General features: G+C 67.4%; 46 protein-coding genes, 1 tRNA gene and 1 pseudogene (2 of these 48 cut by a window edge). 24 read left to right on the top strand and 24 right to left on the bottom strand.

Features of this window, described 5'->3' with window-relative positions; translation table 11 throughout:
* From ACFQXB_RS12675 to ACFQXB_RS12705, 7 genes are all read left to right on the top strand, one after another.
* A protein-coding gene (locus ACFQXB_RS12675; protein ID WP_377404594.1) for an efflux RND transporter periplasmic adaptor subunit crosses the window boundary here: on the top strand, nt 1–67 show its end. 1,070 nt of this gene lie to the left of the window's left edge; 67 of the gene's 1,137 nt are visible here — the last part of the coding sequence; the start codon falls outside the window, past its left edge; it ends in the stop codon at nt 65–67.
* A complete protein-coding gene (locus ACFQXB_RS12680) occupies nt 64–3,594 on the top strand; it encodes an efflux RND transporter permease subunit (protein ID WP_377404256.1) in 3,531 nt (1,176 codons plus the stop codon). The genes ACFQXB_RS12675 and ACFQXB_RS12680 overlap by 4 nt, the downstream gene beginning before the upstream one ends.
* 134 nt (nt 3,595–3,728) lie before the next feature.
* On the top strand, nt 3,729–5,312 hold the full coding sequence (locus ACFQXB_RS12685) for an ABC transporter substrate-binding protein (RefSeq protein WP_377404258.1): 1,584 nt from the start codon (nt 3,729–3,731) through the stop codon (nt 5,310–5,312).
* Between the two features lie 76 nt (nt 5,313–5,388).
* Nucleotides 5,389–6,372 (top strand): ABC transporter permease, encoded by a 984-nt coding sequence (locus ACFQXB_RS12690; RefSeq protein WP_377404261.1) that lies wholly within the window; start codon nt 5,389–5,391, stop codon nt 6,370–6,372.
* Nucleotides 6,373–6,374: 2 nt separating this feature from the next.
* Nucleotides 6,375–7,340 carry an ABC transporter permease gene (locus ACFQXB_RS12695; RefSeq protein WP_377404264.1) on the top strand — a complete coding sequence of 322 codons (966 nt, stop codon included), beginning with the start codon at nt 6,375–6,377 and terminating at the stop codon, nt 7,338–7,340.
* A 10-nt stretch (nt 7,341–7,350) separates the two neighbouring features.
* On the top strand, nt 7,351–8,331 hold the full coding sequence (locus ACFQXB_RS12700; protein ID WP_377404267.1) for an ABC transporter ATP-binding protein: 981 nt from the start codon (nt 7,351–7,353) through the stop codon (nt 8,329–8,331).
* Complete coding sequence (locus tag ACFQXB_RS12705) at nt 8,328–9,323, top strand: ABC transporter ATP-binding protein (protein ID WP_377404270.1); 996 nt, start codon at nt 8,328–8,330, stop codon at nt 9,321–9,323. Before ACFQXB_RS12700 ends, ACFQXB_RS12705 begins: the two co-directional genes overlap by 4 nt.
* 168 nt (nt 9,324–9,491) lie before the next feature.
* On the opposite strand, the gene ACFQXB_RS12710 is transcribed toward ACFQXB_RS12705, so the two are convergent.
* Nucleotides 9,492–10,409 (bottom strand): hypothetical protein, encoded by a 918-nt coding sequence (locus tag ACFQXB_RS12710; RefSeq protein ID WP_377404273.1) that lies wholly within the window; start codon nt 10,407–10,409, stop codon nt 9,492–9,494.
* 247 nt (nt 10,410–10,656) lie between these two features.
* Between ACFQXB_RS12710 and ACFQXB_RS12715 the strand changes: the two genes are divergently transcribed.
* A complete protein-coding gene (locus ACFQXB_RS12715; RefSeq protein WP_377404276.1) occupies nt 10,657–10,956 on the top strand; it encodes a hypothetical protein in 300 nt (99 codons plus the stop codon).
* An 8-nt stretch (nt 10,957–10,964) separates the two neighbouring features.
* Here ACFQXB_RS12715 and phnE (ACFQXB_RS12720) read toward each other — a convergent pair whose 3' ends face one another.
* The 4 genes and pseudogenes from phnE (ACFQXB_RS12720) to phnC form a co-directional block, all read right to left on the bottom strand.
* Nucleotides 10,965–12,263 carry a phosphonate ABC transporter, permease protein PhnE gene (phnE, locus tag ACFQXB_RS12720; RefSeq protein WP_377404279.1) on the bottom strand — a complete coding sequence of 433 codons (1,299 nt, stop codon included), beginning with the start codon at nt 12,261–12,263 and terminating at the stop codon, nt 10,965–10,967.
* Nucleotide 12,264: 1 nt separating this feature from the next.
* On the bottom strand, nt 12,265–13,113 hold the full coding sequence (gene phnE, locus ACFQXB_RS12725; RefSeq protein WP_377404282.1) for a phosphonate ABC transporter, permease protein PhnE: 849 nt from the start codon (nt 13,111–13,113) through the stop codon (nt 12,265–12,267).
* A gap of 75 nt (nt 13,114–13,188) precedes the next feature.
* Entirely contained in the window at nt 13,189–14,094 is a 906-nt protein-coding gene (phnD, locus tag ACFQXB_RS12730) for a phosphonate ABC transporter substrate-binding protein (protein WP_377404285.1), read from the bottom strand.
* A 37-nt stretch (nt 14,095–14,131) separates the two neighbouring features.
* Nucleotides 14,132–14,942, bottom strand: a pseudogene (phnC, locus tag ACFQXB_RS12735) (phosphonate ABC transporter ATP-binding protein).
* A gap of 695 nt (nt 14,943–15,637) precedes the next feature.
* On the opposite strand from phnC, the gene ACFQXB_RS12740 reads away from it, so the two are divergent.
* The 5 genes from ACFQXB_RS12740 to ACFQXB_RS12760 all read left to right on the top strand — a co-directional run bounded on the left by ACFQXB_RS12740 (nt 15,638) and on the right by ACFQXB_RS12760 (nt 20,799).
* A complete protein-coding gene (locus ACFQXB_RS12740) occupies nt 15,638–16,159 on the top strand; it encodes a flavin reductase family protein (RefSeq protein ID WP_377404288.1) in 522 nt (173 codons plus the stop codon).
* 76 nt (nt 16,160–16,235) lie between these two features.
* Complete coding sequence (locus ACFQXB_RS12745) at nt 16,236–16,814, top strand: TRAP transporter small permease (RefSeq protein WP_377404291.1); 579 nt, start codon at nt 16,236–16,238, stop codon at nt 16,812–16,814.
* Nucleotides 16,814–18,103 carry a TRAP transporter large permease gene (locus ACFQXB_RS12750; RefSeq protein WP_377404597.1) on the top strand — a complete coding sequence of 430 codons (1,290 nt, stop codon included), beginning with the start codon at nt 16,814–16,816 and terminating at the stop codon, nt 18,101–18,103. Before ACFQXB_RS12745 ends, ACFQXB_RS12750 begins: the two co-directional genes overlap by 1 nt.
* A gap of 23 nt (nt 18,104–18,126) precedes the next feature.
* Nucleotides 18,127–19,185 carry a TRAP transporter substrate-binding protein gene (locus tag ACFQXB_RS12755; protein ID WP_377404294.1) on the top strand — a complete coding sequence of 353 codons (1,059 nt, stop codon included), beginning with the start codon at nt 18,127–18,129 and terminating at the stop codon, nt 19,183–19,185.
* A gap of 612 nt (nt 19,186–19,797) precedes the next feature.
* The gene (locus ACFQXB_RS12760) at nt 19,798–20,799 is read left to right on the top strand and encodes a YeiH family protein (RefSeq protein ID WP_377404296.1); all 1,002 of its coding nucleotides are present in this window, start codon (nt 19,798–19,800) and stop codon (nt 20,797–20,799) included.
* Here the strand turns inward: ACFQXB_RS12760 and ACFQXB_RS12765 are convergent.
* The gene (locus tag ACFQXB_RS12765; protein WP_377404299.1) at nt 20,796–22,037 is read right to left on the bottom strand and encodes a glycerate kinase type-2 family protein; all 1,242 of its coding nucleotides are present in this window, start codon (nt 22,035–22,037) and stop codon (nt 20,796–20,798) included. The genes ACFQXB_RS12760 and ACFQXB_RS12765 overlap by 4 nt on opposite strands.
* 235 nt (nt 22,038–22,272) lie before the next feature.
* Here ACFQXB_RS12765 and ACFQXB_RS12770 point away from each other — a divergent pair, with 235 nt between their 5' ends.
* From ACFQXB_RS12770 to ACFQXB_RS12780, 3 genes are all read left to right on the top strand, one after another.
* The gene (locus ACFQXB_RS12770) at nt 22,273–22,629 is read left to right on the top strand and encodes a metalloregulator ArsR/SmtB family transcription factor (protein ID WP_377404301.1); all 357 of its coding nucleotides are present in this window, start codon (nt 22,273–22,275) and stop codon (nt 22,627–22,629) included.
* Between the two features lie 350 nt (nt 22,630–22,979).
* The gene (locus ACFQXB_RS12775; RefSeq protein ID WP_377404304.1) at nt 22,980–24,221 is read left to right on the top strand and encodes an efflux RND transporter periplasmic adaptor subunit; all 1,242 of its coding nucleotides are present in this window, start codon (nt 22,980–22,982) and stop codon (nt 24,219–24,221) included.
* A gap of 4 nt (nt 24,222–24,225) precedes the next feature.
* The gene (locus ACFQXB_RS12780; RefSeq protein WP_377404307.1) at nt 24,226–27,339 is read left to right on the top strand and encodes an efflux RND transporter permease subunit; all 3,114 of its coding nucleotides are present in this window, start codon (nt 24,226–24,228) and stop codon (nt 27,337–27,339) included.
* Nucleotides 27,340–27,810: 471 nt separating this feature from the next.
* Here the strand turns inward: ACFQXB_RS12780 and ACFQXB_RS12785 are convergent, their stop codons facing one another.
* A complete protein-coding gene (locus tag ACFQXB_RS12785; RefSeq protein WP_377404310.1) occupies nt 27,811–28,062 on the bottom strand; it encodes a hypothetical protein in 252 nt (83 codons plus the stop codon).
* 325 nt (nt 28,063–28,387) lie between these two features.
* A complete protein-coding gene (locus ACFQXB_RS12790; protein WP_377404313.1) occupies nt 28,388–32,038 on the bottom strand; it encodes a vitamin B12-dependent ribonucleotide reductase in 3,651 nt (1,216 codons plus the stop codon).
* 489 nt (nt 32,039–32,527) lie between these two features.
* Between ACFQXB_RS12790 and ACFQXB_RS12795 the strand changes: the two genes are divergently transcribed.
* The 3 genes from ACFQXB_RS12795 (at nt 32,528) to ACFQXB_RS12805 (ending at nt 34,759) form a co-directional block, all read left to right on the top strand.
* Nucleotides 32,528–33,694, top strand: coding sequence for a nucleotide sugar dehydrogenase (locus tag ACFQXB_RS12795; protein ID WP_377404316.1), 1,167 nt, complete (start codon nt 32,528–32,530; stop codon nt 33,692–33,694).
* Between the two features lie 73 nt (nt 33,695–33,767).
* A complete protein-coding gene (locus ACFQXB_RS12800; protein ID WP_377404319.1) occupies nt 33,768–34,178 on the top strand; it encodes a universal stress protein in 411 nt (136 codons plus the stop codon).
* Nucleotides 34,179–34,513: 335 nt separating this feature from the next.
* The gene (locus ACFQXB_RS12805; RefSeq protein WP_377404322.1) at nt 34,514–34,759 is read left to right on the top strand and encodes a hypothetical protein; all 246 of its coding nucleotides are present in this window, start codon (nt 34,514–34,516) and stop codon (nt 34,757–34,759) included.
* Nucleotides 34,760–35,201: 442 nt separating this feature from the next.
* Here the strand turns inward: ACFQXB_RS12805 and ACFQXB_RS12810 are convergent, their stop codons facing one another.
* The 5 genes from ACFQXB_RS12810 to ACFQXB_RS12830 form a co-directional block, all read right to left on the bottom strand.
* A complete protein-coding gene (locus ACFQXB_RS12810; protein ID WP_377404325.1) occupies nt 35,202–35,831 on the bottom strand; it encodes an NAD(P)-dependent oxidoreductase in 630 nt (209 codons plus the stop codon).
* A 565-nt stretch (nt 35,832–36,396) separates the two neighbouring features.
* Nucleotides 36,397–37,704: a TrkH family potassium uptake protein gene (locus tag ACFQXB_RS12815; RefSeq protein WP_377404328.1), complete on the bottom strand. Its 1,308-nt coding sequence runs from the start codon at nt 37,702–37,704 to the stop codon at nt 36,397–36,399.
* 50 nt (nt 37,705–37,754) lie between these two features.
* Nucleotides 37,755–38,417 (bottom strand): potassium channel family protein, encoded by a 663-nt coding sequence (locus ACFQXB_RS12820; protein ID WP_377404331.1) that lies wholly within the window; start codon nt 38,415–38,417, stop codon nt 37,755–37,757.
* A 694-nt stretch (nt 38,418–39,111) separates the two neighbouring features.
* Nucleotides 39,112–39,185, bottom strand: a tRNA-Gly gene (locus tag ACFQXB_RS12825).
* A gap of 101 nt (nt 39,186–39,286) precedes the next feature.
* Nucleotides 39,287–39,952: a hypothetical protein gene (locus tag ACFQXB_RS12830; RefSeq protein WP_377404334.1), complete on the bottom strand. Its 666-nt coding sequence runs from the start codon at nt 39,950–39,952 to the stop codon at nt 39,287–39,289.
* A gap of 120 nt (nt 39,953–40,072) precedes the next feature.
* Between ACFQXB_RS12830 and ACFQXB_RS12835 the strand changes: the two genes are divergently transcribed.
* The 3 genes from ACFQXB_RS12835 (at nt 40,073) to ACFQXB_RS12845 (ending at nt 42,275) form a co-directional block, all read left to right on the top strand.
* Nucleotides 40,073–40,927, top strand: a complete 855-nt coding sequence (locus tag ACFQXB_RS12835; protein WP_377404337.1) for a PRC-barrel domain-containing protein — start codon at nt 40,073–40,075, stop codon at nt 40,925–40,927.
* A gap of 238 nt (nt 40,928–41,165) precedes the next feature.
* A complete protein-coding gene (locus ACFQXB_RS12840; protein WP_377404340.1) occupies nt 41,166–41,384 on the top strand; it encodes a hypothetical protein in 219 nt (72 codons plus the stop codon).
* Between the two features lie 540 nt (nt 41,385–41,924).
* A complete protein-coding gene (locus tag ACFQXB_RS12845; RefSeq protein ID WP_377404343.1) occupies nt 41,925–42,275 on the top strand; it encodes a RidA family protein in 351 nt (116 codons plus the stop codon).
* An 867-nt stretch (nt 42,276–43,142) separates the two neighbouring features.
* Here ACFQXB_RS12845 and pgi read toward each other — a convergent pair.
* The 6 genes from pgi to ACFQXB_RS12875 all read right to left on the bottom strand — a co-directional run bounded on the left by pgi (nt 43,143) and on the right by ACFQXB_RS12875 (nt 49,148).
* On the bottom strand, nt 43,143–44,741 hold the full coding sequence (pgi, locus tag ACFQXB_RS12850; protein WP_377404346.1) for a glucose-6-phosphate isomerase: 1,599 nt from the start codon (nt 44,739–44,741) through the stop codon (nt 43,143–43,145).
* A gap of 37 nt (nt 44,742–44,778) precedes the next feature.
* Nucleotides 44,779–45,450, bottom strand: a complete 672-nt coding sequence (gene pgl, locus ACFQXB_RS12855) for a 6-phosphogluconolactonase (RefSeq protein ID WP_377404349.1) — start codon at nt 45,448–45,450, stop codon at nt 44,779–44,781.
* A complete protein-coding gene (gene zwf / locus ACFQXB_RS12860) occupies nt 45,447–46,901 on the bottom strand; it encodes a glucose-6-phosphate dehydrogenase (protein ID WP_377404352.1) in 1,455 nt (484 codons plus the stop codon). The genes pgl and zwf overlap by 4 nt, the downstream gene beginning before the upstream one ends.
* A 143-nt stretch (nt 46,902–47,044) precedes the next feature.
* On the bottom strand, nt 47,045–47,629 hold the full coding sequence (locus ACFQXB_RS12865; RefSeq protein WP_377404355.1) for an HNH endonuclease: 585 nt from the start codon (nt 47,627–47,629) through the stop codon (nt 47,045–47,047).
* Between the two features lie 227 nt (nt 47,630–47,856).
* Complete coding sequence (locus ACFQXB_RS12870; protein WP_377404358.1) at nt 47,857–48,522, bottom strand: alpha/beta hydrolase; 666 nt, start codon at nt 48,520–48,522, stop codon at nt 47,857–47,859.
* The gene (locus ACFQXB_RS12875) at nt 48,519–49,148 is read right to left on the bottom strand and encodes a DNA-3-methyladenine glycosylase family protein (protein ID WP_377404361.1); all 630 of its coding nucleotides are present in this window, start codon (nt 49,146–49,148) and stop codon (nt 48,519–48,521) included. The genes ACFQXB_RS12870 and ACFQXB_RS12875 overlap by 4 nt, the downstream gene beginning before the upstream one ends.
* A 63-nt stretch (nt 49,149–49,211) precedes the next feature.
* Here ACFQXB_RS12875 and ACFQXB_RS12880 point away from each other — a divergent pair, with 63 nt between their 5' ends.
* A complete protein-coding gene (locus ACFQXB_RS12880) occupies nt 49,212–50,432 on the top strand; it encodes an MFS transporter (protein ID WP_377404364.1) in 1,221 nt (406 codons plus the stop codon).
* Nucleotides 50,433–50,475: 43 nt separating this feature from the next.
* Here ACFQXB_RS12880 and ACFQXB_RS12885 read toward each other — a convergent pair whose 3' ends face one another.
* The 4 genes from ACFQXB_RS12885 to cysS all read right to left on the bottom strand — a co-directional run bounded on the left by ACFQXB_RS12885 (nt 50,476) and on the right by cysS (nt 55,043).
* Nucleotides 50,476–51,270, bottom strand: a complete 795-nt coding sequence (locus tag ACFQXB_RS12885) for a squalene/phytoene synthase family protein (RefSeq protein WP_377404367.1) — start codon at nt 51,268–51,270, stop codon at nt 50,476–50,478.
* A gap of 67 nt (nt 51,271–51,337) precedes the next feature.
* Entirely contained in the window at nt 51,338–52,054 is a 717-nt protein-coding gene (locus tag ACFQXB_RS12890) for a class I SAM-dependent methyltransferase (RefSeq protein ID WP_377404370.1), read from the bottom strand.
* Entirely contained in the window at nt 52,051–53,670 is a 1,620-nt protein-coding gene (cimA, locus tag ACFQXB_RS12895; protein WP_377404373.1) for a citramalate synthase, read from the bottom strand. Before cimA ends, ACFQXB_RS12890 begins: the two co-directional genes overlap by 4 nt.
* Nucleotides 53,667–55,043: a cysteine--tRNA ligase gene (gene cysS / locus ACFQXB_RS12900; protein ID WP_377404376.1), complete on the bottom strand. Its 1,377-nt coding sequence runs from the start codon at nt 55,041–55,043 to the stop codon at nt 53,667–53,669. The genes cimA and cysS overlap by 4 nt, the downstream gene beginning before the upstream one ends.
* Before the next feature lie 292 nt (nt 55,044–55,335).
* Here cysS and ACFQXB_RS12905 point away from each other — a divergent pair, with 292 nt between their 5' ends.
* On the top strand, nt 55,336–56,511 hold the full coding sequence (locus ACFQXB_RS12905; RefSeq protein ID WP_377404379.1) for a pyridoxal phosphate-dependent aminotransferase: 1,176 nt from the start codon (nt 55,336–55,338) through the stop codon (nt 56,509–56,511).
* Between the two features lie 437 nt (nt 56,512–56,948).
* Here ACFQXB_RS12905 and ACFQXB_RS12910 read toward each other — a convergent pair whose 3' ends face one another.
* Nucleotides 56,949–57,111, bottom strand: partial view of an outer membrane protein gene (locus ACFQXB_RS12910; protein WP_377404381.1) — the 3' portion only. The gene runs 455 nt beyond the window's last position; 163 of the gene's 618 nt are visible here — the last part of the coding sequence; its start codon lies beyond the right edge, outside the window — the gene reads right to left on this strand; its stop codon occupies nt 56,949–56,951.

Genomic DNA, 57,111 nt, shown 5'->3' on the forward strand with positions numbered 1-57,111 from the left:
GGTGGGGCAGGAATATGTCACCGACGGCACCCGCCTTGCCGTCACCTGGCGCGAGCTGCAGCCATGACCGGCATCGTCGATTGGGCCGCCGGCCGCGCCCGGATGGTGCTGGCCTTCATCGTCCTGTCGCTTGCAGCCGGGGCGATGGCCTATGTCGGCCTGCCCAAGGAGGGCGAGCCGGATATCGAGATCCCGGCGCTGTTCGTCTCGGTCCCCTTCCCCGGGATTTCGGCCGAGGACAGCGAAACGCTGCTGGTGCGGGTGATGGAGACCGAGCTTTCCGATCTTGACGGGCTCAAGACCATGTCGGCCACCGCCTCGGAAGGCTATGCCGGCATCGCGCTGGAGTTCGAGTTCGGCTGGAACAAGTCGGAAACCATCGCCGATGTCCGTGACCGGATGAACCGGGCCGAGGGCCGCTTTCCCGCCGGCTATGACAGCTATTCCATCAATGAAATCAACTTCAGCGAATTTCCGATCATCATCGTCTCGCTGTCGGGGGCACTGCCCGAACGCACGCTGCTGCGCGTCGCCAAGGAGCTTCAGGACCGGATCGAGGCGATCGACGCGGTGCTTGAGGCCAAGCTTGCCGGGCACCGCGATGAAATGCTCGAAGTCATCATCGAGCCGCTGCGGCTGGAAACCTACAACGTCACCGCGCCCGAACTCATCAGCGTCGTCACCAACAACAACCGCCTGATCGCCGCCGGCGAGATCGAAACCGAAACCGGCGCCTTCGCCGTCAAGATCCCTGCCTCGTTCAAGACGCCGCAGGATATCTATGACCTGCCGGTCAAGGTCAGCGGCGACAGCGTGGTGACGCTGGGCGATCTGTCCGAAATCCGCCTGACCTTCGAGGACCGCACCGGCACCGCGCGGTTCAACGGCGAAACCACCGTCGCGCTGCAGGTGGTCAAGCGACGCGGTTTCAACCTGATCGATACCGCCGCCCTGGTGCGCGAAACCGTCGCCGCCGCCGAGGCGGGCTGGCCCCCCGAACTGCGTGACGCGATCAGCGTCGAAACATCGCTGGACCAGTCGACGAACGTGGCAAGCATGGTCGCGCAGCTCGAAGGCTCGGTCATGACGGCGATCGCGCTGGTGATGATCGTGGTGCTTGCGGCCCTGGGCACCCGTTCGGCGCTGCTGGTCGGCTTTGCGATCCCGACCTCGTTCCTGCTGACCTTCGCGCTGTTCGCGGTGATGGAGGTGTCGGTGTCGAACATCGTCATGTTCGGGCTGATCCTGGCCGTGGGCATGCTGGTGGATGGCGCGATCGTGGTGGTGGAATATGCCGACAAGCGCATTTCCGAAGGCGCGGGCCCGATGACCGCCTATACCCAGGCCGCCAAACGCATGTTCTGGCCGATCGTCGCCTCGACCGCGACGACGCTTTGCGCCTTCCTGCCGCTGCTGTTCTGGCCCGGCGTCGCGGGCGAGTTCATGGGCATGCTGCCGGTGACGCTGATCTTCGTGCTCTGCGCCTCACTGATCGTGGCGCTGATCTATCTGCCGGTGATGGGCGGGGTGATGGGCAGGATGTCGCGCGCCTTTGCCCGGGCTTCGGCGCTGCTGCTGCCGCTGCACTGGCCGATCCGCGTCGGGCTGGTGATCCTTGCACTGGGGCTGAGCTTCATCGGCGCCATGCAGGCGCTGAACCCCAGCTACCTGACCGGCGGGGTGCGCGCCTCGGCCGGGCCGATGGCGGCGCTGCCGGGGATCGTGCTGTTCGTGGCGGGGATGGTCCTGTCCTCGATCACGCTTGGGGCGCTGGGCACGTCCCGCGCCCCCCGGCGGCTGCGCGGCGGCTATCGCCGCAGCCCCTTCGGGCATGTCGTGGCCTTTCTCACCACCAATCCCGTGATGCCGGTGGTGTCGATCCTGGGTGTCTGTGCCGTCGTCGTGGCCACTTTCGTCTTGTTCGGCCAGAACAATCGCGGTGTGGAATTCTTCGTGGAAACCGAGCCGGAACAGGCCATTGTCCATGTCCGGGCGCGCGGCAACCTGTCGCTGCCCGAAAAGGATGCGCTGGTGCGGCAGGCCGAGGCGCTGGTGATGGGCACCGAGGGCGTGGCCAGCGTCTTTGCCTTCGCCGGCGACGGCGGGCTGAACCAGAACACCGGCGGCAGCGCCGCCCCCCGCGACACGATCGGCCAGATCCAGATCGAGCTGACCCCCTGGGAGGACCGCGCCCGCCAGCCCGATCTGGATGGCAACGCGATCCTTGACCGCCTGCAGGCACGGCTGGACGCCCTGCCCGGAATCCGCACCGAGATCACCGAAATGACCATGGGCCCCGGCTCGGGCAAGCCGGTCCACCTGCGCCTGAAGGGCGAGAGCTGGGACGCGCTGAACGCGGCAACCGAAACGGTGCTGGCACGATTTGCCGAGACCGAGGGGCTGATCGACATCGATGACACCCGCCCCCTGCCCGGGATCGACTGGCAGATCGACGTGGATGTGCAGCGCGCGGGGCGGTTCGGCGCCGATGTGGCGACCGTTGGCGGGATGATCCAGCTGATCACCCGCGGGCTGCTCCTGGACACGATGCGGGTGGACAGTTCCGACGAGGAGATCGAGATCCGCGTGCGCCTGCCCGAGGACGACCGGCTGCTGTCAACGCTCGACACGCTCAAGCTGCGCACGGCCGAGGGGCTGGTGCCGCTGTCGAACTTCATCACCCGCGCTCCGGTGGCGCAGCTGGGCCGGATCGACCGTGTGGACCAGCAGCGCTACTATGACGTGCGCGCCGATGTGGCGCCGGGCCTGCTGAACGCGGCCGGCCGCCCGATCAATGCGAACGAGCGGATCGACCACCTGACGGAATGGCTGAGCGGCGATGTGCTGCCCCCCGGCGTAAGCTGGGAATGGACCGGCGACCAGCAGGACCAGGAGGAAAGCGGCGCCTTCCTCGTCCAGGCCTTCGCCGGGGCGCTCGGGCTCATGTTCATCATCCTGCTGGCGCAGTTCAACAGCTTCTACAACGCGGTTCTGGTGCTTCTGGCGGTGGTCCTGTCCACCACCGGCGTTCTGATCGGCATGCTGGTGATGGGCCAGACCTTCTCGATCATCATGACCGGCACGGGCATCATGGCGCTGGCCGGCATCGTGGTGAACAACAACATCGTGCTGATCGACACCTACCAGGAATACGCGCGCTACATGCCGCGGCTCGAGGCGATCGTGCGCACCGCCGAAAGCCGGATCCGCCCGGTGATCCTGACCACCGTGACCACGATGGCCGGGCTTGCGCCGATGATGCTGGGCATCAGCCTTGATTTCATCAACGGCGGCTACACGATCGACAGCCCCACCGCGCTCTGGTGGAAGCAGCTTGCGACGGCGGTCGTGTTTGGCCTGGGAATCGCCACGGTGCTGACGCTGATCTTCACGCCGGCACTGCTCGCGCTCAGGGTGTGGCTGTCGATCGGTGCTTACCGCTCGGTTGCGGGGCTGCGGGCGCTGTCGCTTGGGCGGGGCAGCCGCGCGGCCCGCGATCTGGCCTTGCAGCGCGCCGCAGCCCGCAGCAAGGCCCCGGAAATCCTGTGGGAAAGCACCGAACAGCCGCAAATTCCGCTGCGTGCCGCCCAATGACGCGGCGTTTGCCCTCTGCTGCGGCACGACTTGACCGTATGGACAAAATTAGTATTTGAACCGCCCTACGAAAGCGGGTTTGCTGCACCTATGAGTGGCGGACCGCTGCCACCAACCAACAGGGAGACGACCAGATGAACAAGGTGATGATGGGCCTCGGTGCGGCGCTGCTGAGCTCGACCATGATCGTGAGCGCGGCAAGCGCCGAGACGCTGCGCTGGGCGCGCGCCTCGGATGCGCTGACGCTGGATCCGCATTCGCAGAACCAGGGCGTGACGCATAACTTTGCCCACCACATCTACGAAACGCTGGTGGACCGTGACAGCGAAGGCACGCTGCAGCCCCGCCTGGCAACCGAATGGTCGCTCAAGGAAGACGATCCGACGGTCTGGGTCTTCAAGCTGCGCGAAGGCGTGACCTTCCACGACGGCGCCGAGTTCACCGCGGAAGATGTTGTCTTCTCGCTTGACCGCGCCCGTTCGGAAAAATCGAACATGCGCCAGCTGCATGTCGAAGTGGCCGAAGTGCGCGCCGTGGACGACTATACCGTCGAAGTGCAGATGACCGGCCCGGCGCCGCTTTACCCCAACAACCTCACCAACACCTTCATCATGGACAAGGACTGGTCCGAGGCCAACAACGTGGTCGAGGTGCAGGACTATGCCGCGGGCGAAGACAACTATGCCGTCCGCAACACCAACGGCACCGGCCCCTACATCCTGCAATCGCGCGAAGTGGACGTGCGTTCGGTGCTGACGCTGAACGAAAACCACTGGGCCGAGGAAACCCCCCAGGTGACCGAGATCGTCTATCTGCCGATCGCCGACAACGCGACCCGTATCGCCGCGCTGCTGTCGGGCGAGGTTGATCTGGTTCAGGACGTGCCGGTGCAGGACATCGACCGCCTGCAGAACACCGCCGGCATCAAGATCGAGACCGGGCCTGAAAACCGCGTGATCTACTTCGGCTACCGCTTCGGGGACGAGCCGCTGGCCTCGTCGAACATCACCGACCGCAACCCCTTCAACGACCCGCGGGTGCGCGAGGCGATGGAGCTGGCCGTGGACCGGGATGCGATCGCGCAGGTCGTCATGCGCGGCCAGGCCATCCCCACGGGCGTTGCCAACCCGCCCTTCGTCGCCGGCTGGACCGAGGAACTGAACGCCTATCCCGCCGTCGATCTGGACCGCGCGCGCGAACTGATGGCCGAAGCGGGCTATGAGAACGGCTTTACCGTCACGCTCGACACGCCGAACAACCGCTATGTCAACGACGAGGCGATCAGCCAGGCCGTTGTCGGCATGCTGGGCCGGATCGGGATCAACGTGACGCTGGCCTCGCGGCCCGTGGCACAGCACTCGCCGCTGGTCACCAGCAACCAGACCGACTTCTATCTGCTGGGCTGGGGCGTTCCGACCTTCGATTCCGCCTATGTCTTCAACGACCTGGTACACACGAAGGAAGGCAGCTATGGCGCCTATAACGGCGGTCTCTACTCGAACCCGGAACTGGACGAGAAGATCCGGTCGCTGGGCACCGAGACCGACCTCGACGCCCGCGCCGAGACCGTGGCCGAGATCTGGGAAACCGTGAAGGCCGAGCGTGTGCTGCTGCCGATCCACAACCAGGTTCTGGCCTATGCGATGCGCGACAACATCACGCTGCCGGTTCACCCGGAAAACCAGCCGCTGATGATCGACGCCACCTTCTCGAACTGATCCTGACGATCTGACGGCCGCCGCGTCCGGTTCACCCCGGGCGCGGCGGTTCTCCTTTTCAGCAGCGGAGTGTGCCATGCTGGCCTTCATCATCCGACGACTGGCACAATCGGTGCTGGTCATGCTGTTCGTCGCACTTATTGCCTTTGTCGTGTTCCGCTACGTGGGCGATCCGATCGCCAGCATGGTTGGCGTGGAGACACGGCTTGACGAACAGGAAATCATGCGCGAACGGCTGGGCCTGAACGATCCGGTGATCGTGCAGTTCCTGCGGTTCATCGGCAATGCCCTGCGCGGCGAATTCGGCATTTCCTACCGGTTGCAGCAACCCGTGACCGAACTGATCCTGAGCCGCCTTCCCGCAACGCTGGAACTGGCCTTCGCCTCGGCCTCGATCGCGCTGGTCTTCGGGCTGACGCTGGGGGTGTTCACGGCGCTCAAGCCGCGCAGCGTCGCCACCGCCTTCATCATGGCGGTTTCGCTGATCGGCGTGTCGCTGCCCACCTTCCTGATCGGGATCGGGCTGATCTACATCTTCGCGGTCGAACTGGGCTGGTTCCCGTCCTTCGGGCGCGGCGCGGTTGTCGATCTGGGCTGGTGGCGGACCGGGCTTCTGACCGAAAGCGGCCTGCGCTCGCTGGTTCTGCCCGCGATCACGCTGTCGCTGTTTCAGCTCACGCTCATCATGCGGCTGGTCCGGGCCGAGATGCTGGAGGTGCTGCGCACCGAATACATCCGCTTTGCCCGCGCCCGTGGCCTGAGCCAGCGCGCGATCCACTTCGGCCATGCGCTCAAGAACACGCTGGTGCCGGTCATCACCATCACCGGGCTTCAGCTTGGCTCGGTCATCGCCTTCGCCATCGTCACCGAAACCGTGTTCCAGTGGCCGGGGGTCGGCTCGCTCTTCATCGTGTCGGTGCAGGTGGTCGATGTGCCGGTGATGGCGGCCTATCTCATGTTCATCGCGCTGGTCTTCGTGCTGATCAATCTCATCGTCGATATCCTCTACTACGTCGTTGATCCCCGCTTGCGGGTCGATGCCGGCGGCACAGGAAAGTAACCATGACACATCCCACCCAAGCCACGCAGGCGCCGATCGCGCCGCCCAAGCCCAAAGGCAGGCTCAAGGCGGCGCTGGACAGCGACATCTTCTATTCCTGGCGCCGGTCGCCGGTGACCATCCTTGCCACCATCGTTGCGCTGTCGCTGATCCTGATGGCGGTGCTGGCGCCCTGGATCGCCCCCTACAACCCCTTCCACCCGGCCAGCCTGAACCTGATGGACGGCTTCACCCCGCCGATGACCGAAAGCCCCTTTACCGGCAACACCTTCCTGATGGGCGCCGACAACCAGGGCCGCGACGTGCTGTCGACCATCATGTATGGCAGCCGGATCTCGCTGTTCGTGGGGGCGATGGCCACGGCCTTCGCGATCACGCTGGGCGTGTCGCTGGGCCTGGTCGCGGGCTATAACGGCGGCGCGGTCGATGGCGTCATCATGCGGATCGCCGATATCCAGCTCTCGTTTCCCGGCATCCTGATCGCGCTGCTGATCTTCGGCATCGCGCGCGGCGTGATCCCGGCGAACCAGCAGGAAAGCATGGCGATCTGGGTGCTGATCGTGGCCATCGGCCTGTCGAACTGGGCACAGTTCGCCCGGACGGTGCGTGGCGCGACCATGGTGGAACGGCAGAAGGACTATGTGTCGGCCGCCCGCATCATGGGGGTGCATCCGATCCTGATCCTGATCCGCCATGTCCTGCCCAACGTGCTGGGCCCGGTGCTGGTGATCGGAACGATCGGCCTCGCGCTGGCCATCATCGAGGAGGCGACGCTGTCCTTCCTTGGCGTGGGCGTGCCGCCGACTCAGCCGTCGCTGGGCACCTTGATCCGGATCGGGCAGCAGTTCCTGTTCTCGGGCGAATGGTGGATCCTGTTCTTCCCGGCCATCACGCTGATCCTGCTGGCGCTTTCGGTCAACCTTCTGGGTGACTGGCTGCGCGACGCGCTGAACCCGAAGCTGCGCTGAGGGGATCCAGATGACACAGCCCCTTCTTTCCGTCCGTGACCTGACGGTCGAGTTCCCGACCCGTCACGGCATCCTGACCGCCGTGCAGGACATCAGCTTCGACATCATGCCCGGCGAGGTGCTGGGCATGGTGGGCGAATCCGGCGCCGGCAAATCCATGACCGGCGCCGCCATCATCGGCCTGATCGACCCGCCGGGCCGCATTGCCCGCGGCGAGATCTGGCTGGGCGACAAGCGGATCGACAACCTTCCGGCGGACGAGATGCGCAAGATCCGCGGCCGCCGGATCGGCATGATCTTCCAGGATCCGCTGACCTCGCTCAACCCGCTCTACCGTATCTCGGATCAGCTGATCGAAACGATCCGCACCCACCTGCCGCTGTCGGCCGGGGACGCGCGCAAGCGCGCGATCAAGCTTCTGGATGACGTGGGCATCCCCGACGCCAGCCGCCGGATCGACGATTATCCGCACCAGTTTTCGGGCGGGATGCGGCAACGGGTGGTGATCGCACTGGCGCTGTGCGCCGACCCCGAACTGGTGATCGCGGACGAACCGACCACCGCGCTGGATGTTTCGGTTCAGGCACAGATCATCGACGTGATGAAGGAAATCTGCGCCGACCGCGGGGCGGCCATCATGCTGGTCACGCATGACATGGGGGTGATCGCCGAAACCGCGGACCGCGTGGCGGTGATGTATGCCGGGCGCCTGGCCGAGCTTGGCCCGGTCGCCGCCGTCATCAAGGACGCCAAGCATCCCTATTCGCAGGGGCTGATGGGCGCGATCCCGAAGCTGGGGCAGCATCTTGACCGGCTGGTGCATATCCCCGGCTCGATGCCCCGGCTGAACGCGATCCCGAAGGGCTGCGCCTTCAACCCGCGCTGCCCCAAGGTCTTTGACAAATGCCGCAGCCACCGCCCCGCCGCGTCGGAAATCGAACCCGGCCGGCGCGCGGCCTGCTGGCTTTACCCCGGAGTGACCGAAGCATGAGCGACACCCTTCTGGAAGTGCGCCACCTGTCCCGGCGCTTCGACGTTTCTGCCCCCTGGCTGAACCGCAAGATCGAGGGCAAGGACAAGGTCTATGTCAACGCGGTCAAGGACGTGTCCTTCACCGTCAAGCGGGGGGAAACCTTCGCGCTGGTCGGCGAAAGCGGATCGGGCAAATCCACCATCGCGCGGCTGATCGTGGGGCTTCTGAACCCGACCGAGGGCGAGATCGTCTTTGACGGCACCTCGCTTGCGCGCGGGCTGAAGGGGGCCGAGGCGCGGCGCCTGCGCCGGCGGTTCCAGATGATCTTCCAGGATCCGCTGGCAAGCCTCAATCCCCGCTGGCGGGTGACCGACATCATCGCCGAGCCGCTGCGCGTGTTCGAGCGCGGCATGAACGACCGCGCCCGCCGCCTGCGGGTGGGCGAGCTGCTGACGCTTGTGGGTCTGTCGCCCGAGGACGGGGTGAAGTTCCCGCATCAGTTCTCGGGCGGGCAGCGCCAGCGTATCGCCATCGCCCGGGCGCTGGCCGCCAAGCCCGAGTTCATCGTCTGCGACGAACCGACCTCGGCGCTGGATGTGTCGGTGCAGGCGCAGATCCTCAACCTGATGAAGGATCTTCAGGATGAGTTCGGCCTGACCTATGTGTTCATCTCGCACAACCTCCAGGTGGTGCGGCACATGGCCGATGACATCGGCGTGCTTTACCTTGGCCGTCTGGCCGAGGTGGGCGAGGCCGAGGCGCTGTTCCAGCATCCCCAGCATCCCTACACGCGGATGCTGCTGGACGCGGTTCCCGATATCGAGATGACGGGCCGCCGCCGCAAGAAGGTGGAAGGCGAGATCCCCTCGCCCATCGATCCGCCCCCCGGCTGCCCCTTCCACCCGCGCTGCCCCTTCGCCAATGACCGTTGCCGGAGCGAGGTGCCCGGGCTGACCTGGCGCGGCGACCAGGCCGCCGCCTGCCACGCGGTCGAGGAAGGCCGGATCTGACCCGATCCCGGCGCGCCTCCGCCCCGATCTCGGGCGGGGGCGCCCTGTGGCGGCACACGACGGCCGGGATCGCCGGCGCGATCCTGCCGCCTGCCCGCCTCTGCCAGCCCGCAGGGCCTGCCGCAACGATATCCTGATCCCCTGGCGCGCATGTCAGGCGGCGCCGGATCAAGGGCCTTCGTTACGCGCGGCCGATCGGGAGCCCTCTGCGCGCAGCGCCTGCCATTCCCCCCGGCGCGCCAGCATCTGCGCGTGGAAATGACGATAGAGCGCCATGTCGCGCGGGTTTCGCGCCTCGATCCGCGCGCGCAGGGCGGGCGTGAGCTCGACGCGGTTTTCGGGCAGATCCGCCGTGGGCCGCAGATGCGCCCTGGGGAAGCTGTCCCTGCCGTGACAGCGCATGAGAATGTTGAAGGACATGGGATACATCTCGTGAATGCCGACCAGCGCATAGCGGCGCTCGATATGGGCGATCCCCTCGTCCAGCGGCACGTCCCGGCCGACCAGCATCTCATACATCTTGTCGGTTTCATCTTCGCGGTCGAGGTAGTGCTCGATCGTCGGGCAGGCGCGGCGGAAGGCAAGATAGGGCGGATGCTGCGGCGTGCACTGATAACGGAAATCGGAAATCACCCGTGCGACCGGCGCGCGCAGGAACGTGAAGAAGAACGCCTGCGGAAACAGCGCGAACAGCCGATCCATATGCTCGCGGTAGAGATGCCCCGAAAGGCAGCGCACCCTGTCGGGCTGATAGGCGACAAGCGCCCGGTCAAGCACCTGGTGCATCTCGGTCCGCAGCGCGGGAATCAGCGTGGCATAATCGAGTTCCGGGTCGCGGAACCGCTCATAGTCATTGTGCAGCGACATGTAGTTGCCGGGATGGCGCTGAAGCTCGGCCACCATCGATGATCCGGCGGTCTTGTTGATGTGCTGGAACACGGTCAGCCCCCGCGCCTGCCCGGTGGCGATGGCCTCGGCCAGCGGTCCCTGCGCCAGCAGGTTGCGCGGCTGCGGCAAGGTTTCCGCCCCGAAGCGTTCTGCCGGGCCGGCTTCGGCTTGGGGCGCGACCCCGCCATGATCGGACACTGGCCCTTCGGGACCAGCGGTTTCTGAACTGGACTCTCGCATCACGAACTACCTTGTCACACGCCCCCTGTCTGCGCGGAGCAGAGGCCCGCGTCAACCGGCCCGCAAGGCTGATCCTTCTGCCCGCCCGCTGCCCGCACCCTCGGCGCCGAAACACGACTGAACAAGACGTGTTTTTTATCTTGATTAACACGACAAAGCTGCTAGATATTATAGACAGACGCCACCCGGCAGAAGGATCAGGATCATGACCTTGCACGCAGATGTTTCACAGACGCCGCGCCGCCCTCGGGGGCTGATCGCCGTCGCTGGCGCCGGAATGCGCAGGCTGCTGGGCCGGCCCCTTCCGGCCCCCGCCAGCCCCACGCCGCCGGCCTGGCAGCTGGTGACCGATGGTGCCAAACCTGGCGGCTTGAGCGATGATGCCCAGGTTCGGCTGCTGGTGGTCAACGGCAATGACTATGCGGGCCACTATGTCTCGGGCCGCGCGGGCTGCCTTGATTGGACAAGCGCCTATGCCTGGATCCGCGTTCCGGCCCCGCACTAGGGGGCGGTTCAACTGCCCCGGATCAGCCGGCGCCGCAGCCAGCCCGAGACCGCGTCCATCGCCATGACCATCAGCACGATCAGCACGATGTAATAGGCGACCTGTTCCCAGTCCTTCTGGGTATTGATCGCCTGGGTCAGGAAAAGGCCGATGCCCCCGCCCACGATCGCGCCGATGATCGTCGCGCTGCGGGTGTTGGATTCGAAGTAATACAGCACCTGGCTCAGCAGCACCGGCATCACCTGCGGGATCACCCCGAAGCGGTAGCGCAGCGCCGCATTCGCCCCGGTGGACCGGATGCCCTCGACCTGGCGCCTGTCGGTGTTCTCCAGCGCCTCCGAGAACATCTTGCCGAAGGAGCCGCTGTCGGTGATCAGGATCGCCAGCGCCCCGGTCATCGGGCCGGGGCCGAAGGCGCGCGCCAGAACGATGGTCCAGATCAGCGCATCGACCCCGCGCACGAAGTCGAACACCCGCCGCAGGCCGAACCGCACCATCCAGGCGGGCGTGAAGTTCCGCGCCGAAAGGAAGGCCAGCGGCAGCGCGATCATCGCCGCGCCCAGCGTGCCGAAAAACGCCATCAGCACCGTTTCCCCCAGCGCCCAGAACACGTCCCCGTGCCGCCAGACGCGGTTGTTCAGGAAATCGCGCAGCATCGCCGGCGCCTCGCCCGACAGTGCTGCCTGCGCCAGGGCGGCGGCGCCCTGTCCGTGGAACGGGCTGTCGAGACTGAACCAGAACATCTCCCAGCCGAAGAAATACCGGAAAAGCTCGACCTTGGTGCGGGTCACGGTCAGTCGTGCGCCATCCAGCTGCACCACCAGCCGCTGGTCCGAGCGGTTGACCCGCGCCGGGTCAAGCGGCGGCAGTTCGGCCTGAACACCGTCGCGCGTGGGGCGGGCCTCGATCACCGCGCCATCGGCAAGCGTGATCCGCACGCCCCCTTCGGCGATCCGCGCGCTTTGCCCCCGGCCCAGATCGACATCCGCCGTGCCCTCGCCCAACCGGACCCAGTCGGGCGCGGTGCCTGGGGGATAGGCGCCCTTGACCTCGCCCTCGATCGCAACCGAGATCGCGCCGCTGCGCGCATCCATCGTTACATGCGTCTTGTGTGACCAGCTGTCGGCCATGATGATCCGCGCATTGTCCAGACGTGCCCGCTGGGCCAGCCCCGCCACGTCGAAGGCGAAGAACACATAGACCAGATAAACCAGCACCAGGCCAGGAAGGCCAAAGCTGACCAGGCGCTTGCGGGTGAACAGCCGGTCGATATCGGCACGCAGGTCCGGGGTGGCAATGGCGGTCATGTCAATGCTCCACGCTGGCAAGGCGGTTGCGGTAATGGCTGGATATCTGATCGACGATCACGATCGTCACGAACAGCAGCAGGAAGATTGCCGCGGCCTGGTCGAAGCGCCCGGGCCCCCAGGTCATGGCGTTGCGCAGGTCATAGCCGATGCCGCCGGCGCCGACGAAGCCGAGGATTGCCGAGGCGCGGATGTTGATCTCGAACCGCATCAGCGCATAGCTCAGGAAGTTGGGCGCAACCTGTGGCATCACCGCAAACCACATCCGCTGCCCCCAGCCCGCCCCGACCGAGGCCAGCCCCTCGACCGGGCGCAGATCCGCATTCTCGGCCACCTCCGAAAACAGCTTGCCCAGCGCCCCGGCCGTATGCAGCGCGATGGCGATCATGGCCGGCACCGGCCCGCCGCCCAGAATGAAGATCAGCACCAGCGCGATCACGATTTCAGGCACCGCGCGCAGGATGTCCATGATGCGCCGGAACAGCGGGATCGCGCGGGGCCAAAGCGCCAGCCCGCGCGTGGACAGAAGCGCGAACAGCGTCCCCAGCAGCGCCCCGAACAGCGTCGAGGCGGCGGCGATGTTCACGGTTTCAAGCAGCGAGGGAAAGAAGCCGACCAGAAGCCCCGGCAGACGGTCGGCCTTGGCCCAGGCTTCGGCGATCAGCCCGCGCGGAAAATCGCCCAGCTGCCGCAATCCGTTCAGGAAGCCGCCGGCATTGCGGCTTTCCAGGATATCGAAGGCCGCGATCATCATCAGCGCGAAGACCAGCAGCAGCAGCCCGCTGTAAAGCCTGCGCCGCCGCGTCAGCGCCAGATAGTCGCCACGGATATCGTTGGTGAGATCGGCCATGCCCTGCCCTTTCCGCGCTGCCCGGTCGCAGCAAAAGGGCCGCAGGTTTCCCCGCGGCCCGGCACTCGCTACGGGTTACTGCGCTGCGGCCTTGCGCGCCTCGACGATCGAGACATAGGCCTCGTGGGTGATCGGCTGGACGCCCAGCGCCTCGCCGGCAAGCACGCCATAGGCACAATCGGGATCAAGATAGGGCAGCGACGCGGTCAATCCGGTGACCAGCGCCTTGGTATGCGACGGCAGATCCTTGCGCACCACGATCGGGCCTTCCGGGATCGGCTTGGATTTCCAGATCTCGACGATGTCGTTCATGTCGACGATGCCGGCATCCGAGGCCCGGCGCAGCGCACCGGAATTGTAGCCGTCCAGCCAGTCGCCCAGACCATCCGCCCAGGTCACGCCCGCGTCGATATCGCCATTGGCAACCGCCACGATGGTCTGTTCATGCCCGCCGGTAAAGACGATGTCGCGGAAATATTCGCCGGGGGTCATCGAATAGCCCTCGTCCGGGATCTCGACCAGCGGGATCAGATAGCCGGAAGTGGAGTTCGGATCGCCAAAGCCGAAGGTCTTGCCCTCCATGTCGGCAAGGCTCTCGATCCCGCTGTCGGCGCGGGCAAAGCCGATCGAGTGATAGGCGTAGGAGCCATCGAGGTTCACCTTGACCAGCACCGGTTCCACCGCGTCCGGGTTTTCCAGATAGATCGCCGCATAGGCCGAGGCGCCAAGCCAGGCCATGTCAAGCGTGCCGCCCAGCAGGCCCTGGATCACGCCGTTGTAGTCGGCGGCGGTGAACAGCCGGGTCGGAACGCCCAGAAGCTCTTCGGTCTTGGCGCGGAAACACTCGTTCGAGTTCATCCGGTCCTGCGCGTTCTCGCCGCCCAGAAGGCCGATGCGGAACTCGGTAATGGCCTGCTCTTGCGCCTGGGCGGCGCCAGCCAGCGCCACGGTCGTCGCCATAAGGGCAGCGATCTTCTTCATCTGTGGATACTCCGGGGTTAAGAAAACGGGGGTCGGTTCACGCGGGAACCGGGGGACGCCAGGCGGTCTCCAGCGTTTCAAGGCTGGTCGAGGTTGCCGCCTCGCTGAAGCTTTCGTCGGCGCCATAGATGTCGCGGGCCACGCCGGTGGTCAGTTGCGCAGGGGTGCCGTCAAAGACGATCCGGCCTGCCCGCATTCCGATCACCCGGTCGCAATAGCGCCGTGCCGTGTCCAGCGTGTGCAGGTTCGCGATGACCATGCGCCCGTCCTCTTCGTGAATGCGGCGCAACGTATCCATGACGATCTGCGCATTCATCGGGTCAAGGCTGGCGATCGGCTCGTCGGCAAGGATGATCCGGGGGTCCTGCATCAGCGCCCGCGCGATGGCCACGCGCTGCTGCTGGCCGCCCGAAAGCGCCTCGGCCCGTTTCGCGGCCTGTTCGGCGATGCCGAGCCGGTCCAGGATGTCGATGGCCCGGTGGATGTCACTGCGCGGAAAAGAGGTTGAACATCGCGGCCAGCGTCGAGCGGCGGTTCAGCGTCCCGTGCAGCACGTTCGAGACCACATCCATCCGCGGCACGAGGTTGAACTGCTGGAAGATCATCGCGCATTGGCTTTGCCAGGCGCGTTTTTCCGCCCCGCGCAAATCCAGGATGTTGCGCCCGTCAAAGCGGATCTCGCCCGAGGTCGCGTCCGTCAGCCGGTTCATCATGCGCAGCAGTGTGGACTTGCCCGCCCCTGACCGGCCGATGATCCCGATCATCGCCGGCCTTTCGACCACGAATGTCGCGTGATCGACCGCGATGTTCTGACCAAAGATCCTGGTGACGCCTTGAACGCTGAGCATGTGCCCCCCTTCGTGGTTCGGGGGACTCCTATGCCTGCGGGATCACGGCATCGTTACGCTTTGGCGAAGATTTCGTGACAGAAGAACCTGATGATCGGGGCCCGCATCGCGCCCGCACCGCGACCTGGGGCGGCCGGCATATCCGGACATGACCGCCGCAGAAACGCCGTGCCGCGCCAGCGGGGCGGCACAGAGGCCGAAGGGCCGTCGCGACCGGCAGCCCTGGCGGCGGATCGGGCGCGCGGCCGCAGGCGCGGCGATCTGGCGATGCGCGCGTCCGGCGCAGCCCCTGCCCGTGGAAATTCGGCCGGATGACTGGATATCGTCGCAGACGGGCATAGGTTCCAGAAGGCGCAACCGGATCGAACCCAGCCCGTGACCCACGATGCCTACAGAAACGGCGATCTGTCCCTCCTGCGGGAACCGGATGGCGCGCGGGCCTTCCGGCCGCCTGCGGGAGCGGGGCGGCCGCCCTGCGCCCGTCGCGCCGCGCAGCCGCCCCGCAACAGGCGCGATATATCTGACCGCGCCGCTGCACGGGCATGGCGTCTTGCGCAACCGGCGGGTATCAGTGCAGGTCTGGGCGCCGATGGACCCGACTGCATCCGCCGCGCCGGCGTGGTGTCGAAGGTCAGCGTGAGCCATGCGGCCCCGGTCGGATTTTCCGCACCGGGCCGTGAACAGGGGGTGCCGTAATGCCGGACGGAGGGTACGGCGTGAGCGACGAGAGTTTTGTTCCGGGCCCGGCGACCGCGCGCGTCTTTCGGGATGCGCTGGGGCGGTTTGCCACCGGTATCACCGTGGTGACCGCCGGGGGCGATGCGGGACCGGTCGGGCTGACTGCGAACAGCTTTGCCAGCGTGTCGCTTGACCCGGCGCTGGTGCTCTGGTCGCCGGCCAAATCGTCCAGCCGCTTTGAAAGGTTCATGAGCGCGCGCCAGTATGCCATTCATGTGCTGGCAGCGGATCAACATGCGCTCTGCCGGCATTTCGTGCGCCCGGGGGCAAGCTTCGAGCTGCCGGGCATCGCCTTCAGCGATGCCGGAACCCCGCTGCTGGCCGGTTGCCTTGCGCGGTTCGAATGCGAACAGGTGGCTGCCCATGATGCAGGCGATCACGCGATCATCGTGGGCCGGGTGCTGCGGGCAAGCCTCCGCCAGGGCGAGCCGCTGGTGTTTTCCGCCGGCCGCTATGGCAGGTTCCTGCCCGAGGGCTGAGCCCGGACGAACGACCGCGCCGGCCATTGGCCTGCGCACACCGGCTGTCAGGCCGGTCAAGGCGGGAGAGGGCGCCATGGGCGTGTTGCTGCGGCTTCTGACGCCGCTGAGGATCACCAACGACATCCTGCTGGCCGCAGGCCGGGCCCTGGGCATTCTTGCAGTGGCGGCGATGGTCGCGGCAATCCTGCTGCAGGTCTTCTTCCGATATGCGCTGAACAACGCCCTGCCCTGGCCGGACGAGGCGGCGCGGTTCCTGATGCTCTGGATGACCGGGCTGATGGCGCCGACCGCCTTGCGCCGTGGCGGGTTCGTGGCGATCGACATGGGGGTGCGGATGCTGCCGCCCCGCATCGGGGCGCTGCTGTCGCTGGCACTTCTGGGGTTGATGATGGCGGTGCTGGTCGTGGCCTTCCGCATCGGCTGGTCCGAGGTCACCGGCATCGGCGGCCGCTTCACCACGACCTCGCTTTACTATCCCACCGGCGCGGGCTGGGCCAAGGTGCCCCGCGCCTGGATGATGATGTCGCTGCATGTGGGGGTCTGCCTCATGCTTCTGGTCAATGCCGAGCTGATCCTGCGCGGCATCATCGCGCTGGCGGGCGGGGCGGCACGGCTGCCGCCCATTCCCGGTGCCACGGCGGGGGCGGAATGATGCTGGTGCTGTTCCTGCCGCTGTTCCTGCTGTTCCTGATGATCGGCCTGCCGGTGTTCTTCGGCCTCGTCGCGGCGCCGGGGCTCATGCTCTGGCTCAACGGGCAGGAACGCGACATCGCGCTGCTCTACCGCAATGTCTACAACGGCATGGACAGCTTTCCGCTGATGGCGATCCCGTTCTTCATGCTGGCGGGCGAGCTGATGAACCGCGCCGGCATCACCCTGCGGCTGGTCGAGTTTGCGCAGGCGCTGATGGGCCATCTGCGCGGCGGGCTTGCGCATGTGAACATCCTGTCGTCGATGCTGTTCGCAGGGCTTTCCGGCTCGGCGGTGGCGGATACGTCGGCGCTTGGGTCCATGCTGATCCCCGCGATGGAAAAGCAGGGCTATACCCGCCGCTTTGCCGCCGCGATCACTGCCGCAAGTTCGGTGATCGGGCCGATCATCCCGCCCTCGGGCATCATGATCATCTATGCCTATGTGATGGGCGAAAGCGTGGCGGCGCTGTTCATGGCCGGCATCGTGCCAGGCATCCTTGTGGGGCTGGGGCTGATGGTCATGGTCAAGATCATGGCCGAGCGCCACGACTTTCCGGTTGCCACCCGCCGCCACAGCTGGCCCGAACGCGGCCAGGCCAGCCTCAGGGCCTTTTTCCCGCTGATGACGCCGGTCATCATCCTGGGCGGCATTCTGGCCGGCATCTTCACCCCAACCGAGGCCGCTGCGGTCGCGGTGGCCTATGCGCTGCTGATCGGGCTGTTCGTGCTGCGCACGCTGCGGCTGCGCGATCTGCCCGATGTGCTGGGCCGGGCCGGGCTGACCTCGGCGGTGGTGTTGTTGCTGGTGGGCGCGGCGATGGCCTTCAAGACCGTCGTGAGCCTGTCACATGCGCCCGAGATACTGGCCGGCGTCATCCTTGGCCTGTCGGAGAACCCGCTGATTCTGCTGTTCCTCATCAACCTGCTGCTGTTCGTGGTGGGAATGTTTCTGGATGCGGGGCCGGCGATCATCATCCTCGGGCCGATCCTCGGGCCGATCTTCACCGCGATGGGCGTGGACCCGGTGCATTTCGCGATCATCATGAGCGTGAACCTGACCGTGGGCCTTGCCACACCGCCCATGGGGCTGGTGCTGTTCGTCGCCTCAAGCGTATCGGGCGCGCGGGTGGAGCATATCGCCCGCGCGATCCTGCCCTTCCTTGCCGTCGAGATCGCGGTGATCTTCCCCATCACCTATGTCCCCGCGCTTTCGCTGACGATCCCGCGCCTTGCGGGGTTCCTGAACTGACCTGAGACAACAGGGAGAAAGACATGCCCAAGACACGGATCGGATCGCTTCTGCTGGCCGCGGTGATATGCGGCGCGGCGGGCATGGCTGCCGCACAGGACCATACCCTGCGCGCCACCGCCAATTCAAACACCGACGACGAGGATTACGACGGCCTCGTGGTGTTCAAGAAATACGTCGAGAATGCCTCGAACGGCCGGATCGCCGTCGAGATCTTCATGGGCACCCAGCTCTGTGCCACGGGCGAGGAATGCCTGCAGGGCGTGGCCGATGGCTCCATCGACATCTACATGGCGACCTCGGGCGGGGCGGCGGGGCTGTTTCCCTATATCCAGGTGCTGGACCTGCCCTATCTGATGAATGACGACCGTATCGCCGAACATGTGCTGTCGGGCGATTTCGTGCGCTATCTGCGCGACCGCGCGCTGGAGGACAGCGGCGACACGATCCGCCTGATGACGGTCGGCAATACCGGCGGCTGGCGCAGCTATGCCAACACCCGCCACCGGGTGCAGACACCGGCCGATCTGGCCGGGCTCAAGCTGCGCACCGTGCCTGCCGACCTGCCGCAGGTGCTGACCACCGGGCTTGGCGCCGCGCCCACGCCGATTCCCTGGCCCGAGCTGTTCACCTCGTTGCAGACCGGGGTGGTGGAAGGCACCGCGAACGGTATCACCGACATCATGAACATGAAGTTCACCGATGCCGGGCTCAAGTATCTGACGCTCGATCAGCACAGCTACATGGGCGCCTTCTGGTGGATGTCGAACGAACGGTTCCTCTCGCTGCCCGAGGATCTGCGCCAGGTGGTCGTGGACGGGTTTCATGATCTTCAGCAGGCCACCTTCGCCAGCCCCAAGCGCAAGGAGATCGCTGCCTATGAGGCCTTCGTTCAGGCCGGCGGCGACCTTTACGTGCCGACCGCCGAGGAAAAGGAGGCCTTCCGCACCGCCGCCGCCCCCGCCTTCGACTGGTTCACCGCCAACGTTCCCGATGGTGCAGAGGTTCTTTCCCGATTCGAGGCCGCGATTGCCGAGGCAGAAGCCGAGGTGGGCGCCGCACGGGCGGCAGATCTGAACTGAGCCCGCCCGGGAGAGCCACCCGCCGCAGGCCGGACCCGGCATTCCCGATCTGGCCGGCACGGCCCGTCCCTCTTGGCCCCCGGGCCACGGCCGGGCGCGCATCAGGCGGGCCGCCGCCGCGCCCCAGACGCGGCGAGATGCGCTTCCGGGCCGAAGCGGGGCGGCGGCACCCTGCCCTGCCCGGCGGCCGGTTCGCGGGTGCCCGCGCTGCATGACGCCGCGGCGCGAGTGGGGCCTCGGGCGAAACCCGGCGCCTGGGCACCGACCGGAGCGCCCTTCGCGGCCCCGAGCGCCGCGCCGCCCGGACGCGGGCACGGGCCTGCTCGCCGTCAGCTTGCGATGCGCGCGGGCGGCGCAGGGCTGCGGGCCCTCGGGCAGGACGCCGCGGCGCCCTTTCCCGGCCGAGACCTGAAAGCGCCCGGCCGGTCAGCTCGCCCCCCCCGCTCCAGGCCGCCGCCGATGGCCGCCCTGCAAGGCGCGTCATGCCGCCCCGGCGATCGGGGCGAGGATCCGGCACAGCGGCATGCGGGCCTCGACGCCTGCGGCGAATGGGCATAACACTCACCACGTGCGGTTGCACCGCCTGCCCTCAACCTGCTGATCGGATGCCATGTGCCGAGCCTACCCTCGCTGATCCCGCCCCGCTGGCACGCGCTTCTGCCCGGCCTTGCCGTGGCGGGGCTTGTTGCCGCCACCGCGCAGTTCCTCTCCGAGCACTATGGCGCCCCGGCGATGCTGATGGCGATCCTTCTGGGCATCGCGCTGCATTTCCTCTCGGAAGAGGGGCGCACCGTCGAGGGGGTCGATTTTGCGGCCAAAGGCATCTTGCGGCTGGGGGTGGCGCTGCTGGGGCTGCGCATCAGCGCCGAGATGTTCCTGTCGCTGGGTCCGGGGCTTCTGGCGCTGGTGATCGGTGGCGTGGCGCTGACCATCGGCTTCGGCCTGCTGGTCACCCGCGCCTTCGGCCAGGACCGCGCCTTCGGCTTTCTGACCGGCGGGTCGGTGGCGATCTGCGGCGCCTCGGCGGCGCTGGCCATCGCGGCGGTGCTGCCCCGACGCGAAGGGGGCGAGCGGGATCTGGTCTTTGCCGTCGTCGGTGTCACGGTGCTCTCGACCGTCGCGATGATCCTTTACCCGATGCTTGCCGGTGCGCTTGGGCTGGATCACCGCGCGACGGGGGTGTTTCTGGGGGCGACGATCCATGATGTCGCGCAGGTTGTCGGCGCGGGCTTCTCCGTCTCGGAGGAAACCGGCGAAATGGCGACGATGGTCAAGCTGATCCGCGTGACCATGCTGGCCCCGGTGGTGCTGATGGCGGCGCTGGTCCTGCGCGCGCGGGGCGAAGCCAGCGCCAGCCGGCCGCCGCTGGTTCCGGGCTTTGTCATCGCCTTCCTCGTGCTGGCGGCGCTGAATTCGCTGCATCTGGTGCCGCCCTGGGCGCATGAGACCGCGGCCAGCCTGTCACGCTGGGCGCTGCTGACCGCCATCGCCGCCGTGGGCATGAAAACCTCGATTCCGCGCCTGTTGCAGGTGGGCGGGGCGGCGATCTCGCTTCTCGTGGCGGAAACGCTGTTTCTGGCGGCACTGGTTCTGGCCGGGTTGATGCTGCTTTAGCGCAGCATCACCTGCACATCGGCGACATTGGTGCCGGTTTCGCCCGTCAGCAGCAGATCGCCCGCCGCCGCCAGCGCAGGATAGCTGTCGTTTTCGGCCAGCGCCGCCCGCGGATCGATCCCCGCGGCACGGATCCGCGCCAGCGTGCCCCCATCGACCACGGCGCCTGCGGCATCGGTCGGGCCGTCGCGGCCATCGGTGCCCCCGGACAGAAAGACGAAGGGCGCGGTGATGCCGCGCTCCTCGGCCAGAAGCGCGACGCGCAGGGCGAGTTCCTGATTGCGCCCGCCGCGCCCGGTGCCCCGCAGGGTCACGGTCGTTTCCCCGCCAAAGAGCGTCAGGCCCGGCCCGGCGCAGTCCCAGATCCGGGCGGCGGCCTCGGCCACATCGCCGACCAGCGGCTGCACCACCCGGCCGCCGGTGCCCTGCGCCATCGCCGCCACCGACAGCGCATTCGAGCCGATCAGCCGGTTTTCAACCTCCTGCCCCGCGGGCGGCGCGGGGGGCGCGTGCTCCAGATGGCGGCGCACGGCGGGCGGCACCCGGTCCCAAAGCCCGCGCGCCACCAGAACCTTTTGCGCGGCGTCCGGTGGCCCAAGGGGGGCCGCCGTCGGGCCCGAGGCGATCACCCGCAGGTCATCGCCCACCACATCCGACAGGATCAGCGCCCGCAGCCGCGCGCGCGCCGCAAGCCGCGCAAGCCCGCCCCCCTTGAGCCGTGAAAGGGACTGCCGCACCAGATTCATCTCGGCGATATCCGCGCCCGAGGCCAGAAGCAGCCGGCTGACCTCGGCCTTGTCGGCCAGGCTGACGCCCGCAACCGGCGCCACCGCCAGCGCCGAGCCGCCGCCCGAGATCAGCACCAGCGCCACATCGCCACGCCCGAGGCCCTCTGCCGCGGCCGCCAGCGCTTCGCCCGCCACAAGGCTTCGGGCATCGGGAACCGGATGGCCTCCCGCCAGCACCTCGGCCCCCGCAAGCGGCCCTGCCATCGCGGGCGTGGTGATGATCAGAACCCTGTCGGAAGGGCACAGTGCAGCGGCGGCCCCGGCCATGGCCATGGCCGCCTTGCCCAACGCCATGACCACCAGACGCCCGCCCGGCGCCGGCCGGGGCAGCGGTTCCTGTTCCAGGGCGCGGCGCACTGCCGCGGCAGGATCGGCGGCCGCGACCGCCCGGTCATAGAGGGTGCGGACCAGGGCGCGCGGCGGCAGTTCGTTCAGGGGACGGTTCGACATGCACCATCCTAGCGCGGGCGGGTCGGCGCAGGAAAGCCCTTGAACCCTTGCGACGTCAGATTAGATTAGATGAATATGATCGCAGGACCGCGACCCCCGTCGCGCCCCGGTGCGGCCCGTGCACCCCACTGTCGGCTTGCCGCCTGCCGGGGCAACGGCCTAAGAGGAAGGATGGGCCCTCCGGGCGTTCTCAGGGAACGCCGGCGCCGCTGGCCTGCTGGACAAGGACAAGACCATGCCGTTCGACCCCTCGGACACTCGTTCCGACACCCGTGCCGACACTGCGCCCTCGCCTGCCGAGATGATGGCCAATGCCCAGGCGGCCTCGGGGTTTCTCAAGGCGCTGGCGCATGAGGGACGGCTGATGATCCTCTGCCACCTGGCGACGGGCGAGAAATCGGTGACCGAGCTTGAGACGCTGCTGGAAGCCCGGCAGGCCGCGGTCAGCCAGCAGCTTGCCCGGTTGCGGCTGGAAGGCGTTGTCGCGACCCGGCGCGAGGGAAAGACGATCTTCTATTCGATCGCCGATCCGAAGGCCCGGCGCATGGTCGGCCTGCTCTACGACATGTTCTGCGCCGACTCCACATGCTGAGCCGCTGATCCCCCCGAGGAGCGGGCGCCGACCTTCAGGCTGTTTCGCGGGCGCCGCACCGCGTTCCGCCGGCCGCGCACCGCCGGGCCAGCCGGCGGCGGAACCAGGGCGAAGGTTCTGACGCCTGCGGTCGCGGGACTGACTGCCCTGCGCTGCCGGCCCGCCGGACGTGTTCCGCCGGCCGCGGTTGCCGCGTTGCCCCCGCGCCGGCACATATGGGCCTTCTCGCACGAAAGTGATGCATCCCTGCGCCGGAACGGGTGGCATCCTGCGTATCATGCACAGGAACCCGTTGCCTTTCGGGTGTCTTCCTGCATTTTCGAACCAAGCAAGCCGAAGGAGCCCGCCGTATGCCGCTTTGGAAACAAGCGACCCTCGCCCTTTTCCTGACCGCTGCGGCGGTTCTTGGCTGGGCCGCCTTCGTCCCCGGCGCGCAACCGACACTTGAACGGATTGGGCTTCTGGCGCCGTTGCAGCGGATCGGCGTCATCGCCCCGATGGATGCGACGGATGCGCCACGGCCGGGCGGCGGGCCGCCGGGCGCCGGCGCGCGCGTCATCGCCAGCCCGATCGGCACCGGCACGATGAATGACGAGATCACCGCCATCGGCACCGCGCAGGCGATCCGCGCCGTCGTCATCACCCCCGAGGTGGGCGGGCGCATCAGCGAGGTTCTGGTGCGGTCCGGCGACACGGTGAGCGAGGGGCAGGTTCTTGCCCGGATCGACAGCGCGGCCGAGGAAATCGCGCTTGAACGCGCGCGGCTGGTGCTGGCCGATGCCGAGGCCACCGCCGAGCGTCTGGGGCGGCTGCAGGCCTCGGGCGCGGCGACCGAGGTCGCGATCCGCGACGCGGCCCTTGCCGTCGAGACGGCCCGTCTGGGGCTTCGGCAGGCCGAATTCGACCTGTCGCGGCGCATCCTGACCGCGCCCATCGCCGGTGCGGTCGGCATCGTCGCGATCGAGCCGGGCGCCCAGGTCACGCCCCAGACCGAGATCACCCGCATCGACGACCGGTCGCGCCTGCTGATCGAGTTCCGGATCCCGGAGCGGCTGGTCGCGCGGGTCGGCACCGGCGATCCGGCCCTGATCGCGCCGCTTGCCCGGCCGGGTCAGGTGCTGGAGGGGCGGATCCGGGCCATCGACAACCGCGTGGACCAGACCACGCGGTCGCTTCTGGTGCAGGCCGAACTGGACAATCCGCTTGACGATCTGCGCGCGGGGATGGCCTTTTCCATCACCCTGCGCTTCGAGGGCGATGAATGGCCCGCGGTGGACCCGCTTTCGGTGCAATGGGGGGCCGAGGGCGCCTTTGTCTGGGCGGTGCGCGACGGGCGCGCCACCCGTGTGCCCGTGCGGATCATGCAGCGCACGGCCGATACGGTCCTGGTGCGGGGCGATCTTGCCGCCGGCGATGTGGTGATCCGCGAAGGTGTCACCAATCTGCGTCCAGGGGCACCCGTGCAGGTCGATGGGGCATCCGCATCCGGCCCCGCCGGGGCGGCGGCGCCCCCGGACCACACCGCCCCGGCGCCAGACCAGCGCGGCGAGAATGCCGAGGCGCGCGCCAGCGCCGCCCCGGTCGAGGGCTGAGCCGATGGCCGGCAATCCCATCCGCACCGGCGCCGGCACGGCGCTGTTCGTCCGCCGCCCCATCCTGGCCTTCGTGCTGTCGGCGCTGATCGTGATTGCCGGCGTGGCGGGGCTTTTCGGGGTCGAGGTGCGCGAACTGCCCGATGTGGACCGCCCCGTCGTCACCGTGACCACCAGCTTTTCCGGCGCCGGCCCCGAGACGGTTGACCGCGAGATCACCGGCAATATCGAGGGCGCGGTGGGCCGTGTCTCGGGCGTGCGGGCGATTTCCTCGACCTCCTCGTTCGGACGCAGCCGCGTGACGGTCGAATTCGCCGATGGCGTCAATCTGGATGTCGCCGCCACCGATATCCGCGATGCGATCGGCCGCATCCGCAACACCCTGCCCGACGGGGTGGATGAACCGCGCATCGTCAAGGCCGATGCCAATGCCGATGCGGTGATCCGGATCGGCGTCACCTCGTCCAGCCGCTCGGTGCAGGATCTGACCCGCATCGTCGAGGATCTGGTCGAGGACCGGCTGATCTCGGCCCCCGGGGTGGCGGATCTGCAGATCTTCGGCAACCGCAACCAGGTGTTCCGCGTCGATATCGACATGATGCAGCTGGCAAGCCGCGGCCTGACCCTGGCGGACCTGCGCAACACGCTGCGCAACGTGTCCTTCGATGCCCCCGCCGGGGCGCTGTCCAGCGCGAGCCAGAGCATCCAGGTCCGCACCACCGCCGCCGTGACCAGCCCCGAGGGGTTCGAGGCGCTGGTGATCCGCGACGACATCCGGCTGGGCGATGTGGCCCAGGTGACACTGGGCCCCGCCCCCGGCGAAAGCATCCTGCGCGCGAATGGCCAAAGCGGCATCGGCCTTGGCATCATCCGTCAGGCGCAAAGCAACACGCTTGATATCTCGGATGCCGTGGCCGGCATCGTGGACGAGTTGCAGGAGATCCTGCCAGCCGACGTCAGCATCTTCATCACCAGCGACGAGGCCACCTTCGTGCGCGGGGCGATTTCCGAGGTGCTCAAGACGCTGGGGCTGGCGGTGGCGATCGTGGTGGCGATCATCTTCCTGTTCCTGCGCGATGCGCGCGCGACGCTGATCCCCGCGATCACCCTGCCGGTGGCGCTGGTGGGAACGCTGGCGGCGATCTACCTGGCCGGGTTTTCGGTGAACATCCTCACCCTGCTTGCGCTGGTGCTGGCGACGGGGATGGTGGTGGATGATGCGATCGTGGTGCTGGAGAACATCGTGCGCCGGCGGGCCGAGGGCATGGGCCCGCGCGCCGCCGCCGTTCTGGGCACGCAGCAGGTGTTCTTTGCCGTCGTCACCACCACCGCCACGCTGGCGGCGGTATTCATTCCGCTGTCGTTCCTGCCGGGGCAGACCGGCGGGCTGTTTCGCGAATTCGGCTTCACGCTGGCGATTGCGGTGCTCCTGTCCTCGGTGGTGGCGCTCACGCTCTGCCCGGTGCTGGCCAGCCGCCTGCTGACGCGCGCGGCCACCGGCGAGGAGGACGGACCGATCCTGCGGCTGGGCAACCGGCTTCAGGGGCTTTACGCCGCCAGCCTGCGCGGGGCGCTGGCCGCGCCGCTGGTGGTGATCGCAGCCGCTGCGATCTTCGGCCTGACCGCGGTGATGATCGCCGGTGGCATCCGGCAGGAGGTCACGCCCTCCGAGGACCGCTCGGTCGCGCTGCTGAGTGTCCGGGCGCCGCAGGGGGTTTCGCTCGACTATACCAACGCCAAGATGCAGGAGATCGAGGCGCTGGTCGCCCCGCTGCGCGCCAGCGGCGAGGTCAGCAGCCTCTTTGCCATCGCCGGCACCGGGGGCGACAACCGCGGCTTCATCGTCATGACGCTGGCCCCCTGGGACCAGCGCAGCCGCAGCCAGCAGGAGATCGTGTCCGAGATCAACGGCGCGCTGCGCGGCGTGATCGGCGTGCAGGCCTTCGCGATCCAGCCCAATTCGCTGGGCATCCGCGGCGCAGGCCAGGGGCTGCGCTTTGCCGTGGTCGGCAACAGCTATGACACGCTTGGCAGCGCGGCGCAGCGCCTGGTCGAACGGTTGCAGGACGATCCGGCGATGGGTCAGGTGCGTCTGTCCTATGAAACCACCCAGCCACAATTGTTCATCGAGGTGGACCGTTCCCGCGCCTCGGATCTGGGCATCGACATCGACGGGCTGGGCGAGGCGCTTCAGGCGGTGCTGGATGGTCGCACCGTCGGCACCGTGTTCATCGAGGACATGAGCTTCGACATCACCATGCTGTCCACGGCGCAGCCGGTGAACGATCCCGGCGATCTGGAGCGGATCTTCGTGCAGGGCCGAGGCGGGCAGATGATTCCGATGTCCGCCTTCGTGCGGCTTGAGGAACGCGCCGTCGCCCCGGAACTCGGCCGCGAAAGCCAGATGCGCGCGGTCGAGATCACCGCAGGGCTCACCCCGGATCTGGCCCTGGGCGATGCGCTGGCGCAGGTGGAGGAGCTGGCCGCCGAGATCCTGCCCGCGGGCGCCCGGATCGTGCCGCTCGCCGAGGCGGCAACGCTGGATGAAACCGCGGGCGGGCTGATCCTGACCTTCGGCTTTGCGATCCTCGTGGTGTTTCTGGTGCTCTCGGCGCAGTTCGAAAGCTTTGTCTCGGCGGTGATCGTGATGGCGACGGTGCCGCTGGGGCTGGCCTGTGCGCTGTTCGCGCTGGCGCTGACCGGGGGCAGCCTGAACGTCTATTCCCAGATCGGGCTGGTGCTGCTGGTGGGGATCATGGCCAAGAACGGCATCCTGATCGTGGAATTCGCCAACCAGTTGCGCGATCAGGGCAAGGATGTGGCAAGCGCGATCTTCGACGCCTCGACCATCCGTCTGCGGCCGGTGATGATGACCATGGCCTCGACCGTGCTGGGGGGCGTGCCGCTGATCTTTTCCTTCGGTGCCGGTGCCGAGGCGCGCGAGGCTTTGGGCTGGATCATCGTGGGCGGTCTTGGCCTTGCCACGGTTTCCACGCTTTATCTGACGCCGGTGGCCTATCTGCTGCTCGCCCGTCTGACGACGCCCAAGGCCGAGGAAGAGGCCCGGCTTGCGCGGGAACTGGACGAGGCCTTGGGCGGCCGGCCGCCTGCGGAATAGCCGCAGGACCAAGCTGCCGCCCATCCCGAAGGCCAGGGGAGCCCGGCTCGGGCCAAGGGGCGCCCGCCCTGAACGGGGGAGGATGCTGCGCAAAGGGGGCTCCCGCGCGCCAACCCGGTCCTGCCCCGCGACTGCATCGCCTGAGTCGCGCAGTCCCCAAGCTGATAAGCCACCGATGCGACAGGATCCCATGGCCTTCGGCCGCAGCCCTGCCGACATGCGTGGCATGAACATGGGCCTAAGGCACGTCTGGTGGCGTTGGGCGCGATTGGCGAAGTCACTGTGGCACCTGCCCGGCGCAACCGTGGCGCCACCGCAGCATCGTCCCGAAGCCAAGGCGCTTGCCGGGCGGAGCGGGGCCGCGATCCATCAGGCGGTCGGCGAAGCCCATGACAGGTGGTGCTGGGCACGGGCTGGGACGTGTGCGGGCGGTGCCGGGTCGAGAGTGCTTCGTCCGCTATGACCGCGCCGTCACATCAGCGTTCTGGCCGGACCGCTGCAGATCAGGGTCACGGTCGTGTCGCCGCCTGACATCTCGATCGCAGCGACATCCATCGGGCGGCGGTCCAGATCCCCGCCGATCACCTCGACCGATCCCTTGCCGTGAAAGGTGGCATCCAGAAGCGAGATCAGCGCGTCGCCCCGCAAGGTGGCTGTGACGCCGCCGGCAATCCGACGGATGGCCGAGGGGGTGATGCGCCGGGCGCCGACAAGCAGTTCCATTCGAATTCCTCAGTCTGTTCCGGCGGTGTGCCGCGGCAGCGGTCCGCCTTGGGGGGCTGCAGCGGTCAGGCTGCAGACAATTGCAGAAGGCAGGTGGGCACCCGACGTGGCGGAAGGCCCCTTCCGGGGGCGCGGCGACCCGAGGACGCGGTGCCGGCAGGTGGTGACCCCCGCTTCGCCCGTTCTCGCTGCCCAGAGCAGCCGCTGAAACGGGCGCCGGCGCAAGGCGGCGCTGCTGCCCCTCGGCGCGACGGCGGCAGAGGGTCTTGTCACCGAACCCGCCCGGGACCGCCGCCGCCGCCCGTCCGGGGCGGCGACAGCACCCTCAGCTGCAGCCGCTGGTGCCGCCGCAGGTGTTGCACTTCATGCAGGTGCCGTTGCGCACCAGCGTGTAGTTGCCGCAATCCCCGCAGGGATCGCCCTCATAGCCCTGCATCCGCGCCCGCGCCCGGGCGTCCAGCGGCGCCACCGTCAGCGTCTCGGCCACCGCGACGTGGCTGGTGCTCTGGGCCAGCACGGCCTGCGGCGACAGCGCCGTCGCCCCCTGCACGCCGCCCTGCAGCACCACCAGTTCCTGCGGCACCCGCTTGCGCAGATAGCCGGTCGAACTGATCTGCTTGAGCACGGCAAGGCCACGGCTCGCCGCATCGGCCTCGGCCGGGGCGGGCTTGCCCTCCTCGTCGCCGCGGCCCAGGTCGTCGAACGAAGCGCCGGCCGGTTTCACATGGGCCAGATCGGTGCGGTCCAGATAGCTGACCGCCAGTTCCCGGAAGATGTAGTCGAGGATCGAGGTCGCGTTCTTGATGCTGTCATTGCCCTGCACCATCCCCGCCGGCTCGAACCGGGTAAAGGTGAAGGCCTCGACGAATTCCTCCAGCGGCACGCCATATTGCAGGCCCACGGACACGGCGATGGCAAAGTTGTTCATCATCGCCCGGAAGCCCGCGCCTTCCTTGTGCATGTCGATGAATATCTCGCCCAGCGTGCCGTCCTTGTATTCGCCGGTGCGCAGATAGACCTTGTGGCCGCCGACGATGGCCTTTTGCGTATAGCCCTTGCGGCGTTCCGGCAGTTTTTCGCGGTGGCTGCGGATGATCTCTTTCACCACCAGCTTTTCGACGATCTTTTCCGCGATCACCTGCGCCTTTTCGATCGGCGTGCCGGTGGCGAGCGTTTCCTCGGCCTCCTCGTCATCCTCGACCAGCGCCGATGCGAGCGGCTGGCTGAGCTTGGACCCGTCGCGGTAAAGCGCGTTGGCCTTGATGCCAAGGCTGTGCGACAGTTCATAGGCGGCCTTGCAATCCTCGATCGTGGCGGTCGAGGCCATGTTGATCGTCTTGGAAATCGCGCCCGAGATGAAGCTTTGCGCCGCCGCCATCATGTGGATGTGCGAGTCCACGCTCAGATACCGCTTGCCCTTCTTCCCGCAAGGGTTGGCGCAGTCGAAGACGGCGTAATGCTCCGGCTTGAGGAAGGGCGCGCCTTCCAGCGTCATCGTCCCGCAGACGTGGTCGTTCGCGGCGTCGATCTGCGCGCGGGTAAAGCCGAGATGGCGCAGCAGGTCGAAGGTCGGGTCGGCCAGACGATCCGCGGGGATGCCCAGCGTGCCGGTGCAGAAATCCGCGCCCAGCGTCCACTGGTTGAAGACAAAGCGGATGTCGAAGGCCGAGGGCAGCGCGGCCTCGATCTTGGCGATCTCCGCCTCGCCGAATCCGTGGCCGATCAGCGCGGCATGGTTGATCCCGGCGCAGTTGCCAAGGCTGCCATGGCCCACCGCATAGGCGATGATTTCCTCGATCTGCGACGACGAATAGCCAAGCGTTTCCAGCGCCGCGGGGACCGAGCGGTTGATGATCTTGAAATAGCCGCCGCCCGCCAGCTTCTTGAACTTGACCAGCGCGAAGTCGGGCTCGATCCCGGTCGTGTCGCAATCCATCACCAGCCCGATGGTGCCGGTGGGGGCGATCACGGTGGCCTGCGCGTTGCGATAGCCATGCGCCTCGCCCAGGCGCAGCGCGTCGTCCCAGGCGGATTGCGCAAGCGCCACCAGCCGCGCATCGGGGCAGTTCGCGTGGTCGAGGGCCACGGGCTTGACCGCCAGCCCCTCATAGCCCTCGGTCCTGCCATAGGCGGCGGTGCGGTGGTTGCGGATCACCCGCAGCATATGCTCGCGGTTCCTGGCATAGCCGGGGAAGGTTCCGACCTCGCCCGCGATTTCCGCCGAGGTGGCATAGGAAACGCCCGTCATCACCGCCGTCAGCGCCCCGCAGAGCGCGCGCCCCGCAGCCGAGTCGTAGCCGAGCCCCATGTTCATCAGAAGCCCGCCGATATTGGCATAGCCCAGGCCCAGCGTGCGGAAGTCATAGGACCGCTGCGCGATTTCCCGGCTGGGGAACTGCGCCATCAGCACCGAGATTTCCAGCGTCAGCGTCCAGAGCCGCGTCGCATGGACATATCCGTCCGCATCGAAGCGCCCGTCGCGATAGAAGGTCAGCAGGTTCATCGAGGCAAGGTTGCAGGCCGTGTCGTCGAGGAACATGTATTCCGAACAGGGGTTCGAGCCGCGGATCTCGCCATCCGCCGGGCAGGTGTGCCAGGCGTTGACCGTGTCGTGGAACTGGATGCCCGGGTCGGCGCAGGCCCAGGCGGCATGGCCGACCTGATCCCAAAGCTCGCGCGCCTTGACGGTTTTCGAGACGCGGCCATCGGTGCGCCGGATCAGCGCCCAGTCGTCATCATCGCGCACGGCCTGCAGGAACGCATCCGTCACCCGGACCGAGTTGTTGGAGTTCTGGCCCGAAACGGTGCTGTAGGCCTCGGAATCCCAGTCGGTGTCATAGGTGGGAAACTCGATGCTGGTGAAGCCCTGCCGCGCATATTGCAGCACGCGGTTGATATAGGTTTCGGGGATCATCGCCTTTTTCGCGCTGCGGATCGCGGATTTCAGCGCGCCGTTCTTTGCGGGGTCGGCGGCATCCTCGGCCAGCCCGTCCCATTGCGCGACGGCGGCGAAGATCCCGTTCAGCTGCGCCTCATGCGCCTTGGAGCCGGCGACAAGGCTTGCGACCTTCTGTTCCTCGATGACCTTCCAGTTGATGAACTGCTCGATATCGGGGTGATCCATGTCGCAGATCACCATCTTGGCCGCGCGCCGGGTCGTGCCGCCCGACTTGATCGCGCCGGCCGCGCGGTCGCCGATCTTGAGGAAGCCCATGAGCCCCGAAGACTTGCCCCCGCCCGACAGTTTCTCGCCCTCGCCGCGAAGCGAGGAAAAGTTCGTGCCCGTCCCCGAGCCGTATTTGAACAGACGCGCCTCGCGCACCCAGAGATCCATGATCCCGCCGTCATTCACCAGATCGTCGCTGACCGACTGGATGAAGCAGGCATGGGGCTGCGGGTGTTCATAGGCGCTGTCGGATTTCACCAGCTTGCCGGTCTTGTAGTCGACGTAGAAATGGCCCTGGCTCGGCCCGTCGATGCCATAGGCCCAGTGCAGGCCGGTGTTGAACCATTGCGGGCTGTTCGGCGCGGCCATCTGGCGCGCCAGCATCACGCGCATTTCGTCGAAATAGGCGCGGGCATCGGATTCGGCGGTGAAATAGCCGCCCTTCCAGCCCCAATAGGCCCAAGCGCCGGCCAGCCGGTCAAAGACCTGGCGCGCGCTGGTTTCGCCGGTGAAGCGTTCGGATTCCGGCAGCTCGGCCAGCGCGGCCTCATCGGGAACCGAGCGCCACAGGAATTCGGGCACGCCCTTTTCACGCACGCGTTTCAGCCGCGCCGGCACGCCCGCCTTGCGGAAATATTTCTGCGCGAGAACGTCCGAGGCCACCTGGCTCCAGCCTTGGGGGACTTCGACCGCCTCGTTTCGGAAAACCACCGTTCCATCGGGGTTGCGGATTTCGGACACGGTCGTCGTGAACCCGATGGCCGCATAGGCATCCTGCCCTGCGCAGGTAAACTTGCGTTCGATCTTCATCTTGCTGCCCTCGTTTGCCGCCGGATCACGAAGCCAGGCGCACAGACGCCGGTGCGCAGTGCGGGCTGGCCCAACGGCCACTAAATGTTGTGGTGGTTTACCGATCCAGCACAACCTGACGCAGACAGGCCCCCGCCGTCAATGACGAATCGCAGCGGAGATCCTTCGCTTTTGAGGCAGCGTCAGATCGCAAGCCGTGGACGGAGTTATCCACAACAGGGACAGTTCGGTGGATAAGCGCGCGTTTTTCCACAGGGCCGCAGGCAGCGACGCAAGCGGAGCGGTGGAGAAGTCGCGCCGGGCTTCTGCCCCGGCACTGCGGGATTTTTTGCAACAGGGCCCGCCGGTCCGGGCCGCCGCGCTTCGAAGCGGCCCGCGGGGCAGCCAGGCGACAGAATCACCTCCTGCCAGCCACCACAACATCTGGATGCGGTTGCCACGGACGTGAGGGGGGTGCAGAAAGACACAGCAGCAGCAACGGAGAGCGAAATGAAGATCGGGATTGCGGGACTGGGATATGTGGGGCTTTCGAACGCGATCCTGCTTGCCCAGAACCACGAGGTGGTGGCCTGCGACCCCGATCACGGCAGAACTGCCGCCGTGAACGCCGGCCTTTCGCCGATCGAGGATGCCGACTGCAGCACCTATCTTGCCAGCGGGCGGCTGAAGCTGCGCGCAACGACCGATCCCGAAAGCGCCTATGCCGGCGCCGATTGGGTCATCATTGCGACGCCCACCAACTATGATCCGAAAACCAACCGCTTCGACACCCGGACGGTCGAGCAGGTGGTTGACCAGGTGCGCCGCATCGCCCCGCAGGCGGTGATGGTCATCAAGTCCACCATCCCCGTCGGCTATGTCCGTCACCTGAGCGAACAGACCGGCTGCGACCGTATCCTGTTCTCGCCGGAGTTCCTGCGCGAAGGCCGTGCGCTGCACGACAACCTGTACCCGTCCCGCATCGTGGTGGGCGAACGCAGCCCCCGGGGCCAGGCCTTTGCCGACCTCCTTCTGGAGGGCGCCATCCGCAAGGATGCACCGGTTCTCCTGACCGACCCCACCGAGGCCGAGGCGATCAAGCTGTTCGCCAACACCTATCTTGCAATGCGCGTCGCCTATTTCAACGAACTGGACAGCTATGCCCTCGTGCACGGGCTGGACCCCCGCCAGATCATTGAAGGTGTCGGCCATGACCCGCGCATCGGCGCCCATTACAACAACCCCTCGTTCGGATATGGCGGCTATTGCCTGCCCAAGGACAGCAAGCAGCTTCTGGCCAATTACGACGCGGTGCCGCAGAACCTGATTCGGGCGATCGTCGAGTCCAACCGCACCCGCAAGGATTTCATCGCCGATCAGGTGATCGCGCAGAGCCCCAAGGTGGTGGGGATCTATCGCCTGACCATGAAGCAGGGCTCGGACAACTTCCGCGACAGTTCCGTTCAGGGGATCATGAAGCGGATCAAGGCCAAGGGCATCGAGGTCATCGTCTATGAGCCCGCCCTGGACGCGCCGGATTTCTTCCGGTCGCGCGTGGTGCGCGATCTGGACCTGTTCAAGGCCGAGGCCGACCTGATCCTTGCCAACCGCCAGGCGCCGGAACTGGCCGATGTGGCGCAGAAGGTCTACACTCGGGATCTGTTCGGAAGCGATTGACTTGATCGGGATCAATGACGCGGACGGCGGGCGCCGCTAGTCCTGCCCGTGAATGCACAGGAGGGAAATGCGCATGTATCAGACAATCATCGTGGCGGTGGCCCTGGGCGGTGACACCACCGGCGGTCCGCTTCTTGAACGGGCGACGCGGCTGCTGGCACCCGGCGGCAGCATCAAGCTGGTGCATGTGCTGGAAGAGGTGCCGGCTTATATCGTGGCCGAACTGCCGCGCGATGTGCTGAGTGCGCGCAAGGCCGAGGCCATGGTCGAACTGCGCGACCTTGCCGCCGCCCAGTCCGCCGCCGCCGACTGCGAAGTGCGCCAGGGCAGCCCGGCGACCGCAATTCTCGAGGCCGCAGCAGATCACGGGGCCGATCTGATCATGATCGCCTCGCACCGGCCCGACCTGCGCGACTATTTCATCGGCTCGACCGCAGCCCGGGTGGTGCGCCACGCGAAATGCTCGGTGCTGATCAGCCGCTAGGCAGGGACAGCAGGGGATGGCGCTACCCGCCATTCCCGCCGCCGCCATCCCACCGATCAGGGATCCGGAGCGTCCGCGAGCGCTCGGGCAGGATCATGCCCCAGGGCCGGAGCGCAGCCGAACCGGGATCACCCGCGCAGCCTCGGCCGGCGTGCGGCATGAGGCGCGGTCCGGCTCGTAGCCGCGTCGCGCCGTTCCGACACCTCCCGCTTCGTTGCCGAAAGGCCCACATGGTGGCGCGACAGCCCTGTGCGCCCTTCGCAGTTCGTCTGGGAAGGCGGAACATCCCGGCAGTTCCCCGCGTTGCAAAGACGATCCGGATGACGGGGGAAGGAATGAGAAACGATCGGCCCGCCACAACCGAAACCGGCAGCGAACGCAATACCGCCAGGCTGCGCATGGCCTTCGGCCGCGTCTCGATCGAAAGCGACGTCGCCATTTCGGCCGGCGGCCTCCTGGCGATCGGCGGGATGGTATCGGGGATTCTGCTCTCGGTAACGGCTCTGGTCTGGGTCGCGACGCGGAAGCTTCCCGACGGCTCGCTGCCGGCCGGGATCCGGAAGGACACATCGACCGGCTGAGCGTCGGCGGATGCCGCACCGGACGCCGTGGCGATCTGCGACAGCATCAAACGGCGCCCGGGCAAGCCGCGACCGCGCCGTTCCGCAGCCGTTGGAGGCAGAGATGTCCGCATCGCCCCAAGGGACTGCATGACAGCTTGCGCTGCCGGTGCAAAGGCTCGCCCGGCTGTCGTCGCGCCGCCCGGCGGCGCCCGTGCGGCCGGTCTGGACCACCAGGATCCCCGCAGCCTGACCCGGGCGCATCATCGGTGCTGCCGTGGCCCGCGGCGCGTCATCTGCACGCCCGCGGGAAACCGGCGCAACCCGTGCCCGGAGCGCGCGCCGCCCGGCCAGGCAGGGTGCCGCGGCAGCAGTCCTGCACCGCCGCAGGCAGGATCAGGCCGGCTTCGAGCATTCGGCCCCGCCTGCCCGTTCAGCCGCAGGCCCTGCGACCGAGAACGCCTCAGCTGCGTCCGAAGAAGGGTTTTTGATGAAGGAAGCGGTGGCCTTCGACGCAGTCCAGAATGAAGCTGGCGACCTCGTCGCGGGTGACGGATTTCAACTGAAGGCCCGGCGGGACCTGGGTGACCACCGTCCACTCTCCTTGCCCTGCCTGCGCCTTGAACGGCGCAGGACGCAGGATGGTCCAGTCGAGGTCTGATCGCTCGATCATGGCCTCCTGGATATCCTTGTCCGCATAGCGGTTGCGCGTGAACAGCGGGAAGATGATGCGGTTGTAAAACCAGCCGCCATGGCCCTTCGTCTCACCGGCGCCGACACCTGTCACGACGATCAGGCGCCGGATGCCCGTCTGTTGCATGGCAGCAATCACCGCACGGGTAGAGTCCGAGAACAGGGTGGTTTTGGATGTGCGATCCAGCCCGAGACAGACGATCACCGCATCATGGCCGGCCATGCTCTTCTTGAGGAAGATCTCATCGTCGGGTCGGCCCACGGCAACCGAGACACCCTGGACCACCGTGATGTTCGCCGCCGTGCGCGTCTGGGCCGTCACGTCATGCCCACGCGCAAGTGCCTGTTCCGTAAGCCGCTGACCGACACCGCCGGACGCTCCCAGAATGAACAGCCGCATGGCAGATCCCTCCTTCCTGACGCGCCCGTAGCGTCTGTGACCCCGTCGCATCCTGAAACGGCCGGTCGGGAACAGCCGGTGTCTCTTGAGTGCCACCCCCAGCCGCGGCGTTCAAGGCCTCGCGGCCCGGACACCACCCCTTCGACACCGCGCCCGCCCACGGAGCTCGCCGCTGCCCGCGGCAGAGAGCGGCAGGCCCCTTGGCGCCGTAACGGCGATCGACACCCTGCAACCCGCACCGCCCGCGGCGTTGGCCTGCCCGTGCGCGGGACCGGGCCGCGCGGTTTCGGCTGCCCCGCCCGCAGGAAAAGGCCCGCGATCGGCACGGTCCGGACCGGGGGCCCGCCCCTCGCCTTCGCGTCGCCCGACACGCCATGCTGCGCCTGATGTGCCGACCGGAGACCTCGGGACAACAAGGCGCGGCAACTTGTCCCGCCGTCTTTCCGCAGCTGTCAGGCGGGACGTGCCGCCGCCGAATGACGCACCTGCCGGCCACAAGGCGGATCAACCCCGCCTGCAAGGCCTGCGCCTGCCCGAGGCGTTTGCCCGCCTGTGGCCTCTCGGCTCAGCCCAGGAACACCCTGCCTGCCGGATAGCGCACGCGCGGGACCGCACGTGTTGCAAGGAAGAAGCCCAGCGTCAACGGGCCCACGCGACCGAGGAACATGATCGCGATGATGACCGCGCGACCGAAGCCCGAGAGTTCCGCCGTGTAGCCGCGCGACAGGCCGACAGTGCCGAAGGCGCTCGCGACCTCGAAACTCACGTCGAGGAAATGGCCGTCATGCGACGCGGTGAGCAGGAAGATCGCCAGAAAGACGAGGATCACGCTGATCGCGGTCAGCGCCATGACTTTCAGCACCTGGTCAAGGCCGATGCTGCGCCCGAAGGCGTTGAGCTGCTGCTGCCTGCGGAAGAAGGCGATCGTCGCGATGATCATGACGATGAAGGTCGTCACCTTGATGCCGCCGGCCGTGGAGGTCGGCCCGCCCCCGATCAGCATCAGCGAAATGAACATCATCGACGTGCTGTCGTGCAAAGCCGCGATGTCGGTGGTGTTGAAGCCCGCCGTGCGCGTGGTCACGCCCTGGAACCAGCTGACGGTCAGCCGCGCCAGCTTGCTGTCGAATTGCCCGAGCGTGCCCGGGTTGTTCCATTCCAGGATGGCGAACATGGCAACGGACCACGGGATGAGAATGGCCGTTCCCGTCAGCATGATCTTGGTATGCAGCGACCAGGCCCGCCAGCCCTTCTGCGTGAAGATGTCGTGGAGCACGATATAGCCGATGCCGCCGACGATGAAGAGCGCGGGGATGACGGTGTTCACGATCGGGTCGGTCGCGAACGGGATCAGCCCCTCCGGGAAGGTCGAGAACCCGGCATTGTTGAAGGCCGAGATCGAATGGAAGACCGCCTCCCACACGCCTTGCCAGAAGCCGAACCGCGGGATGAAGGTCAGCGACAGCAACATGGCGCCCGCGACCTCGCAGACCAGGACGACCTTGAGGATCGTCCCCACGAGCTTGGTCAGCTGATGCACCGACGCCTGATGCAGGTCTTCGCGCAGATAGATCCTGCCGGTGATCCCGACCGGCAGCCCCAGGGCGCCCAGGATCAGAACGGCGAAGGTCATCAGGCCGAGCCCGCCCATCTGGATCAGGAATGCCACAACCATCTGGCCGAACAGGGTCAGATCGGCGCCGGTGTCGATCACGACCAGTCCGGTCACGGTGACGGCAGAGGTCGAGGTGAAGATCGCATCGGACCAGCTGATCGGCACCCGGTGCGAAACGGGCAGCATCAGGACAGCCGCCCCGATCGTGATCAGAACGGCGTAAAGGGCGGCCAGGATCAGCGGGGGCGGCGTCGTCATGAGGCCACTCATGAAGCGCTTGGGAAGGGATGTCATGGGAAGATGCCTGTTCAGAGCGCGTCGCCGAAGCGGCGCAGCTCGGGCCGCTTGCCAAGCAGGATCAGCTTGTCATCCTCCTCGAGAACCAGATCGGCGGCGTCGCAGGCCCGGTATTCGGTCCCGCGCATCAGCCCCAGAAGGCGAAGGTCGTATTTCGTGCCGACGCCAAGCGACGCGATGTCTCGCCCCTTGATGCGTGCAGGAATGACGATGTTCACCACGCTGAACCCGTTTCCAAGGCTGACATAGTCCTGAACCACGGGATTGTTCAGCATCTGCGCGATGTGCCGGCCCATTTCCTGTTCGGGAAGGATCACGCGATCGGCGCCCAGCTTCGACAGGATGCGGTGATGGGTCCTGTTGGACGCCTTGACCCAGATCGTGTCTATCCCCAGCATCTTGAGATTCATCGTGGTCAGGATGCTGGCCTGGATGTCGCGGCCGATGGCGATCAGCGCGACGTCATACTGGTCGATGCCCGCTTCTCTGAGCGCGACTTCATCGGTCGTGTCGATGATCACCGCCGAGGACAGCGTCGAGGCCATCTGGGCGATACGCCGGTCGTCAAGGTCCACACCGATCACCTGATTTCCAAACCGCGCCAGCTCGGCGGCGACGGCGCTTCCGAACGCTCCCAGGCCGATAACGGCGAACGAGCGGGTCTCCTTGGCCATAGAGAAAACTCCTGATCTGCCAAAAGACCTCAGACGCTGCATCGCGGTAAAAGCAGAGTCAACTGCCTATCTCTCGCGCCAGGATTGCCCAGCCGCGCCGGACCGCCGTCCGAAGCGCCATGGCCAGAGGCGCTGCACCCGCAGGCAGAATGGCTGCCTCGCTCCAGGCTCGGGTGCGGCTGCCGGGGCGCTCTGGCTTCCAGTCCCGGCATCGGGACAGCGACGGCCGCGGCGATCCTGATCGAGATGCCAGAACTCGGCCCGCTCGACGACAAACAGGCGGTTGCGCGCCCGTGACATGTCCGTCCGCAAGCTGGTCCGGGCAGGCGCGCATATGGCGCGGCCGACGCAGCCTGCGAAGGGCGCCCTCCATGCCGGCCTTCGTGGCGCTGCGCTTCATCCCGACCCGAAGCAGAAGCATCAGGACCGAGGAACGCCGGGAACCATCGGAGGACGCCATTACCGCCACCCTGCAAAAGCTGCGGGTCCGGGGCCCTGCTGCGCGGCGACCCGAAATGGCACAAAAGCCGCGTGACCAAAGAGGACCAAAGAGGATACTGCACCATGCCTGCCCAAGGTTCGAACCGGGCAAGGCCGAAGCAAGCCGTCGTGTGGTGGAGAAGGTCAAAGAGGCAATCGGTCAGCGACCGTTCTGGCGCGCGCCTGATCTCGCCCCTGCCTGGCCGACGTGACGTGGAGCGGGTGAAGGGAATCGAACCCTCGTCGTAAGCTTGGGAAGCTTCTGCTCTACCATTGAGCTACACCCGCGACGCAGTTCTGATGCCTGTTTTTCCGCTCGGCGTCAATGGCTTTGCCGCGCCTGCTGCGGGGGTCGTGCCACGCCTGGGGCGCGGGCAGGCCCGACGTGCTCAGCCGGCGGCGGCGCGTGTGCCCTGCCTCGGCGCGACGCGGGGTTCGGGGCGACGGCCGGCGCCGCCTTGGCGCATGGCTTCGACCGTCAGGGCCAGATCCTGCTGTGTCCGGGCCAGCGCCGCCCAGAGCGCCCGGACCTCGGGGCTGCGCGGAAGGGCAAGCCGTTCGCCGAGCACCAGGGGAATGCCCGCCGCGCGCGCCCGTTCCGCCAGGGCGCGGCTGATCTCGTTCTGGCGCCAGGCACCATCGCGAAAGGCCCGTCCCAGCGCCGAATTGCCCAGGATCATGAACTTGGACGGAATATAGGCCGGATAATCGCGCGGCGGCACGATCGAGTCATCGACAATGAAGGTCACGCGCTCGGTTTCCCGGTAGTAGGGCGTGACGTCCAGCAGCGTGCCGTCGGGCTGGGCGATCACGGCATGGTGCAGGATCTCGACAAGATGATGCGGCCAGATCGACACGAGCCAGCCATGCACCACGGCAGCGCCTGATGCCTCTGCCGCCGCGTCGGCATTCCAGTAACACCGCCCTGCAGCCCCGCATGGCTGCGACCGGATCGCCTGCAGGCGGCCGCCTGCAAGCCGCTCGATCCGGCCCCGCAGCGGATTCGCCAGCGGAAACGGCTTGAAGTCCAGTTTCATGTCGGCCCCCACCGTCATTCACCCCCCTTTCGTCGCCCCGCGCGGGTTAATGCCGCCCTAAGACAGCCGGGTTTTTGTCAAGACTGATTAACAACAGCTTGCATCCACGGGCACCCAAGCACCGCAAGAAACCGGTAGATGCAGAACAAGCTGCTGATTTCCTGTCATTTTTTTGGCCTCAAAAATCCGGGCCTTAGCGGATTTGGACCAAAAGCGCGGAACATCGGGCCGCCCGCCCGGTTACCTTGGTCGAACCCCAAACGAGAGGTACATCGAATGAAAAAGCTGTTTCTTACCACCGCTACCGCCGCACTGATCGCCCTTCCGGCCGTCGCGCAGGACACGACGACCACCCCCGACACCGGCGTCGGCACGGGCGTTGACACCGGTGTTGGCACCGGCGTGGATACGGGTGTCGGCACGGGCGCAGGCACCGGCGTGGATACGGGTGTCGGCACGGGCGCAGGCACCGGCGTTGACACGGGTGTTGGCACTGACACCGGCACGGGCGCCGGCACCGGCCTCGACACCGGCACCGGCGTCGGCACGGATACCGGAACCGGCACGGGCGTAGATACGGGCGTGGGCACCGGCACGGGCGTCGATACGGGCACCGGAACCGATATGAACACCGGCCCGGGCATGGGCACTGACACGGGCGTCGACCCCAACGTCGAAATGGACTTCGACACCGAAGGCGCCGAAGGTTCGGTGCAGCTGGCAGATGTCGATCCCCAGGATCTCGAGGGCGCAACCGTCCGCGGCAGCAATGGCGACGAGATCGGCACGGTGAGCGAGGTCCTGACCTTCGACGAGGGCGAAGAGATGATCCGCGCCATCGTGGTTGACCTCGACGGCCGTCAGGTTGAGCTCGACTCGCTCAGCTTCGACGTGGTCGAGGGCGAGAATGGCGACGACTATGCCATCGAGCTGAGCATCGAGCAGGACACCCTGGACGCGATGCCCGACTACGAAGGTGACACCGACGCCTGATCGGGCTTCAGCCCTCGGCTGAGCCTTGCAGAACACCCGAAGGCCCGCAGCAGAACGCTGCGGGCCTTTTGCGGTGCAGGCCGGGCGGAAGGCTGCCGGTCCGACCGCCGCGCCGGAACAAGTCCGCCGCCGCCCGGTTGAGTCCTGCATCCCGAACGGAGGGCGGGCCTGGCTCACACCCGGGCAGGAAGGGCCTTCCCCGGGCACGGGCCCGACGGGAGAACATCAGGAGGACAAGATGGCCAAAGCTGACCGCAAACACTTCGGAGTGGGGCATCAGGGCAAGGGCGACGGCACAGGCGCCATGACCGAGGTGGACAGCGCCGATATCCCCGAGAACATCGTCCTGTCGAATCGTGACAAGGCACAGCACTCGCCCGAACGGGGGCTCGACAGCCGGCATGTGCAGACCGAACAGTACAAGGACCATTCCACGAACCGCCGTTCCGAGGACTGATCCGATTGTGCCGGGCGCTGCAAAGGCGCGCGCCCGGCACAGGCCGGCACGGGAACGCCGGCGCGGCCCCGCACCGGCACCCCGCACCCCCGGCGCCCCCCCTCCATCTGCGCGCGCCGCGACCCGGCCCTGTCACCGCGCGCGCCCATGCAGGAATCTGCCGGCTGCGGCAGGAATGCTCTTCGCCCCGACCTTGCCCCGACAGACCCTGTCCGATCCGCGCGGGCTGCAAAGGCGCCCTGTTCTGCAGCGCCTTCCGGGCCGGCATGAACGGCAGGCCGTCACCCCCCGGTTCCGCGGTTTGTCCCGACGCCGCCGCGGATCACCTGCCCCGACGGGCCTCCCCCCTCTCGCGCCCCGGGCCGGTACGCGCCTCGCCCCGCGAACGGTTCTTGCGCGGCAAGGGCCATGCGGGGCGCAGCCGGGCGAGGGTCGGAAGATGATCGAAGACACGGGGCGCGCAGCGCCCGACCCGCCGCCTCTGGTGCGCCGGGCCCGAAGCAGGTAGCACGAGAGCATCGCAGTATCAGGGAGACAGAGATGAGCGACATCACCCGCCTCGAAACCGGCCCGCGCATGAGCCAGGCCGTCATCCACAACGGACTGGTCTATCTGGCCGGTCAGGTCGGCGCTCCGGGCGCGAGCGTGACGGACCAGACCCGCACCATCCTGTCCGAGATCGACCGCCTGCTCGCCGCCGCCGGTTCGGACAAGACCCGGATCCTCTCGGCGCAGATCTGGATGGCCGACATGGCGGATTTCGCCGAAATGAACGCCGTCTGGGACAGCTGGGTGCCGCAGGGCCACACTCCGGCCCGCGCCACCGGCGAATCCCGCCTTGCGACGCCGGACTACAAGGTCGAGATCATCGTGGTGGCCGCACAGGCCTGACATCTCCGCCAAAAGCTGCCCGGGCGATCCTGCGCCCGGGCGAGAGCTGCAGGCCCGGTCGAGACCGGTCTGCCACCGCCGTGGCGCCTCGGCCAAGGCCGCGTTCAGTCCCCGGCTGACGGGCGCCGGAGCCGCCGACGACGCACGCGATGGGAAGGCATCTGTCCCGCAGCTGTTCATCCCGTACCGCAGCATTCCCCGGGCCGCCACGCAGGGCGCAACGCGACCTGGCTCTGGCAGACCGCATCCCATCCCCCCGGACCGCGCCGAGGACCGTGCGTTCCAGACCGCGGATTGCAGCGGGGATCGGCCGCGCCTTGGGCGCGTCACGGGTTGGCCGGCCGATAGCCCCTGACGCGAGCTGCGCCGGGCGTGGCCTCCGCGCGGCGGGTTCGTATCCGGACGCGCTGGCGCTGCCCATGCGGCAGAGCCAGGCGCGCAACCCGACCGGCCCTGATGTGGCGAGGGCCGCAAGCGGCGGCGCCGTCGCGACGGAAACCTGAGCCGATCCGGAGGCCCCGGGGATGCCGCCAAAGCGGCGCAAGGCTGACCCCGGCTTTGCCTTCCACCCTGGGCCTGACGGCGGGTTCCGATCCAAGAGCCGAGGTCAGGGGCAGCCACGTGCATCCGGGATACCTCTTGGCCCCGGGCGCCCGGGCGCGGGCAACTCTTCCCGGTGGCCAGCACGGATGCCCGGCCCTCATGGGCACGGGATCCCGGCTGCAGGAATTGATGTGCAACCGGTCGCAGACGCGAAGCCAGGCGACGGTCGGGCCGCCTCTCGCAGGGCTCGGCGCCCAGGTGGAGTGCCTCCGACGGCGCCGCAAGCCAGCGGCAATCCCCGGGCCTGGCCGGCCGGGACCTGCCTCAGTGGCCGCGCACGAAGGCCAGCAACTGCCGGGTCGAGCCATCCTTGTCGTCGGGAACCGGCCCGCCCTCGATCATCGGTTGCAGCGCCACGGCCAGTTCCTTGCCCAGTTCGACCCCCCATTGGTCGAAGCTGTTGATGCCAAGGATCACGCCCTCGACAAAGACCCGGTGTTCGTAAAGCGCGATGATCTGGCCCAGAACCTCCGGGGTCAGCTGCGGATAGGCCAGCGTGGTCGAGGGGCGGTTGCCGGGAAAGACCCGGTGGCGGGCCTGACGGTCCAGCTCGGCCCCGGACAAGCCCTTCTGCTCAAGCATCGCGCGCGCCTCCTCCAGGCTGCGGCCACGCAGCAGGGCTTCGGACTGCGCGAGGCAATTGGCGACCAGAAGCCGGTGGTGATGGGCCAGATCGGGTTCATGGCCCTGCGCCGCCAGAAGGAATTCGCAGGGAACGACCCGGGTGCCCTGATGGATCAGCTGGTAGAAGGCGTGCTGGCCGTTGGTGCCGGGCTCGCCCCAGACCACGGGGCCGGAATGCCGGGCGAGATCGCTGCCATCCATTGCCACCCGCTTGCCGTTCGATTCCATCTCGAGCTGTTGCAGATAGGCGGGCAGGCGCAGCAGCCGCTGGTCATAGGGCAGCACCGCACGGGTGGCGTGGCCGCAGATCTGGTTGTGCCAGATGCCGACCAGCGCCAGCAGGACCGGCAGGTTTTCCGCCAGCGGTGCGCTGCGGAAATGGGCATCCATCGCCGCGCCGCCGGCCAGAAACTCGCGGAACCGTTCCGGCCCGATCGCGATCATGAGCGAGAGGCCGATCGGCCCCCACATCGAATAGCGCCCGCCGACCCAGTCCTCGAAGCCGAACACCCGCGCCGGATCGATTCCATAGGCGCCGGTCCGGTCCGAGGCCGAGGACAGTGCCGCGAATTGCGCCGCAGGCTCGGCCACACGCGCCGCCATCCAGGCGCGCGCCGTATCGGCATTTGTCATGGTCTCGATCGTGGTGAAGGTCTTGGAAGCGACGATGATCAGCGTGGTTTCCGGGTTCAGATCCTTCAGCGTGTCCGCCACATGGGCGCCATCGACATTCGACACGAAATGACAGCGCGGGCCGGAATGATAGGGCGCAAGCGCCAGCACCGCCATCGCCGGCCCCAGATCCGAGCCGCCGATGCCGATGTTCACCACATCGGTGATCGCCCCGCCCTGCCCCAGGAAGCGGCCCGCGCGCACATCCTCGGCAAAGGCCTCCATCCGCGCCAGCGTTTCGCGCACCCCCGGCATGACATCCCGCCCATCGACAATGACCTGTGCATCGGGATTGCGCAGCGCGGTGTGCAGGACGGCCCTGCCCTCGGTCTCGTTGATCCGGGCACCGGTGAACATGGCCTCGCGCCGCGCGGCAAGCCCTGCGCCTTCGGCCAGGCCAAGAAGCAGGTCGCGGGTTTCGGCATCGATGTTGGTCTTGGAATAATCGAACAGCAGCGCCCCGAACCGGGCCGAGAATTCGGCCGCGCGCCGATCATCGAACAGCGACAGGATCGCACGCTCCTTCACCGCCGCATGGCGCGACGCCAGATCATCCCAGATACTCATGAACCCCTCATTTCTTCAATTCGCGCAATGCGGGCCGTCATTCGGCCCAGTGGACGGTTGCATCGGCAAGGATCGCCCGGACCGGCGCCTCCATCACGTCAAGCCCCTGGGCGCGTTCCAGCGCCGCGCGCTTTTCGGGGCCGGTGATCAGAAGATGGATGCGCATCGCCTCTTTCAGCACCGGCGCGGTCAGCGTGATGCGGGGTTCGCCCGCCGCCTCGGCCCGCAGCGCCATGACCGGCGGCGCATCCGGGGCCAGCGCCTCGGCCAGCCGGTCGGCGCCGGGGAACAGCGAAGCCGTGTGCATGTCGGCCCCCATCCCGAGCAAGAGAACCGAGATCGGCAGATGCGGGCGGATCTCTTCGGCCAGGTCGTCCAGCGCCTCTTCGGGGGTGGCAGTGTTCAGATGCAGCGGCAGCAGCTGTGCCGCTGCGGCACGGTCGCGCAACAGCCGTTCGCGCAGCAGCCGCGTGTTCGACCGGGGCGAACTTTCCGGCACCCAGCGTTCGTCATTCAGAAGGACCGAGACCCGCGACCAGTCGATATCGGTGCCCGACAGCGTGTCGAACACCGGCCCCGGCGTGCTGCCGCCCGGCACGCACAGCGTCGCGCGGTCCTGACGGCGCAGGAAATCGGCCAGTTCGCCCGCGATCCGGTCGGCAAGGCTCAGCATCATAAGTTCCCGGTCGGGATAGTCGCAGAACTTCATTCCCTGATCTCCCGCCAGCGGCGCCCGTCGCGATGCAGAAGCATCAACGCATCCTCCGGCCCCGAGGTTCCGGCGTCATAGGGCTTGGGCCGGTCGCCCCGCGCCTCCCAGGCGGCGATGATCGGATCGGTCCAGGCCCAGGCGGCCTCCACCTCATCGCCGCGCATGAACAGCGTCTGGTTGCCGCGGATCACATCCATGATCAGCCGTTCATAGGCATCCGGAATGTCGGCGCCCTCCTCGCCCAGTGCCTCGGCAAAGGACATGTCCAGCGGCACCTGCGTCAGCCGCATTCCCCCCGGGCCCGGTTCCTTGATCATCACCTTGAGGTTGATGCCCTCATTCGGCTGCAGCCGGATCACCAGCACGTTTTCCTTCCAGCCTTCTTCCTGTTCGAAGATGGAATGCGGCGGTTCCTTGAAGGTGATCGCGATTTCACTGGCGCGGGCGCGCAGCCGCTTGCCGGTGCGCAGGTAGAAGGGCGTGCCCTTCCAGCGCCAGTTCGAGATCTGCACCTTGAGCGCGATATAGCTTTCGGTGCGGCTTGCCGGATTTTCCGCATCGGCCAGATAGCCCGGCTGGCCCTGCCCGGCCTGATACTGGCCGCGCACGATATGTTCGGGTGCAACCGGATCGAGCGCGCGGATGACCTTGAGCTTTTCGTCGCGCACCGCGTCAGGCTCGAACCGGTTCGGCGGCTCCATCGCGATCAGGCACAGAAGCTGCATCAGGTGGTTCTGCACCATGTCGCGCATCGCACCCGACTTGTCGTAGTAACTGCCGCGCCCGCCCACGCCGACGGTTTCCGCCACGGTGATCTGCACATGATCGACGTATTGGGCGTTCCAGAGCGGCTCGAACAGGATATTGGCAAAGCGCACTGCCATCAGGTTCTGGACCGTCTCCTTGCCCAGATAATGATCGATCCGATAGATCTGCGTTTCGTCGAAATGACGCGCCAGCACGGCATTGAGCTTGCGGGCGCTGTCACGGTCGCGGCCAAAGGGCTTTTCCACCACGATCCGGCTGTCGCCGTCGGCAATGCCGAACTGGTGCAGGCGTTCGGCGATATCGCCAAACAGCGCCGGCGCGACCGAAAAGTAGAAGGCGCGCACCACATCCTTGCGCATCAGCCCCGCGAGGGCGTCCCAGCCACCCTCGCCGCGCGCATCGATGGCGACATAGTCCAGCCCCTCCAGAAACCGCGCCACCACTGCGGCCTCGCGCTTGCCTGGCGCAACGAACTCGTCAAGCGCCTCGGCAACGAAATTGCGGAAGGCCTCGCGGTCCATTTCCGTGCGCGCGGCGCCGATGATGCGGCTGCCTTCGGGCATCTGGCCGGCCAGGAACCGCCGGTAGAGCCCTGGCAGGATCTTGCGGCGGGCCAGATCGCCGGTGCCACCAAAGATGACCAGATCGAAACGATCGACCGGGATTACGCGCGAAACCATCTCTATCTCCGCCTGCGTCTGTTAGCGCTAACGGACACCTAGCAGCCCGCCGGCATCGAGTCTAGCACCGCCCGCGGCACCCACAAGCGCTTTGCCCTGCTCATTCGCCCAAAGGCGGGGATCTGCGCGGGCGTGGCGAAAAATCAGGCATCAAGCTCCTGATCCCAGTAGAGGAAGTCCAGCCAGCTGTCGTGCAGGTAATTCGGCGGGAAGCGGCGCCCGACATTGCGCATTTCCTCGGCCGAAGGCTGGCGCGGCGGACGGCGCAGCGACAGGCCCGACTGGCGCAGCGTCTTGGAGCCCTTGCGCAGGTTGCAGGGCGAACAGGCGGCCACCACGTTTTCCCAGCTGGTGATCCCGCCGCGCGCCCGCGGCACCACGTGATCGAAGGTCAGATCGCCCTTCGCGCCGCAGTACTGGCAGGAAAACTCGTCCCTCAGAAAAAGATTAAAGCGCGTGAAGGCCACGCGCTTTTGCGGTTTTACATAATCCTTGAGCACCACGACCGAGGGTATTCGGATCACCGTCGTCGGACTGCGCACCACCTCGTCATATTCGGCGATGATGCTGACCCGGTCCATGAAGGCCGCCTTCACCGCCTCCTGCCAGGGCCAGAGCGACAGGGGGTAATAGGACAGCGGACGGTAATCCGCGTTCAGCACCAGCGCCGGATAATGCCTGAGCGCGGCTGGTTCGCGCACGAAACTCGTCCTGAAATCCCCGTCCATGATCGACTCCGTTTCCGCCTCGTCTGCCGTGACCGGCACCAAGGCAGGACGAACCCGCCCCAGCTCCCGTCACTATATATGGCGTTTCCCGCCTGACAAGCCCCGCAAGATGCGGTGATCGTCGCAGGCTGTGTAACGTTTGCGTTTGTCATTCATGTGACAGGGCGCCCGGGTCCGGATGCGGGCCACTCTGCCGGCCGCGCCCGCGCGCCAGGGTCCTGCCCGTCTCAGCCCCTGATCCCGAACCGGTCCCGCAGGAACGACAGCGCCAGCGACAGCCCGTCGGGGGCGATCCCATGCGCCGTGCCCTTGGAGACATGACCGTAGACATCGAACCCCGCCGCCTCGAGCGCCTGCGCGGCCTCGGGCAGCGATTGCACCGGCACCACGTCATCGGCATCGCCATGCACCAGCAGCACCGGAGGCCGGCAGCGGGTTTCTGCCGCAAGGCTTTCCGGCGACAGAAGCCGCCCCGAAAATCCGACCACCGCCGCCACCGGCTCGGCCCGGCGCGGGGCGACATGCAGGCTCATCATCGTGCCTTGGGAAAATCCGACAAGCGCGATTTGTGAAGGGGTTAGGCCCTCATCTTCAAGCACCTTGTCAAGAAAGGCATCCAGAAGCCCGGCGGATTTCACCAGCGAGGCGCGCGCCTCGGCCTCGGTGGAATTGTCCATGCGCGGGATCGGAAACCACTGAAAGCCGAACGGATTGTTGCGGCAGGGTTCGGGCGCGTCCGGGGCATAGAACACCGTGTCGGGCAGATGCGGGGCCAGCGGATCTGCAAGGCCCAGCAGGTCGCGCCCATCGGCGCCGTATCCGTGCACAAAGATCACTGCATTGCGCACCTGCCCCGATTTCGGCGCATGCCGGCCAAAGTTCAATCCGCTCATCTGATCCCCTCGCGTTCCTTCGCCACCCGGTAATAGGCCCAGAGCAGCCGCGCGGCAACCGCCCGCCAGGGCGACCAGGCTTCGGCCATCGTGCGCAGCGCCTTTTCGCGCGGCCGTTCGGGCAGGTCGAACAGGATCCGCGCGGCTTCCTGCAACGCCAGATCGGCAGGGGCAAAGACATCCGCCCGCCCGAGCGAAAACATCGCATAGATTTCGGCCGTCCAGCGCCCGATTCCCGGCAGCGCGGTAAGCTGCGTCACCAGGTCTTCGTCGGGCACGAGGCGCAGCGCGTGAAAATCGAGCCCCGCCTCGGCCAGCGCCCGGGCATAGCGGATCTTCTGGCGCGACAGGCCGCAACCGCGCAGATCCTCCTCGGAGGCCAGCAGAAGGCGCGCGGGATCGGTGAACCCCGATGCCTCCAGCCGCGCCCAGATCGCATTGGCGGCCGCCACGCTCACCTGCTGGCTGACGATCGCGCCCAGGACGGCCGAGAACCCGTCGGTGCGCCGGCGCAGCGGCAGCGGCCCTGTCAGGGCAAGCGCCTCGGCAAAGCGCGGCTCGGCCCGGGCAAGCCATTCGGCCCCCTCGGCCACGCAGTCTTCGGTTTCGATGATACGGCCAACCATCGTGCAACCTTAGGCGCAAGAATGGGCCTTTCCAAGCCCCTCGCCCGGCGCTAACGCTTGGGCATGAGCGAGACAGCCCTTCCCCCCGCCTTCGACGGCCGCGCGCGGCGCAACGTGTTCGTGCTGGTGGCTGCACAGGCGATCCTGGGCGCACAGATGCCGATGATCTTCACGATCGCGGGGCTTGCAGGGCAGTCGCTGGCGCAGAACGCCTGCTGGGCCACGCTGCCCATTTCGGCCATGGTCATCGGCTCGATGCTGACGGCGACGCCGCTTTCGGCGCTGATGCAACGCTATGGGCGGCGGGCGGGCTTTGTCATCGGCGCGCTTGGCGGCAGTTTCGGTGCGGGGTTGGGCGCCTGGGGGCTGCTGACAGCCTCGTTCCCGCTGTTCGTGCTGGGGGCGCTGTTTTCGGGCATGTATATGTCGGCGCAGGGGTTCTATCGCTTCGCCGCGGCCGATACCGCTTCGGACAGCTTCCGGCCCAAGGCGATTTCCTATGTGATGGCCGGGGGGCTTCTGTCGGCGGTGGTGGGGCCGCAGCTGGTCAAGGTCACGGCCGAGACGATGGTGGTGCCTTTCCTGGGCACCTATCTCGCGGTGATCGCGCTGAACCTTGGCGGCATGTTCCTGTTCGCCTTCCTCGACATTCCGCGCCCACCCGCCCCTGCGGCCGACGCCCCGCGCGGCCGCAGCCGGATGGAGCTTCTGCGCACCCCGCGCATTGCCGTTGCGGTGATCTGCGCCACCGTGTCCTATGCCCTGATGAACCTGGTGATGACCTCGTCCCCCCTGGCCGTCGTGGGGTGCGGGTTTGAAACCTCGGACGCCGCCGATGTGGTCACCGCGCATGTGCTGGCGATGTATGTGCCGAGTTTCTTCACCGGCCATCTGATCGCCCGCTTCGGGGTCGAACGGATCGTGGGCCTTGGCCTGCTGATCCTTGCGCTTTCGGGGGGTGTTGCGCTGATGGGGGTGGAGCTTGAGCATTTCTTCGCCGCGCTGATCCTGCTGGGGCTGGGCTGGAACTTTGGCTTCATCGGGGCCACCGCGATGCTGACCACCGCCCACCGGCCCGAAGAGCGCGGGCGGATGCAGGGCCTGAACGATTTCATCGTCTTTGGCGGCGTGACGCTGGCCTCGTTCAGCTCGGGCGGGTTGATGAACTGCTCGGGCGGGTCGGTCGAGGCCGGCTGGCAGGCCGTCAACCTGGCCATGGCGCCGTTCCTGGTGCTGGCGGGCGGCGCGCTGATCTGGCTGGCGATGCAGCCCCGTCAGGCCTGAGCCTTACTGCCCATCTGCCAGCGCCCGCCTGACCAACGCGCCTCTACCAGCGCCCCGTCGTGGCCCGCAGCAGCAGGCTGCCGCGCCGCGCGAATTCCGATTGCGCAAGGCCCCCGTCGGCCACCCGACGCGGATCGCGCGCGGCCTGCGCCAGAAGCGCCCCCGCCTGCCATCCGGGCAGAAGCGCCGGCGCCGCGCGGCGGGGCAGATCGGCGCGTCGTGCCCGGGCGGCACGGATGCGGCCCAGGCCCGACCGCGCCAGCGCCGCCACCGCCCCGGGCCGGCCATCGACCAGCGGAATGCGCCCGCGCGCCTCGAGCGCCGGCACTGCCATCAGCCAGTTGGCAAGGCCCGCCCCCTGGGCGAAATCGCGCACCACCGGTTCGGCCGCGCCGGGCGCACCCAGCGCGAGGGCCGCAAGCCACATCAGATTGCCGGCGGTCGCCTGCAGATGCGCCTCGAAGGCGGCGGCATCGGCAAAGGGCGCGCGGTAGATATCCCAGCGCCGCGCCTCGATCAGCGCCGCAAACAGCGGCAGCGGCAGGTCATGGGCCCGGATCACCGCGGCAAGCGGGCCGATCACCTCGGCGCCGCGGGGCGTTGTGCCGGCCCCGATCGCCTCGATCGTATCCTGCCAGAACTGCAGCCGCATCTCGGCGATCATCGGCTCGGACGAGGCCCAGGCCGCCCGCGCCACTTCAAGGTTGAAGGCGTAAAGCGGCAAAAGCGGCGCCCGCGCGGCCGGTGGCGCGGCCATCAGCGCAAGAAAACGATCCGGGTCGCCCCGCTCGACCAACTGCGCGAGCGCGGCCAGATCTGCCGTATCCGTCCGGTTCATGGCTGCCCTCCCGGTTCCTGCGCAGCGCCGCGAATATCCGCAGACGCGCGCCTGATGGCAGATGCGGTCATTCCGGCACCACCACGCAGCAGAGATAGCCGTAGTCGGAGCCGTGGTCGCGCCAAAGCGCGATCTCGCGCTCGGTTTCATCCAGTTCCTGCGCCAGATCCGCATCCGGCCCCTCCGCGCGCAACTGCGCCACCCGTCGGGCCAGCGGGGCGTAATAGGCCTCCCACTCGCTGTCCGGCACGAAGGCCTGATGGACCAGCCTGAAGCCTGCGGCCCGCACCTGCGCGGCAATGCCTTCGGCATCGGTCATCGCCGGATAGCTCTGCCAGAAGGCCCGGGCCTCGGGCGAAGGGTCGGGCCGGCGCCAGGCGATGTCGGTGAAGGCCACCTTGCCCCCGGGGGCAAGGGCCGCGCGCCAGGCCTGAAGGGTTGGCGTGATTCCCAGCTGATAGATCGCCCCCGCCGACCAGATCAGATCATAGGGGCCGCCCGGATCCGCCATGTCGCCCTGCCGCGCCGTCACGCGGTCGTCGCCGGCCCAGGCCGCAGCCACCCGCTCGATGAAATCCGCATGCAGATCGAGCGCCATGACATGCCCCTCGGGCGCGTGGTCCAGAAGCGTCGCGATGTCCGGACCGGGGCCGCAGCCGGCATCAAGGATGCGCGCATTGCGCGGCGGGGCTGCGACACGCAGCGCCGCGTTCAGGCTGTCGGGCCCGCCCGGACCTTCGCGCTTCAGCCCCGAATGGATCGTGAAGAAGGCCCTGTCGCTCATGCCGGCTGCGCCCCGTCGCGCACAAGTTTCCAGTTGATCGCATCCAGCAGCGCCTCGAACGAGGCATCGACTATATTGGCCGAGACACCCACCGTCGCCCAGCGCCGGCCCTGGCCGTCCTCGCTGTCGATGATCACGCGGGTCACCGCCTCGGTTCCGCCCTGGGTGATGCGGACCTTGAAGTCCACCAGCCGCATGTCGTCGATCAGCGCCTGATAGGGCCCAAGATCCTTGGCAAGCGCCTTGGCCAGCGCGTTGACAGGCCCCCGGTCGCCGCCGTCTTCCATCGATTCCGACACCGACAGCATCTTGTGGTCGCCGATCTTGACCACGACCACCGCCTCGGACAGGCTGACGGTCTGGTCATACTTGTTCTTGCGCCGCTCGATCGTCACGCGATAGCGCTTGACCTCGAAGAACCGCGGCAGCAGGCCCAGTTCTTCGCGCGCGATCAGCTCGAAACTGGCCTGCGCCGTGTCATAGCTGTAGCCGCGGTCCTCGCGCTGCTTGATCCGGTCCAGGATGCGCGCCAGCGCCGGATCATTCGGCGCGACGCGGATCCCCGCCTCGACCAGGCGTGCGCGCAGGTTCGACTGGCCTGCCTGGTTGCTCATCGGGATGATGCGGCTGTTGCCGACCTGCGCGGGATCGACATGCTCATAGGTCGCGGGATCCTTGAGGATCGCGCTGGCGTGCAGCCCCGCCTTGTGGGCAAAGGCCGAGGCCCCCACATAGGCGGCTGCCCGCTGCGGCACCCGGTTCAGGATCTCGTCCAGCCGGCGCGAAATCCGCGTCAGCCCCGCCAGCGCCCCGGGACGGATCGCGGTTTCATAGCGGCTGCACCACGGTTCCTTGAGCAGGAGCGTCGGGATCAGCGCCGTCAGGTTCGCATTTCCGCACCGTTCGCCCAGCCCGTTGAGCGTGCCCTGAATCTGGCAGGCCCCGGCCTCGACCGCGGCCAGCGCGCCCGCCACCGCCGTTTCGGTGTCGTTATGGGTGTGAATGCCCAGCCGCGCGCCCGGGATGCCGCTCTCGATCACTGCGCGGGTGATGGCAGCGATCTCCGAAGGCAGGGTGCCGCCGTTGGTGTCGCACAGCACGATCCAGCGCGCCCCCGCCGCAAGCGCCGCCTGAAGACACTCCAGCGCATAGGACGGGTTGGCTTTCCAGCCGTCAAAGAAATGCTCGGCGTCAAACAGCGCCTCGCGCCCCGCGGCGACCAGATGCGCGACCGACTCCGAGATGTTGCGCAGGTTCTCCTCAAGGCTGATGCCCAGCGCGGTGGTGACGTGAAAGTCATGGGTCTTGCCCACAAGGCAGACCGTCCCGGTGCCCGCGTTCAGAACCGCCGCCAGCACCTCGTCATTCGCGGCCGAACGCCCGGCGCGCTTGGTCATGCCAAAGGCGGCAAGGCGGGCGCGCAGCTGTGGGGGATGGTCGAAGAACTCGCTGTCGGTCGGGTTGGCGCCGGGCCAGCCGCCCTCGATGTAGTCAACGCCCAGCTCATCCAGCATCGCCGCGATCTGCAGCTTCTCGGCGGTCGAAAACTGCACACCCTGGGTCTGCTGGCCGTCGCGCAGCGTGGTGTCGTAAAGGAAAAGGCGCGTGCGGCTCATCCGAGGCCCTCCAGCCGCGACGGGTCGAAGGTGGGCGTCGCCTCCCAGCGCGCGCCCTCGGGGCCGTCGGTCACGGTCACGCCCGCGGCGGCGAAGGCATCGCGCAGCGCATCGGCGCGGGCAAAGTCGCGCTGGCGGCGCGCCTCGGCCCGCGCCGCGATCAGCCGCTCGATCAATGCGGCCACCTCGGCCGGAACCTGGGGCGCCTCGGCCCAGGCGCCCATCGCAGGCTCCAGCAGGCCCATCAGCCGGGCCGAGGCCAGAAGCCCCGCCACATCCCCCTCGGTCGCCAGACGGTGCAACGCGGCAAGGGCGCCCGCGGTATTGAGATCGTCACAAAGCGCATCGAGGACAGCGGGCGCCGGGCTTGGCGCGGGCTCGATGCCCGCGACAAGCCCTCGCCACCGGCGCAACACCGCCTCGGCCTCCTGCGCCTTGGCGCGGGTCCAGTCCATCGGCTTGCCGTAATGGGTGGACAGGAACACCATCCGGATCACCTCGCCCGGCACACCCTGATCCAGCAGGTCACGCACCGTGAAGAAGTTGCCAAGGCTCTTGGACATCTTCCGGCCATCGACCAGCAGCATCTCGTTATGCATCCAGATCCGCGCGAACCCGCCCTGCGGATGCGCGCAGCAGCTTTGCGCCACCTCGTTTTCGTGATGCGGGAACTGCAGATCGATCCCGCCCCCATGGATGTCGAAGCTGTCGCCCAGCAGCTCATGCGCCATGGCTGAACATTCGATATGCCACCCCGGACGGCCCCGGCCCCAGGGGCTGTCCCATCCCGGCAGATCCGCCTCCGAAGGCTTCCACAGCACGAAATCCATCGGATCGCGCTTGTAGGGCGCCACCTCGACCCGCGCCCCTGCAATCATGTCATCGACGCTGCGCCCCGACAGCTGGCCATAGCCGGGATAGCTGCGCACGTCGAACAGCACATGCCCTTCCGCCTCATAGGCATGCCCCCCCTCGATCAGCGTGCCGATCATGGCGATCATCGCGCCGATGAACTCGGTCGCGCGCGGCTCATGCGTGGGGCGCAGCGCCCCCAGCGCGTCCATGTCGGCGTGATACCAGCCGATCGTCTCGTCGGTGATCTCGCGGATCGGGCGGCCGGTTTCCGCGGCCTTTGCATTTATCTTGTCGTCCACATCGGTGAAGTTGCGCACATAGGTCACATGCGCGGCACCATGAAGATGGCGCAGCAGCCGGAACAGCGTGTCGAACACCACCACCGGCCGGGCATTGCCCAGATGCGCCCGGTCATAGACCGTCGGGCCGCAGACATACATGCGCAGGTTTCCGGGCGTGATCGGCACCAGCGCCTCGACCTGCCGCGTCCGCGTGTTGTACAGTCTGATCCCGCTCATGGTTCCCGCCCGTGGTTGCGCCTTCCCTGCGGCGGGTACCAGCTTCGATCCGGGTTGGAAATACGAAGAGCGCCCGCCTGACAGTGTCAGCGGATAATGCAGCCGATGCAGATGATCGCAGCGTTCTTCATGGCGCAACCCTAGCGTGGCCATCGGTCGCTGCCAAGCCCCTGCCGCGCCCTGCCCCTGAAAATACCGATCATCACGCAGCCCGGCCCCCTGCATCACCATCGGTGATTTGACAAATCCGCCGCACCCATGTTCAGCCTGCGTCAAGACAGGAGGGGCAGGCATGAAGCTGGCAGAACGGATCGGGGCCATCACCGGCGGCGGATCGGACGGGTGGGAGATCTACTACCGCACGCGCGATCTTCTCGCCGCGGGAGTGCCGGTGCTCAACCTCACGATCGGCGAACACGATGTGCGCACCGATCCCGCGATCCTGGCCGCGATGGACCAAAGCGCGCGCGCCGGCAACACCGGCTATTCCTTCGGCCCCGGCAAGCAGGAGCTGCGCGCGGCCATCGCCGAACGGGTCGCAGCGCAGACCGGCGTTGCCACCACCTGGGAAAACGTCATCGTGACGCCCGGCGGTCAGGGCGGGCTTTTTGCCGCGCATATGGCGCTGTGCGATCCGGGCGATCGCGCACTTTACATCGATCCCTATTACGCCACCTATCCCGGCACGATCCGCGCCACCGGGGCGGTGGATGTGCCGGTGCCGACGCGGTCGCGCGATGCGTTCCAGCCCACGGCGGATGTGCTGGCAGCCCATGCGCCGGGCGCGCGGAGCCTGCTGATCAACACGCCGAACAATCCCACCGGGGTGGTCTGGTCGCGTGACACGCTGGAAACGGTGGCACAGGTCTGCCGTGATCACGATCTCTGGCTGATCTCGGACGAGGTTTACGACAGCCAGATCTGGGACGGCGCGCATCTGAGCCCGCGCGCCCTGCCCGGCATGGCCGAACGGACGCTGGTGATCGGCTCGATGTCGAAAAGCCATGCGATGACCGGCTCGCGCCTGGGCTGGGTGATCGCCCCGCCCGAGGTGATCCGCGCGATTGCCGTGCTGGCCACCAACACGACCTATGGCGTGCCCGCCTTCATCCAGGATGCGGCGCTCTTCGCCCTTCGGCAGGGCGCGGATTTCGAAGCGGCGGTGGCCGAGCCTTTCCGCCGCCGCCGCAGCCTTGCCCGGGCGGTTCTGGACCGGCAGCAGGCTGTCCGGCTGATACCCTCCTCCGGCGCGATGTATCTGATGCTCGATATCCGCGCGACCGGGCTTTCCGGCGCGGCTTTCGCCGAACGTCTGCTGGAGCAGGAACGGATTGCCGTCATGCCGGGCGAAAGCTTCGGCACCGCCGCCGCCGGCCATGTGCGCGTCGCCATGACGATCGAGGACCGGGCCTTCGTCACCGCGCTGGAACGGCTCTGCGCCTTTGCCGCGCAGCGTCAGGCCGCCTGAAGGACGCGCGCGCCAAGTCCGGCAGGCCTTGACGGAAGCCCGCCCCGCGCGGCTTCAAGGCCTGTCAAAACGATCCGGGGCATTCAGGGTGAAGGCAATCGCACGCATGTCGTGATCCGGGCTTCGACACAGGATCGCAGGCATTGCCGCCTTGCAGGGGTCCGCAGCGGCCTTGCATCATGGCCTGCGGCGACGATGCCCTTCCGCCTCGCCCATGCGACCGGCAGATGCGGCCGCCGAGAGGGCTGCACCCGGTCGCCGGAACGGGAGCAATACGGGCAGCGGCGCATTCAGGCATGGGCCGCTGGATCCGCCCGGTTGGCGGCTGGCCATGAGGCGCCAAGGCCATGTCCGCAAGCCCGGACGCACCGCCCGACCTTGCGCAACGAAAAAGGGCGGGCCCGATGGACCCGCCCTTCCGCATGATCCCGAAGGGATCAGAAGCGGTACGACACGCGTGCTTCCAGCGTGGTCATCTTCACGTCAACGCCCGAGTCGTTGAAGTTGTCGAAGCGGTGGCCCAGCAGCTGACCGCCGACGGTCCAGTTGTCGGCGAGGAAGTAGTCCACACCCACACCGGCGTAGTAGCCATCGTCGGTG

Origin of the sequence: Halodurantibacterium daqingense, assembly GCF_042666235.1 — a bacterium.
In the GTDB taxonomy this organism is placed as follows: Bacteria; Pseudomonadota; Alphaproteobacteria; order Rhodobacterales; family Rhodobacteraceae; genus Halodurantibacterium; species Halodurantibacterium daqingensis.

What these genes read in the sequence shown, in the direction of transcription:
- ACFQXB_RS12680 (WP_377404256.1), top strand. Translation starts at nt 64, where the DNA reads ATGACCGGCATCGTCGATTGGGCCGCCGGCCGCGCCCGGATGGTGCTG.
- ACFQXB_RS12685 (WP_377404258.1), top strand. Translation starts at nt 3,729, where the DNA reads ATGAACAAGGTGATGATGGGCCTCGGTGCGGCGCTGCTGAGCTCGACC.
- ACFQXB_RS12690 (WP_377404261.1), top strand. Translation starts at nt 5,389, where the DNA reads ATGCTGGCCTTCATCATCCGACGACTGGCACAATCGGTGCTGGTCATG.
- ACFQXB_RS12695 (WP_377404264.1), top strand. Translation starts at nt 6,375, where the DNA reads ATGACACATCCCACCCAAGCCACGCAGGCGCCGATCGCGCCGCCCAAG.
- ACFQXB_RS12700 (WP_377404267.1), top strand. Translation starts at nt 7,351, where the DNA reads ATGACACAGCCCCTTCTTTCCGTCCGTGACCTGACGGTCGAGTTCCCG.
- ACFQXB_RS12705 (WP_377404270.1), top strand. Translation starts at nt 8,328, where the DNA reads ATGAGCGACACCCTTCTGGAAGTGCGCCACCTGTCCCGGCGCTTCGAC.
- ACFQXB_RS12715 (WP_377404276.1), top strand. Translation starts at nt 10,657, where the DNA reads ATGACCTTGCACGCAGATGTTTCACAGACGCCGCGCCGCCCTCGGGGG.
- phnE (WP_377404279.1), bottom strand. Translation starts at nt 12,263, where the DNA reads ATGACCGCCATTGCCACCCCGGACCTGCGTGCCGATATCGACCGGCTG.
- phnE (WP_377404282.1), bottom strand. Translation starts at nt 13,113, where the DNA reads ATGGCCGATCTCACCAACGATATCCGTGGCGACTATCTGGCGCTGACG.
- phnD (WP_377404285.1), bottom strand. Translation starts at nt 14,094, where the DNA reads ATGAAGAAGATCGCTGCCCTTATGGCGACGACCGTGGCGCTGGCTGGC.
- ACFQXB_RS12740 (WP_377404288.1), top strand. Translation starts at nt 15,638, where the DNA reads ATGCCGGACGGAGGGTACGGCGTGAGCGACGAGAGTTTTGTTCCGGGC.
- ACFQXB_RS12745 (WP_377404291.1), top strand. Translation starts at nt 16,236, where the DNA reads ATGGGCGTGTTGCTGCGGCTTCTGACGCCGCTGAGGATCACCAACGAC.
- ACFQXB_RS12750 (WP_377404597.1), top strand. Translation starts at nt 16,814, where the DNA reads ATGCTGGTGCTGTTCCTGCCGCTGTTCCTGCTGTTCCTGATGATCGGC.
- ACFQXB_RS12755 (WP_377404294.1), top strand. Translation starts at nt 18,127, where the DNA reads ATGCCCAAGACACGGATCGGATCGCTTCTGCTGGCCGCGGTGATATGC.
- ACFQXB_RS12765 (WP_377404299.1), bottom strand. Translation starts at nt 22,037, where the DNA reads ATGTCGAACCGTCCCCTGAACGAACTGCCGCCGCGCGCCCTGGTCCGC.
- ACFQXB_RS12770 (WP_377404301.1), top strand. Translation starts at nt 22,273, where the DNA reads ATGCCGTTCGACCCCTCGGACACTCGTTCCGACACCCGTGCCGACACT.
- ACFQXB_RS12775 (WP_377404304.1), top strand. Translation starts at nt 22,980, where the DNA reads ATGCCGCTTTGGAAACAAGCGACCCTCGCCCTTTTCCTGACCGCTGCG.
- ACFQXB_RS12780 (WP_377404307.1), top strand. Translation starts at nt 24,226, where the DNA reads ATGGCCGGCAATCCCATCCGCACCGGCGCCGGCACGGCGCTGTTCGTC.
- ACFQXB_RS12785 (WP_377404310.1), bottom strand. Translation starts at nt 28,062, where the DNA reads ATGGAACTGCTTGTCGGCGCCCGGCGCATCACCCCCTCGGCCATCCGT.
- ACFQXB_RS12790 (WP_377404313.1), bottom strand. Translation starts at nt 32,038, where the DNA reads ATGAAGATCGAACGCAAGTTTACCTGCGCAGGGCAGGATGCCTATGCG.
- ACFQXB_RS12795 (WP_377404316.1), top strand. Translation starts at nt 32,528, where the DNA reads ATGAAGATCGGGATTGCGGGACTGGGATATGTGGGGCTTTCGAACGCG.
- ACFQXB_RS12800 (WP_377404319.1), top strand. Translation starts at nt 33,768, where the DNA reads ATGTATCAGACAATCATCGTGGCGGTGGCCCTGGGCGGTGACACCACC.
- ACFQXB_RS12805 (WP_377404322.1), top strand. Translation starts at nt 34,514, where the DNA reads ATGAGAAACGATCGGCCCGCCACAACCGAAACCGGCAGCGAACGCAAT.
- ACFQXB_RS12810 (WP_377404325.1), bottom strand. Translation starts at nt 35,831, where the DNA reads ATGCGGCTGTTCATTCTGGGAGCGTCCGGCGGTGTCGGTCAGCGGCTT.
- ACFQXB_RS12815 (WP_377404328.1), bottom strand. Translation starts at nt 37,704, where the DNA reads ATGACGACGCCGCCCCCGCTGATCCTGGCCGCCCTTTACGCCGTTCTG.
- ACFQXB_RS12820 (WP_377404331.1), bottom strand. Translation starts at nt 38,417, where the DNA reads ATGGCCAAGGAGACCCGCTCGTTCGCCGTTATCGGCCTGGGAGCGTTC.
- ACFQXB_RS12830 (WP_377404334.1), bottom strand. Translation starts at nt 39,952, where the DNA reads ATGACGGTGGGGGCCGACATGAAACTGGACTTCAAGCCGTTTCCGCTG.
- ACFQXB_RS12835 (WP_377404337.1), top strand. Translation starts at nt 40,073, where the DNA reads ATGCAGAACAAGCTGCTGATTTCCTGTCATTTTTTTGGCCTCAAAAAT.
- ACFQXB_RS12840 (WP_377404340.1), top strand. Translation starts at nt 41,166, where the DNA reads ATGGCCAAAGCTGACCGCAAACACTTCGGAGTGGGGCATCAGGGCAAG.
- ACFQXB_RS12845 (WP_377404343.1), top strand. Translation starts at nt 41,925, where the DNA reads ATGAGCGACATCACCCGCCTCGAAACCGGCCCGCGCATGAGCCAGGCC.
- pgi (WP_377404346.1), bottom strand. Translation starts at nt 44,741, where the DNA reads ATGAGTATCTGGGATGATCTGGCGTCGCGCCATGCGGCGGTGAAGGAG.
- pgl (WP_377404349.1), bottom strand. Translation starts at nt 45,450, where the DNA reads ATGAAGTTCTGCGACTATCCCGACCGGGAACTTATGATGCTGAGCCTT.
- zwf (WP_377404352.1), bottom strand. Translation starts at nt 46,901, where the DNA reads ATGGTTTCGCGCGTAATCCCGGTCGATCGTTTCGATCTGGTCATCTTT.
- ACFQXB_RS12865 (WP_377404355.1), bottom strand. Translation starts at nt 47,629, where the DNA reads ATGGACGGGGATTTCAGGACGAGTTTCGTGCGCGAACCAGCCGCGCTC.
- ACFQXB_RS12870 (WP_377404358.1), bottom strand. Translation starts at nt 48,522, where the DNA reads ATGAGCGGATTGAACTTTGGCCGGCATGCGCCGAAATCGGGGCAGGTG.
- ACFQXB_RS12875 (WP_377404361.1), bottom strand. Translation starts at nt 49,148, where the DNA reads ATGGTTGGCCGTATCATCGAAACCGAAGACTGCGTGGCCGAGGGGGCC.
- ACFQXB_RS12880 (WP_377404364.1), top strand. Translation starts at nt 49,212, where the DNA reads ATGAGCGAGACAGCCCTTCCCCCCGCCTTCGACGGCCGCGCGCGGCGC.
- ACFQXB_RS12885 (WP_377404367.1), bottom strand. Translation starts at nt 51,270, where the DNA reads ATGAACCGGACGGATACGGCAGATCTGGCCGCGCTCGCGCAGTTGGTC.
- ACFQXB_RS12890 (WP_377404370.1), bottom strand. Translation starts at nt 52,054, where the DNA reads ATGAGCGACAGGGCCTTCTTCACGATCCATTCGGGGCTGAAGCGCGAA.
- cimA (WP_377404373.1), bottom strand. Translation starts at nt 53,670, where the DNA reads ATGAGCCGCACGCGCCTTTTCCTTTACGACACCACGCTGCGCGACGGC.
- cysS (WP_377404376.1), bottom strand. Translation starts at nt 55,043, where the DNA reads ATGAGCGGGATCAGACTGTACAACACGCGGACGCGGCAGGTCGAGGCG.
- ACFQXB_RS12905 (WP_377404379.1), top strand. Translation starts at nt 55,336, where the DNA reads ATGAAGCTGGCAGAACGGATCGGGGCCATCACCGGCGGCGGATCGGAC.